General features: G+C 59.4%; 45 protein-coding genes and 3 pseudogenes (1 of these 48 running past the window's edge). 26 read left to right on the top strand and 22 right to left on the bottom strand.

The window, feature by feature from the left end; translation table 11 throughout:
* Both glpK and ABRP84_RS09625 read left to right on the top strand, forming a co-directional pair.
* Positions 1 to 972: the 3' portion of a glycerol kinase GlpK gene (gene glpK, locus ABRP84_RS09630; RefSeq protein ID WP_349853554.1), read on the top strand. The gene continues 576 nt to the left of window position 1, outside the view; 972 of the gene's 1548 nt are visible here — the last part of the coding sequence; its start codon lies off the left edge, out of view; the stop codon is at positions 970 to 972.
* 22 nt (positions 973 to 994) lie between these two features.
* Positions 995 to 1825: an HAD family hydrolase gene (locus tag ABRP84_RS09625; RefSeq protein ID WP_349853552.1), complete on the top strand. Its 831-nt coding sequence runs from the start codon at positions 995 to 997 to the stop codon at positions 1823 to 1825.
* A 19-nt stretch (positions 1826 to 1844) separates the two neighbouring features.
* On the opposite strand, the gene ABRP84_RS09620 is transcribed toward ABRP84_RS09625, so the two are convergent.
* Positions 1845 to 3746: an N-acetylmuramoyl-L-alanine amidase gene (locus ABRP84_RS09620; protein ID WP_349853551.1), complete on the bottom strand. Its 1902-nt coding sequence runs from the start codon at positions 3744 to 3746 to the stop codon at positions 1845 to 1847.
* 158 nt (positions 3747 to 3904) lie between these two features.
* Here ABRP84_RS09620 and glf point away from each other — a divergent pair, with 158 nt between their 5' ends.
* The 3 genes and pseudogenes from glf (at position 3905) to ABRP84_RS09600 (ending at position 6330) form a co-directional block, all read left to right on the top strand.
* Positions 3905 to 5101 (top strand): UDP-galactopyranose mutase, encoded by a 1197-nt coding sequence (gene glf, locus ABRP84_RS09615; RefSeq protein WP_349853550.1) that lies wholly within the window; start codon positions 3905 to 3907, stop codon positions 5099 to 5101.
* A gap of 62 nt (positions 5102 to 5163) precedes the next feature.
* On the top strand, positions 5164 to 5379 hold the full coding sequence (locus ABRP84_RS09610; protein ID WP_023024323.1) for a hypothetical protein: 216 nt from the start codon (positions 5164 to 5166) through the stop codon (positions 5377 to 5379).
* Positions 5380 to 5402: 23 nt separating this feature from the next.
* Positions 5403 to 6330: pseudogene (locus ABRP84_RS09600) on the top strand (alpha/beta hydrolase).
* Positions 6331 to 6451: 121 nt separating this feature from the next.
* Here ABRP84_RS09600 and ABRP84_RS09595 read toward each other — a convergent pair.
* Together ABRP84_RS09595 and ABRP84_RS09590 are read right to left on the bottom strand one after the other, a co-directional pair.
* Complete coding sequence (locus tag ABRP84_RS09595; RefSeq protein WP_349853548.1) at positions 6452 to 7204, bottom strand: aminotransferase class IV; 753 nt, start codon at positions 7202 to 7204, stop codon at positions 6452 to 6454.
* Positions 7201 to 9048, bottom strand: coding sequence for a chorismate-binding protein (locus ABRP84_RS09590; protein ID WP_023024317.1), 1848 nt, complete (start codon positions 9046 to 9048; stop codon positions 7201 to 7203). The genes ABRP84_RS09595 and ABRP84_RS09590 overlap by 4 nt, the downstream gene beginning before the upstream one ends.
* Positions 9049 to 9214: 166 nt before the next feature.
* Here ABRP84_RS09590 and ABRP84_RS09585 point away from each other — a divergent pair, with 166 nt between their 5' ends.
* The 7 genes and pseudogenes from ABRP84_RS09585 to ABRP84_RS09555 form a co-directional block, all read left to right on the top strand.
* On the top strand, positions 9215 to 9802 hold the full coding sequence (locus ABRP84_RS09585; protein ID WP_349853546.1) for a three-helix bundle dimerization domain-containing protein: 588 nt from the start codon (positions 9215 to 9217) through the stop codon (positions 9800 to 9802).
* A gap of 143 nt (positions 9803 to 9945) precedes the next feature.
* The gene (locus ABRP84_RS09580; protein WP_349853545.1) at positions 9946 to 11898 is read left to right on the top strand and encodes a glycosyltransferase; all 1953 of its coding nucleotides are present in this window, start codon (positions 9946 to 9948) and stop codon (positions 11896 to 11898) included.
* Positions 11888 to 12403, top strand: a complete 516-nt coding sequence (locus tag ABRP84_RS09575) for a phosphatase PAP2 family protein (protein WP_023024310.1) — start codon at positions 11888 to 11890, stop codon at positions 12401 to 12403. Before ABRP84_RS09580 ends, ABRP84_RS09575 begins: the two co-directional genes overlap by 11 nt.
* Positions 12396 to 13376: a decaprenyl-phosphate phosphoribosyltransferase gene (locus ABRP84_RS09570; protein WP_349853544.1), complete on the top strand. Its 981-nt coding sequence runs from the start codon at positions 12396 to 12398 to the stop codon at positions 13374 to 13376. The genes ABRP84_RS09575 and ABRP84_RS09570 overlap by 8 nt, the downstream gene beginning before the upstream one ends.
* A 62-nt stretch (positions 13377 to 13438) precedes the next feature.
* Positions 13439 to 15133 carry an arabinofuranosyltransferase AftB family protein gene (locus tag ABRP84_RS09565; protein WP_349853542.1) on the top strand — a complete coding sequence of 565 codons (1695 nt, stop codon included), beginning with the start codon at positions 13439 to 13441 and terminating at the stop codon, positions 15131 to 15133.
* Positions 15134 to 15272: 139 nt separating this feature from the next.
* On the top strand, positions 15273 to 16307 hold the full coding sequence (locus ABRP84_RS09560; RefSeq protein ID WP_349853540.1) for an alpha/beta hydrolase: 1035 nt from the start codon (positions 15273 to 15275) through the stop codon (positions 16305 to 16307).
* A 239-nt stretch (positions 16308 to 16546) separates the two neighbouring features.
* A pseudogene (locus ABRP84_RS09555) lies at positions 16547 to 16792 on the top strand (IS3 family transposase); the annotation flags it as partial.
* A gap of 130 nt (positions 16793 to 16922) precedes the next feature.
* Here the strand turns inward: ABRP84_RS09555 and ABRP84_RS09550 are convergent.
* A pseudogene (locus ABRP84_RS09550) lies at positions 16923 to 17495 on the bottom strand (SGNH/GDSL hydrolase family protein); the annotation flags it as partial.
* Here ABRP84_RS09550 and ABRP84_RS09545 point away from each other — a divergent pair.
* From ABRP84_RS09545 to ABRP84_RS09515, 7 genes are all read left to right on the top strand, one after another.
* Complete coding sequence (locus tag ABRP84_RS09545) at positions 17379 to 17810, top strand: hypothetical protein (protein ID WP_349853539.1); 432 nt, start codon at positions 17379 to 17381, stop codon at positions 17808 to 17810. The pseudogene ABRP84_RS09550 and the gene ABRP84_RS09545 overlap by 117 nt on opposite strands.
* Before the next feature lie 243 nt (positions 17811 to 18053).
* Positions 18054 to 20003 (top strand): alpha/beta hydrolase-fold protein, encoded by a 1950-nt coding sequence (locus ABRP84_RS09540; protein WP_349853538.1) that lies wholly within the window; start codon positions 18054 to 18056, stop codon positions 20001 to 20003.
* A 2-nt stretch (positions 20004 to 20005) separates the two neighbouring features.
* Positions 20006 to 20533 (top strand): hypothetical protein, encoded by a 528-nt coding sequence (locus ABRP84_RS09535; RefSeq protein ID WP_349853536.1) that lies wholly within the window; start codon positions 20006 to 20008, stop codon positions 20531 to 20533.
* Between the two features lie 33 nt (positions 20534 to 20566).
* Entirely contained in the window at positions 20567 to 21487 is a 921-nt protein-coding gene (locus ABRP84_RS09530; RefSeq protein WP_349853534.1) for a cutinase family protein, read from the top strand.
* 59 nt (positions 21488 to 21546) lie between these two features.
* Entirely contained in the window at positions 21547 to 23292 is a 1746-nt protein-coding gene (locus tag ABRP84_RS09525) for a FadD32-like long-chain-fatty-acid--AMP ligase (RefSeq protein WP_349853532.1), read from the top strand.
* Between the two features lie 90 nt (positions 23293 to 23382).
* On the top strand, positions 23383 to 28155 hold the full coding sequence (locus ABRP84_RS09520; RefSeq protein ID WP_349853531.1) for a beta-ketoacyl synthase N-terminal-like domain-containing protein: 4773 nt from the start codon (positions 23383 to 23385) through the stop codon (positions 28153 to 28155).
* Positions 28130 to 29686, top strand: coding sequence for an acyl-CoA carboxylase subunit beta (locus tag ABRP84_RS09515; RefSeq protein ID WP_349853529.1), 1557 nt, complete (start codon positions 28130 to 28132; stop codon positions 29684 to 29686). The genes ABRP84_RS09520 and ABRP84_RS09515 overlap by 26 nt, the downstream gene beginning before the upstream one ends.
* Positions 29687 to 29939: 253 nt before the next feature.
* Here the strand turns inward: ABRP84_RS09515 and lipS1 are convergent, their stop codons facing one another.
* From lipS1 to trmB, 6 genes are all read right to left on the bottom strand, one after another.
* The gene (lipS1, locus tag ABRP84_RS09510) at positions 29940 to 31334 is read right to left on the bottom strand and encodes a triacylglycerol lipase LipS1 (protein ID WP_349853527.1); all 1395 of its coding nucleotides are present in this window, start codon (positions 31332 to 31334) and stop codon (positions 29940 to 29942) included.
* A 238-nt stretch (positions 31335 to 31572) separates the two neighbouring features.
* Positions 31573 to 31911, bottom strand: a complete 339-nt coding sequence (locus tag ABRP84_RS09505) for a DUF3054 domain-containing protein (protein ID WP_239275399.1) — start codon at positions 31909 to 31911, stop codon at positions 31573 to 31575.
* Positions 31908 to 32936 (bottom strand): lysylphosphatidylglycerol synthase transmembrane domain-containing protein, encoded by a 1029-nt coding sequence (locus ABRP84_RS09500; RefSeq protein WP_349853525.1) that lies wholly within the window; start codon positions 32934 to 32936, stop codon positions 31908 to 31910. The genes ABRP84_RS09505 and ABRP84_RS09500 overlap by 4 nt, the downstream gene beginning before the upstream one ends.
* The gene (locus ABRP84_RS09495) at positions 32937 to 35090 is read right to left on the bottom strand and encodes an MMPL family transporter (RefSeq protein WP_349853524.1); all 2154 of its coding nucleotides are present in this window, start codon (positions 35088 to 35090) and stop codon (positions 32937 to 32939) included.
* 14 nt (positions 35091 to 35104) lie between these two features.
* Entirely contained in the window at positions 35105 to 35698 is a 594-nt protein-coding gene (locus ABRP84_RS09490; RefSeq protein WP_349853523.1) for an NYN domain-containing protein, read from the bottom strand.
* Entirely contained in the window at positions 35699 to 36475 is a 777-nt protein-coding gene (gene trmB / locus ABRP84_RS09485) for a tRNA (guanosine(46)-N7)-methyltransferase TrmB (protein WP_284609867.1), read from the bottom strand.
* 361 nt (positions 36476 to 36836) lie between these two features.
* Between trmB and ABRP84_RS09480 the strand changes: the two genes are divergently transcribed.
* Entirely contained in the window at positions 36837 to 38663 is a 1827-nt protein-coding gene (locus ABRP84_RS09480; RefSeq protein WP_349853522.1) for a phosphoenolpyruvate carboxykinase (GTP), read from the top strand.
* A gap of 214 nt (positions 38664 to 38877) precedes the next feature.
* On the opposite strand, the gene ABRP84_RS09475 is transcribed toward ABRP84_RS09480, so the two are convergent.
* The 4 genes from ABRP84_RS09475 to ABRP84_RS09460 all read right to left on the bottom strand — a co-directional run bounded on the left by ABRP84_RS09475 (position 38878) and on the right by ABRP84_RS09460 (position 40967).
* Positions 38878 to 39120 (bottom strand): toxin, encoded by a 243-nt coding sequence (locus ABRP84_RS09475; RefSeq protein ID WP_349853521.1) that lies wholly within the window; start codon positions 39118 to 39120, stop codon positions 38878 to 38880.
* Complete coding sequence (locus ABRP84_RS09470; RefSeq protein ID WP_005285139.1) at positions 39117 to 39362, bottom strand: ribbon-helix-helix domain-containing protein; 246 nt, start codon at positions 39360 to 39362, stop codon at positions 39117 to 39119. Before ABRP84_RS09470 ends, ABRP84_RS09475 begins: the two co-directional genes overlap by 4 nt.
* Before the next feature lie 110 nt (positions 39363 to 39472).
* Positions 39473 to 40174, bottom strand: a complete 702-nt coding sequence (locus ABRP84_RS09465; RefSeq protein WP_349853520.1) for a CPBP family intramembrane glutamic endopeptidase — start codon at positions 40172 to 40174, stop codon at positions 39473 to 39475.
* 46 nt (positions 40175 to 40220) lie between these two features.
* Complete coding sequence (locus ABRP84_RS09460; protein ID WP_349853519.1) at positions 40221 to 40967, bottom strand: class I SAM-dependent methyltransferase; 747 nt, start codon at positions 40965 to 40967, stop codon at positions 40221 to 40223.
* Positions 40968 to 40991: 24 nt separating this feature from the next.
* Between ABRP84_RS09460 and ABRP84_RS09455 the strand changes: the two genes are divergently transcribed.
* Positions 40992 to 42101 (top strand): glycosyltransferase family 4 protein, encoded by a 1110-nt coding sequence (locus tag ABRP84_RS09455; protein WP_349853518.1) that lies wholly within the window; start codon positions 40992 to 40994, stop codon positions 42099 to 42101.
* Here the strand turns inward: ABRP84_RS09455 and ABRP84_RS09450 are convergent.
* On the bottom strand, positions 41995 to 43476 hold the full coding sequence (locus tag ABRP84_RS09450; protein WP_349853517.1) for an MmpA family trehalose lipid delivery protein: 1482 nt from the start codon (positions 43474 to 43476) through the stop codon (positions 41995 to 41997). The two genes, ABRP84_RS09455 and ABRP84_RS09450, sit on opposite strands and share 107 nt — an antisense overlap.
* Positions 43457 to 44647 (bottom strand): porin PorA family protein, encoded by a 1191-nt coding sequence (locus ABRP84_RS09445; protein WP_349853515.1) that lies wholly within the window; start codon positions 44645 to 44647, stop codon positions 43457 to 43459. The genes ABRP84_RS09450 and ABRP84_RS09445 overlap by 20 nt, the downstream gene beginning before the upstream one ends.
* Positions 44648 to 44697: 50 nt before the next feature.
* On the opposite strand from ABRP84_RS09445, the gene ABRP84_RS09440 reads away from it, so the two are divergent.
* The gene (locus tag ABRP84_RS09440; RefSeq protein ID WP_349853514.1) at positions 44698 to 45843 is read left to right on the top strand and encodes an acyltransferase family protein; all 1146 of its coding nucleotides are present in this window, start codon (positions 44698 to 44700) and stop codon (positions 45841 to 45843) included.
* Here ABRP84_RS09440 and ABRP84_RS09435 read toward each other — a convergent pair.
* From ABRP84_RS09435 to ABRP84_RS09425, 3 genes are read right to left on the bottom strand one after another with little or no spacing between them, the layout of a single operon-like run.
* Positions 45737 to 48919: an alpha-(1->3)-arabinofuranosyltransferase domain-containing protein gene (locus ABRP84_RS09435; RefSeq protein WP_349853512.1), complete on the bottom strand. Its 3183-nt coding sequence runs from the start codon at positions 48917 to 48919 to the stop codon at positions 45737 to 45739. The two genes, ABRP84_RS09440 and ABRP84_RS09435, sit on opposite strands and share 107 nt — an antisense overlap.
* A gap of 14 nt (positions 48920 to 48933) precedes the next feature.
* Positions 48934 to 49131 carry a DUF2613 domain-containing protein gene (locus ABRP84_RS09430; protein ID WP_349853511.1) on the bottom strand — a complete coding sequence of 66 codons (198 nt, stop codon included), beginning with the start codon at positions 49129 to 49131 and terminating at the stop codon, positions 48934 to 48936.
* 22 nt (positions 49132 to 49153) lie between these two features.
* Positions 49154 to 49660: a universal stress protein gene (locus tag ABRP84_RS09425; protein WP_034657804.1), complete on the bottom strand. Its 507-nt coding sequence runs from the start codon at positions 49658 to 49660 to the stop codon at positions 49154 to 49156.
* A gap of 58 nt (positions 49661 to 49718) precedes the next feature.
* Between ABRP84_RS09425 and ABRP84_RS09420 the strand changes: the two genes are divergently transcribed.
* From ABRP84_RS09420 to ABRP84_RS09410, 4 genes are all read left to right on the top strand, one after another.
* Positions 49719 to 50846, top strand: coding sequence for a glycoside hydrolase family 3 N-terminal domain-containing protein (locus tag ABRP84_RS09420; protein WP_349853510.1), 1128 nt, complete (start codon positions 49719 to 49721; stop codon positions 50844 to 50846).
* A gap of 34 nt (positions 50847 to 50880) precedes the next feature.
* Complete coding sequence (locus ABRP84_RS09415; protein WP_349853509.1) at positions 50881 to 52569, top strand: VanW family protein; 1689 nt, start codon at positions 50881 to 50883, stop codon at positions 52567 to 52569.
* 1337 nt (positions 52570 to 53906) lie between these two features.
* Entirely contained in the window at positions 53907 to 54116 is a 210-nt protein-coding gene (locus tag ABRP84_RS11290) for an alpha-amylase inhibitor (protein ID WP_502879801.1), read from the top strand.
* Positions 54117 to 54480: 364 nt separating this feature from the next.
* Entirely contained in the window at positions 54481 to 54930 is a 450-nt protein-coding gene (locus tag ABRP84_RS09410; protein WP_349853508.1) for a hypothetical protein, read from the top strand.
* Between the two features lie 1521 nt (positions 54931 to 56451).
* On the opposite strand, the gene ABRP84_RS09405 is transcribed toward ABRP84_RS09410, so the two are convergent.
* The 3 genes from ABRP84_RS09405 to ABRP84_RS09395 all read right to left on the bottom strand — a co-directional run bounded on the left by ABRP84_RS09405 (position 56452) and on the right by ABRP84_RS09395 (position 57562).
* Entirely contained in the window at positions 56452 to 56565 is a 114-nt protein-coding gene (locus ABRP84_RS09405; RefSeq protein ID WP_349819740.1) for a helix-turn-helix domain-containing protein, read from the bottom strand.
* A gap of 100 nt (positions 56566 to 56665) precedes the next feature.
* The gene (locus ABRP84_RS09400; RefSeq protein WP_023024206.1) at positions 56666 to 57028 is read right to left on the bottom strand and encodes a primase C-terminal domain-containing protein; all 363 of its coding nucleotides are present in this window, start codon (positions 57026 to 57028) and stop codon (positions 56666 to 56668) included.
* A gap of 171 nt (positions 57029 to 57199) precedes the next feature.
* Positions 57200 to 57562, bottom strand: a complete 363-nt coding sequence (locus ABRP84_RS09395) for an integrase core domain-containing protein (protein ID WP_502879800.1) — start codon at positions 57560 to 57562, stop codon at positions 57200 to 57202.
* Positions 57563 to 57671: the final 109 nt, after the last annotated feature.

Genomic DNA, 57671 nt, shown 5'->3' with positions numbered 1-57671 from the left:
ACGAACGCTTCGCGTACGCTCCTCATGGACATCGAAAAGCTGGAGTGGGACGAAGAACTGTGCAAGGAAATGGGCATCCCGATGTCCATGCTGCCGGAGATTCGCCCGTCCCTGGGTGATTTCCGTACCGTTCGGGAGCGCGGTTCCCTCGCCGGCGTACCTATTCGCGCCATCCTGGGGGACCAACAGTCCGCTATGTTCGGTCAAGGCTGCTTCCGTGCTGGTTCCGCGAAGAACACCTACGGCACTGGCCTCTTCCTGCTGCTGAACACCGGTACCACCCCGAAGTTCTCCGATAACGGTCTGCTGACCACCGTCTGCTTCCAGCGCGAGGGCGAGCGCCCCGTATACGCACTGGAAGGCTCCGTATCCATGGGTGGCTCCTTGGTGCAGTGGCTGCGCGATAACCTGCAGCTCATTCCTAATTCCTCTGCCATTGAGAACCTGGCTCGGGAGACCAAGGACAATGGTGGCGTTTACATTGTTCCGGCGTTCTCCGGCCTCTTCGCCCCGCACTGGCGTCCTGATGCCCGCGGCGTCATCGTGGGCCTGACCCGCTTTGCCAACCGTGGACACCTGGCCCGCGCCGTCCTCGAGGCAACCGCCTACCAGACCCGCGACGTGGCAGATGCCATGGTGGCGGACTCCGGCGTGGAGATCACCGAGCTGCGCGTGGATGGCGGCATGACCACCAACGAGCTGCTCATGCAATTCCAGTCTGACATCCTGGGCGTGGAGGTACACCGCCCGAAGAACATTGAGACCACCGCAACCGGCGCCGCTGTTGCTGCCGGCTTGGACAATGGCTTCTGGGAAGACCTCAGCATCTTGGATACCCAGCGCGGTGACCTCACCGTATTCAAGCCCAAGATGGAACAAGAAGAGGTGGATTACCTCTACGGTGAATGGAAGCGCGCTATCAAGCGTTCCTTGAACTGGGAAGACTCCGATGAGGATGAGTTGGACTTCTAAGTCCTGAAGTAAACTCGCGGGTATGGATACTTTCCCTACTCGGGCCCCTCGGCTCATCGCGAGCGATATTGACGGCACCCTGCTGGACCGCAATCATCGCGTCCCGCGTCGTAACCGCGACGCAGTGGCGCGGGCGGTGCAGCAGGGTGCTTATTTTGCTTTGTCCACCGGCAGGCCTTTTCGCTGGATACAGCCGGTGCTGGAGCAGCTCACGGTGCGCCCGGTATGCGTGACCTCAAATGGGGCGGTGCTCTATGATTCCGCGGAAGACCGCGTGCTATCCGCGCGGGAGCTTTATCCAGACGCGCTAGAAGAGGTGGTGGCGGTAGCGCTGCGCGTCCTTGGCACGGTTGGCTTTGGTGCAGAGCGGGCGGGTGGCTCGCTTGCCGATGCCCCCGAGGAGCTCTTCGTCGTCGACCCGCACTACTCCGAAAATGCCCTCTTTGAAGGCTTCGGCGTCGTCAGCGTGGGCGAGCTGGTGGCGCAGCCAGTGGTCAAGCTGCTTATCCGGAATACGGATTATTCCGCGCCAGAACTCTATGACTTGATTGCGCCCCATATTGATCCGGAGCTGGCGCATATCACCTACTCCATGCAGGAGGGCGTGCTCGAGGTCGCGGCCCCCAACGTCACCAAGCGCCGCGGCGTGGAGTGGTTGGCTAACCAGCATGGGATAGCGCAGGAAGAGACCATTGCCTTTGGCGATATGCCCAACGATATTGAGATACTCACGTGGGCCGGCTGTGGGGTGGCAATGGAAAACGCCCTCCCGGCGGTGAAGGCGGCCGCTGATGCGGTCACCGTGGCCAACCACCAGGCGGGCGTGGCAAAGGTTTTGGAGCGCTGGTTCTAACTCCCGCTCCACGGGGAGGCTAGTCGGTGTAGATGTCTACCTTTTCGGTATCCATGTTGTAGACAATCTCGCCGCCTTGGAACTGGACGCGGATTTCCTTGCCGTCTTTCATCTCGTTTGTGGTGGGCAGTCCGAGCTTGGAAGCGTTATCGCCTTCTGCCCACTTCTTGGCAATCTCTCCGGTCAGGGCCTTTGCCCCAGAGTCCTCGGAGGAGAGGACTACACCGTTTTTGAAGAGCTGGTACATGATCTTGCCGGAATCGGTGGTGTCAGGTCCGCCAACGGCGAGACCCAAGACGGGGCCAAAGGCGTTCAGGACGGAGGTCCAGGATTCCTTGAGGCCTTCGTTATTAGAAAGCTGCACAACCTTGTTGACGATCTTCGGAATCTCGCCGACGGTAAGCTCACCCGCAACCTTCTTATCGGCATCCGGCTGCGCTACGCGGTCATTGGCAACCAAGACGCCGAACACGGTGGCGGCGATGCCAGCCAAGGCCTGGATGGTCGATACTGGGACATCGACACCAGCGATGGAAGAGGTGGTATCTCCCGAGGTGGAATGATCGCCGCCACTCGATGGCGACTTCTTATCCCAGTTCATTGCTGCGGAGTTACCGCCAGCCTTAACAGCGTCGTACTTCTTTTTGGTGTTCTTGCGGATCTCGTCCCAGTGCTGCACGGTGTAGCGACCCGGGCACTGGGTGTAGTGGAAATCATTGTGACCGCTGAAGGCAGGCACGGTTGCCTGCGCACCGGCTGGAAAGCGGGAGCCGCCAAAGCCGCCAGAGGTCAGGGTAGCGGTGCCCGTGGGATCGATGCCGGAAATTGCTGCCTTCCACCCGGCAATTTCTGCCACCGAGTTCAGCATCTTCTGTGATGGCTCCTCAATTTCGTAGTTGCCAATCATGGAAATACCCCAGTTATGGGAGTTGAAGCCACCAACGTGTGCGCCCTGGACGGCCTTGTCCAGCCCGCCGTAGCGGCCCTCGTAGATGGTACCGAACTTATCCACGAGCACGTTGTATCCAATATCGCACCAGCCCAGATTCTGGGCGTGGTACTCGTAGGCAGCGCGAACCTGTGCGGCAGCCTGTGCCGGGGTGTAGTTATTGGAGCCCGCGGTGTGGTGCAGCGTCATCGCCTTGATGCCGTCATCGTAGGTGGGCTGTTGGCAGCGCTTGGATTCATCGGCGCCCCACCCAGAGCGGGACACTACCTTGGGCATGCCATCGGTGGCAGCAGTAGGTTCGATGGCTTGGCCTTCTTGGGCATTGCCGTCCATAAAGACGGCATCCAGGTCCGACACGGTGGTGCGGTCGGTGTTGTTTTCATCAGCTACAGGGGCGATATCGCCGACGTTAGAAGGCTGGGAGGCGGCGCGGTTGGCATCCGCAGCGCCGGCTGCTTTATCGGGCAACTCAGCATCGTCATCCAGGTTGGAACCGGTTACTAGGTCTACATTGGCCATGGAGACCTGCACATCGTTGGTATCGCCCACGTAAATAAGCTCGGTACCGTTCTTGCCATCACCGTAGTTCATGGCATCCATATCGAACCACTCGCTCCAGGAGCCGTCCTCCTGCTTGGAGCGGACGAAGGAGTGCACGTCGCGCTTGCCCTCCCAGGTCACGGCGAACATGTTGAACGCCTCGTCGCGGTGGAAGTGCTTGACGGCACGTGGGCCCTCGCCATCGCCTTGCGCTGCTACGGCGGGATCATCAACGACGACGGAGTCGGCGTCACTGAAGCTTTCTGAGGCGTTTTTCACCTCGATGGGGCCGCCGGACCCAGAGTCCTGGGTTTTGAGGACCTGTTGGCCGCCGAATGCGGCCGCCATGACGAGGGCAATGGAGGAAACCGTCGCGATGACGGGTGTGGTCCACGTTGACCTCGTGGGGACTAGTCGACGTCGTTGCTTCACTCTATTCTCCCTGGGTTGAGTTAGGTGCCGATGTAGCTGTAAAAACGGTTGCCAAAAGTTAACAGTTGATAGTGATGCTACGAGTGTGACAACTGTGAATCTTGTTGCGACACGCCGATGACCCGTGTTCCCCTCTGGAGTGCAATAAAGTGGAAGCCATGACTTCTTATGACCTCATCGTTGTTGGTTCCGGATTCTTTGGCCTGACCGTTGCGGAAAGGGCCGCTAGCCAGCTGGGAAAGAAGGTGCTCATCGTCGAGCGTCGCGAGCACCTGGGCGGCAATGCCTATTCCGAGGCGGAACCCACCACCGGAATTGAAGTGCACAAATACGGCGCGCACCTCTTCCACACCTCCAATAAGCGCGTGTGGGAGTACTGCAACCAGTTCACCGATTTCACCGACTACCAGCACCGCGTGTTTGCCATGCACGATGGCACCGCCTACCAATTCCCCATGGGGCTGGGGCTAATCAACCAATTCTTCGGCCGCTACTACTCCCCGGATGAGGCCCGCCAGCTCATTAAGGATCAGGCCGGCGAATTCTCCCCGGAAGAGGCGCAAAACTTGGAGGAGAAGGCCATCGCGCTTATCGGACGCCCGCTCTATGAGGCGTTCATCCGCGATTACACCGCAAAGCAGTGGCAGACCGATCCGAAGGAGCTGCCGGCTGCGAATATCACCCGCCTGCCGGTGCGCTATACCTTCAATAACCGCTACTTCAACGATACCTATGAGGGCCTGCCGGTCGACGGCTACGCGGCATGGCTAGAAAACATGGCTGACCACGACAATATTGAGGTCCGCCTGGATACCGATTGGTTCGAGGTGCGCGAAGAGCTGCGCGCCGAGTCCCCAGATGCGCCCGTGGTCTATACCGGCCCACTGGATCGCTACTTTGACTTTGCTGAGGGCGAGCTCGGCTGGCGCACCTTGGACTTCGACCTCGAGGTCCTCGATACTGGCGACTTCCAGGGCACCCCGGTGATGAACTACAACGATGCCGACGTGGACTTCACCCGCATCCACGAGTTCCGCCACTTCCACCCAGAGCGCAAGGACCGTTACCCCTCCGATAAGACGGTCATCATGAAAGAGTACTCGCGCTTTGCCGATAAGGGCGATGAGCCGTATTACCCCATCAATACCCCGGAAGACCGTTCCAAGCTGGAGGCGTACCGCAAACTAGCCGCCCAAGAAGCCAAGCAGAACAAGGTGTTATTCGGCGGCCGCTTGGGCACCTATCAGTACTTGGATATGCACATGGCCATTGGCGCCGCGCTGTCCCTATTCGATAACAAGCTCGTGCCCTTCTGGAACGAGGGCAAGGCCATCGAGCAAGAGCGCGGGCACTAAGAGCTGCTAATCTGCCCTGGGCACGCTATGCTTAGTCACCTCACAGGTTAGGAGGTGACGGCATGGCTCAACGCAAGAAATACACCAAGCCCGGGCACGCGGACCGCAGCATGTGGAAGATGTCCCCGGAGCGGCTCCAGGAGCATTTGAAACTGCGCAGCCGCGCAACGCGCATTCCCGATAAGAAAAAGCAGCAAGCAAAGAAGGCCTGCCGGAACACCCGGCGGGCCTTTCCGCTATTCAACCCAGCTATTATGAGTGCTCGCATCGCTCATTAGGTGCAGTACTGGAAAGTATCTTTATGGTGTTTATTCAGCCCGAAGCCCAAAAATTCCTCGACCTGAACAGGAACTCCCCACAGCTGGACACGCGTACCCCAGAAGAAAACCGTGCCGCCCAGCTGAAGACGGCAGCGGCTTGGGGCAAGAAAACCCCGATGGCTTCCGTATATGAGACTTCGGTGCGCGGTGTCACGGTGCGGGTTTATGCACCGGAGGGGCTCACGCTTTCCGATGCCCCACCAGCAGAGCCCGCCTTCATCTTCTTCCACGGCGGCGGCTGGGTGCTGGGGATTTAGAAACCACGGATACAACCGTGCGTGATATTGCCGCAGAATCGGGAATCATCTGTATCAGCGTGCACTATCGCCGTGCACCGGAACACCCCTTCCCAGCACCATTAGATGATTGCCGGGCGGTAGTAGACGGGGTGCTACAAGGAGAATTGGGAGTTGGTGTCGATCCAGCGCGCGTTGCCGTGGGCGGCGACAGCGCGGGCGGCAATATCGCAGCGGTGATCGCACAAGAATTGCGCGATCAGCTGGCGCATCAGGTGCTCATTTATCCCGTCATGGATTTATCCACCTTTGACACGCAATCCCATTCGGATTTTAGCGACGGCTACTACCTCACCCGGCGGCGCCTTAACTATTTTTACGATTCTTATGCTGGCGCTGCAGACCGCACGGATATACGTATGTCTCCCGGCAGGAATGGCGATCTGGCGGGGCTGCCCCAGCGACTGTGATCACCGGTGAACTCGATCCGTTGGTCTCTGAAGTAAGTGACTACGTTGAGCGGATGCTCAATGCGGGAAATGTAGTAAGCTCTATCGAATTTAAGGGCCAGGTCCATCCGTTCGTCCAGATGGGCGGGATTATTTCGGATGCATTGATCGCGCGCACCATTATTGGCAGCGAATTGAAACGTGCGTTGCGAGGCCAAAGCTAAAAGGCCGCGATCTGCCGGAGCTAAAGGAAAGCGCGGCGTGAACGCCCAACGCTCAACACAACACCAACACAACACTCAACGCTCAACACAACACTGCACATGTTGAGTGTTGTGTTGAGTGTTATGTGTAGTGTTCACCCATGGTTTCGGGGTTAAAACCCTGCCACCACCAGTTTTGCCAGATTGCGGCCTCCGGGTGCGGCGGTGGAGTGATGGTGTCGTGTGGTGTGTGTATGGAGCTGACGGGGCTAATGCCGTGCAGCGAGTTGATAAACCACAGGGGACGTTCCGCAGCGAGTGCTGGGGTCAACGGGCGCTGCGCGGTGGAAATCCCCGATTCTTTGCAGCGGTGCAGGACCTGGCGCAGGGTCACGCTGGGCAGGCGCACGCCGGTGGGAAGCAGGAGCGTGTCGCCGTCCCAGGCGATGAGCGCGCCGGTGGTGGTTTCAGCGATGGCGCCGTGGGCATCGACAATCGCGGTGTCATCGGTGCCGCTTTCCTGATACTGGCTGCGGTAAGCAGCCAGGGCGGGCAGGTCCGGGCCTTTAACTAGAGGCTGTACGCGGGGATCGGGGGCCTGTGTATAGGTAAGGCGCGTGTGGGCGCGCGGGGCCGGGGCAGGCCGGATATCGAGGTAAAGCTCGTCGGCTATGAGGGCGATGCGGGGGAAAAGCTCGCCATCTGAGAGCAGCTCCAGCATGGCGGGGACGAAGCCGACGGGCAAGGTCCCGGCGGCGGATTCGAAGCGCTCCAGGTGCAGGTGGAGACCGTGCGTGCGGCCTTGCGAATGCCGCCAAGAATCGGCCACGGCGCAGGGGATAGCCGGTGGGGTGCAGGGGATGAAGGCGCCGTCGCGCCAGATATAGGAGCTCATGACCACGCCCCGAGGACCGATTGGGCCTTGAGGTTTCTTTCGGCCAGCTCGGCTGCGGGATCGGAATCGAGGACGATGGCCCCGCCGGCGCCGACGGTGACCTCGGAACCCGCGCGCACCGCGGTGCGGATGACCACGCTGAAATCAGCCTCGCCGGAATACCCGAGGTAGCCCACGATGCCGGAATAGACGCCGCGGGGTCCTGCCTCGAGGGCATCGATAATCTCGCAGGTGCGCAGCTTCGGCGCGCCGGTCATAGAACCGGGCGGGAAGGCGGCGCGGATGGCGTCGAGCGCGGTGGCGCCGGGGCGCAATTGGCCGGTGATCGTGGAGACGAGCTGGTGCACGGTGGCATAGCTTTCCACGTTCATCAACCCCGGAACGCGCACGGTGCCGGGCTCGCACACGCGGGATAAATCGTTGCGCAAAAGGTCCACGATCATGAGGTTCTCGGCGCGGGTTTTGGGGTCATCGCGAAGCAGCGCGGGGTCCTGGTGGGCTGGAATGGTGCCCTTGATGGGCTTGGCCTCGACGCGGTTATCGCGCACGCTAAGGAAACGCTCGGGCGAGGCGCTGCAGATTTCCACGCCGTCGAAGACCAGATGCGCCGCGTACGGTGCCGGGTTGTGCCGGCGCAGCGCAGCATAAATATCGCCGGTGGCCTGCGCGGTATAGGTATCGGTCAGGCATACCTCGTAGCTTTCCCCAGCGTGCAAGAGCTCTTGGGCGCGCTGGATTCGGTCAAGGTAGTCGGTGGCGCGCCAGGCGCCCGCGCTTGCCGATGCCCCCTCGTTTCCCACCTGCCCGCCCTCCAGGGCTGCCTCCAACCGGTCGAGAAGGCCCTGCGCGCCGTCGCCATCCAGGCAGCATAGGTGCGCCATTTGCCGGTGGTGGTCGTAGATAAGGAAGGACTGCGGCCGGATGAAGTAGGCATCGGGATACGGCGAGCGGTGGCGCAGCTGGATGGGCAGGGTAAGCTGCGCGCATTCGTAGCCGAGGAAACCTACCACCCCGCCGGTAAACGGCAAATCCGGCGCGTCAAAGACCTGCGTGGATAGCTCGCGCTCGAGGGCGGTGAGGATATCGGGGGCTTCGCCAAGCCGGTAGCGAAAGGATTGGCTAAGCGGACCGGTGGCATCGCCAAGAATGCTATAGCGCCCGCGCGCGTCGGCGGAGTCGAGGAAGAAGGCGTCGGTGCCGTCTGCCTGCAGCGCCGCGAAGACCCGTGGGCAGTCAATCGCGCCGGGGACCTCGCGGTGGAGGAGGCGAAAACCGCCGAGGAAGTTGCGCAGCAGGGTCGCGCCGTGCCGGGTGAGTACCGATTCGGGGTGGAATTGCACGCCCCAATGCGGCAGGCCATCGACCTTGAGGGCTTGGACGGTGCCATCTTCGCTGCGGGCGTGCACGGTGATGCCCGGGGCAGGCTCAATGTGCAGCGAGTGGTAGCGCACCGCCTGAAAGTTCTGCGGGATGGAGGCGAAAATCCCCTCGCCGGAGTGGCTAATGGTGGACACGAAGCCGTGGCGCGGTTCGGGCGCGCGGCGTATGCGGGCGCCGGCGAGCATCGCCAGCCCCTGGTGGCCAAGGCAGACGCCGAGCAGGGGGATTCGCGCTGCGGCGGCCGCCTCGATAACGCGCCGGGACATGCCGAAGTCGTTGTTTTCCTCCGGGGTTCCGGGGCCAGGGGAGATAACCACGTGGCTGAATTCGCCGGCGCGCACGCGATCTGGGATGTCGGCGGCCTCGCCCGCGGGAACGACGAGGGGCTCGGTTCCGGAGACCTCAGCGATGAGGTGCGCAAGGTTAAACGTGTACGAGTCGTAATTATCAATGAGCAGGATCATCAAAGGAAGAGTCTATAGCCCAGTGCGCCCCACGCGTAACTTGCTCCACGGGAGGTCTAACTATTGGGTGATGACCAACTAATTGACGTATGTCACACTACGTTGTAAAGTTAACTTTAAGTTAACAACAAGCAAACGGGGAAAGAATTCAGGAAAGGGGATAACAATGAACCAGTTTGAAACCCTCCGTCATGACCTGCACACCAAGTACGGTCACGGATATACCCGTGCTGAAATCGATACGAAGTTGGACGAGGTCATCGCCAAGCACACCGCCAACGCCGAGCTCGTGGAATTCATCCCCGTGCTGGTAGAGCGCGAGGTGCGCGAGTTCTTCGGCGCCCACCGCATCCACGTTCGCTTCGCCGCGGGCAATAACCACGCCCTGGCCAAGGCCGCAGCGGACCTCACTAAGAAGCACGCGGGGGAGGCGCTTTACGTCGATACCGCCGCCGCGCACCCGGAAAATGACGGCAATGACCACCTGGCCCACGTCATGAGCGAGCGCGGCATGGGCCAAGCTCCTAAGAAGTACCTCGAAGAGGTGCGCACCGTGGCCATGCCGGACTACATCGTTTACCTGGGACGCGAGGTCGAGCGCGATGAGGCCGGCAAGGACATCAAAATCTGGGACATCGCCCCGGCTGAGACCGTTGAGCAGGCCCGCGAGCTTGCCGATGACCTAGAAGCCCGCGTCTACTACATGCTGAACAAGCTGGGCATCGACCCGGTAACCGAGCGCGTGAATGCATAAGGGGAGGCACCATAAGCCCTGGGCCGAGGAGGAATTCCTCGGCCCTTCTTTTATTGTCCGCGTGTAAACCCGAGCAGGCGCGCGAAAGCAACTACGCTAGGTCGCTGACTACTGTTTGAATCGTTTGGAGAATCGAAGCAATCGTGACTGCCAACAACACCTCGGCCTATGAGCCCCTGCAGCGAATCTTGCTGCCCAAGCGCGGCGAACCCTTTGATGTACGCATGCTCTACCTCATCGAGGCGGAGCAAAACCGCGAGCGCTTGAGCTGGACAAACCGCACCGCCGTGACCATCCCGGCCGGCGAGGAAGCCTCCTTTGAAACCTACTTCAACGCCTTCCCAGCCTCCTACTGGCGCCGCTGGTCGCAATTGCGCTCGGTGGTTTTAAGCCTGGAGATCGAGGGTCAGGCCAACGTTTCTTTGTACCGTTCCAAGCAGGATGGCCAGCGCATCTCCGTGGCCAACCACCTCGTGGGCACCGGCCACCACGAGTTTGAGCTGCCGCTGAAAAACTTCGAGGACGGCGGCTGGCTGTGGTTCGATATCACCGCGGAAAAGGAAACCACGGTGTCGGATGCAGCCTGGTGCTCCCCGCAGGCCCCAGCGGCGCAAACGCTTCCCGATGGCACCGAGCTCGCCCCTTCCGAAAAGCGCGTCGCCGTCGGTATTCCCACCTTTAACCGCCCCACGGATGCCGTCGCTGCCCTGCAGGCCCTGGCAGAAGATCCCGTGGTGGATGAGATCATTGACTTCGTCCTCATGCCGGACCAAGGCAACCAGCACCCGGCCGATGAGCCCGGATACGACGAGGCGGTAGCGCACTTTGGCGATCGCTTCCGCGAATTCCGCCAGGGCAACCTCGGCGGTTCCGGCGGCTATTCCCGCATTATGTACGAGGCGCTGGAGAATACGGATTCGCCCTTCATCTTGTATATGGACGATGACATTGCCATCGAACCGGACTCCGTGCTGCGCGCGGTGCAAGCCGCACGCTATGCGGAAAAGCCGATCATCGTTGGCGGGCAGATGCTCAACCTGCAGGAACGCTCCCAGCTGCGCACCACCGGTGAGCAGGTCAACCGCTCCGATTTCATGTGGGGCGCCGCGCCGTATGCCGTGTATGACCACGACTTTGCCAAGTACCCGCTGCGCGCCATTGGCACGCCAGAAACCCATGTGGATCCAAAGAAGTACGATTCTCGCGCGCTGCACCGCCGCGTGGACGTGGAATATAACGGCTGGTGGATGTGCCTTTTCCCGCGCGTGGTGGCAGAGACCAACGGTCAGCCACTGCCGCTGTTTATCAAGTGGGACGATACCGAGTACTCCCTGCGCGCCGCCCGCAATGGCTTCCCCACGGTGACCTGGCCGGGCGCGGCCATCTGGCACATGGCTTGGGCGGATAAGGACGATGCCATTGACTGGCAGGCCTATTTCCACCTGCGCAACCGCTTGATCGTGGCCTCGCTGTACCACGATGGCGCAGTATCCGGCATTACCAAGTCCATCTTTAAGTCCACGCTCAAGCACACCATGTGCATGGAATACTCCACCATGGCCATCCAAATTGAGGCCATGAAGGACTTCCTGGCGGGGCCGGACCACCTCTTCGATATCTTGGATACCTCGCTGCCGCGCATCGCGGAGATCCGCAAGAACTACTCGGATGCGGTCATCATCGAATCCGCAGACCAGCTGCCGGCGCCGACCGGCGCGCCGGGCGTTCCCACCCGCAATGTGGGCGGGCGCTTGGCCAAGGTCAAGAAGCTGCCGTGGGCAGCAAAGGGGCTTAAGCACCTGCTGAGTAAGGAGGATCCCGCGCATCACGCGGCGCCGCAGCTGAACCTCACCCCGGACGAGGCGCGCTGGTTTACCCTTTCCCGCGTTGACTCCGCCACCGTTTCCACGGCCGGCGGCACGGGCGTGGCCTTCCGCAAGCGCGACCGCGATTTGGCCAAGGAGCTTATCGTTGAAACCCGCAGCCTGCTGAAAGAAATTGAAGAGAACTTCGATGATCTGCGGGCACAATACCGCGCCGCGTTGCCAGAACTGACCGCGCGGTCTTCCTGGAAGAAGGTTTTTGATGCCCAATAAGCTTTCCATCGCAGAATCCCACGTCTTGGAGTCCATCCAGAACGCCGCCTTTGACGTGCCGGGAGTGCTGCCCGCCGCCCGCGGTTTAAGTCACTTGGGCGAGCACGCCCTGGGCTGGATGGGTGGCGCGGCACTTGGGGCCAGTTTGGACAAGCAACGCCGGGAGGAGTGGATTCGGATCGGTGCCGCGGCGTTTACCGCGCATGCGGCAAGCGTGGTGCTCAAGCGCATCGTCCGGCGCAAGCGGCCCGATTATTCCTACGTGCGCGTTGGGGTCAAGACCCCCTCGCGCCTATCCTTCCCGTCCTCGCATGCCACCTCCACCACCGCCTTCTTGGTGGGCCTTTCCCGCCTGACGGGTTCCAAGGCACCGCTTGTGGGAGTGCCGGTGATGATGGCATCGCGTATGGTGCTCGGGGTGCACTATCCAACCGATACCGTTGCGGGCGCAGCCATTGGCGCTGCTACCGCGCGGGCAATGACGAAGGGAAAGACGCATGAGTGAGGACGGCAACCAGCACTTTCTCCATTCGGAGCCGCATACGTCCGGCGTCGATACCGGACGCAAGCGCAAGCCGCCGAAGAATTTGGCCGATGGCATGGTCAAGGCCCTGCGCCCGAAGCAATGGGTAAAAAACATTCTCGTGCTGGCCGCGCCCGCTGCGGCCGGTGCGGACTCGCTCTTTCACGGGCGCGTGCTTGTCGATGTCCTCCTAGCCTTCATCGTCTTCTGCCTCGGCGCTTCTTCCATCTACCTGATTAATGACGCCAAGGATTGGCGCGAGGACCAGGAGCACCCGACCAAGCGCTTCCGCCCGATTGCCTCGGGCGTGCTGCCCATCAAGGTGGCCTATGTCATGGCCGTGGTGCTCGTTGTCCTGTCCATCGGGCTGTCTTTCTTAGCCACTGCGGGACTAGAGCTAGCCATCGTCATGGCGGTTTATATCGCCCTGCAGCTGGGCTATTGCTTTGGCTGGAAGCATATTCCGGTCATCGATATTGCGCTTGTGTCCTCCGGATTCATGCTGCGCACCATGGCCGGCGGCGTGGCCGCCGATATTGAGCTTTCGCAGTGGTTCTTGCTGGTTGCTGCCTTTGGCTCGCTGTTTATGGCCTCCGGTAAGCGCTATGCCGAAATCCTACTGGTGGAAAAGACCGGTGCGAAGATTCGCAAATCCTTGCAGGGCTATACGCCGACCTACTTGCGCTTTGTCTGGACGCTAGCGGCCACCGCCGTGGTGGTCTTCTACTCCCTGTGGGGCTTTGAACTGGCTAATGCCGCAATCTCTGGTGGCGTGTGGTACCAGATTTCCATGGTGCCGTTTACCATCGCCATCCTGCGCTATGCCGCCGATGTGGACCGCGGCCAAGGTGGTGCGCCGGAAGAAATCGCGTTGGGGGACCGCACCCTGCAGATCCTCGCCATCGCTTGGCTGGCCTGCATCGCCATGGCCGTCTACATCATGCCATTGGTCTAAGCAGCGGTGGCATAGACGTGTTGAACTAGAAGATCTTGAGGGACCTGTTATACTCACCCCACGTGGTTAACACCGGTAACAAGAGAATCGTACGTTGGAGCGTACCCGCCTCGGTTCTTATTATCGGTGTTTTTTCTTTGTGGGGTGGCTTTGCCCGCCGCTGGATCGCCGATGATGGACTCATCGTTCTGCGCACCGTCCGCAACTTAGAGGCCGGCAACGGGCCTGTGTTCAATGTGGGCGAGCGCGTCGAGGCCAATACCTCCACGGTCTGGCAATACCTCATCTTTGTGGCGCGGTGGGTAAGCGGTGCTGAGCTCGAAACGATCGCCATCTACCTCGGGCTTATCCTGGCGGTCGCGGCGATGGTGGTGGGCACGTGGGCATCGGCAAGCATGCACAAGGGAATTGTTCTTCCCGCTGGTGCCTTGGTGTATCTGGCCCTGCCACCGGCACGGGACTTTTTTACCTCCGGCTTGGAATGGAGCCTGTGTCTTTTCTACTTGGCCGTCTTGTGGTGGATGCTGATTTCATGGGCGCGACCGCGACAAGAATTGCCGCCCGAGCCTCTCGTGTATGGGTTGGCATTCTGGGCGGGGCTGTCCTGGCTCATTCGCCCTGAGCTCGCCCTGTATGGCGGCTTGGTTGGCGTTGTACTCATAGTGAGCACGCGTTCGTGGAAGGTTATCGCTGCCGCCTTGCCCCTGCCCCTGGGGTATCAAGTCTTCCGCATGGGCTACTACGGCCTGCTTACGCCTCATACCGCCGTTGCGAAATCCGCGGCCGGTTCCGCGTGGGGCAAAGGGTTTGCGTATCTGGGTGACTTTATGGTGCCCTACGCGCTGTACCTCCCACTCATCGTGCTGGCAGTGGCGGCGCTATGGAAAGCCGATTTTCGCCCGCCGGCGCTGCGCTCGCTGCAGACTGTGGTTTATATCTTCTTGGGCGCTGCGCTTTTGCATGCCTTGTATGTTGTGCACGTGGGCGGCGATTTTATGCATGGACGCATGTTGCTGCTTCCGCTTTTTGCCGCGCTCCTGCCCATCTTCGTAGTTAATTTACGAACCTGGTGGGCTGCCGTATTCTCTGCGGTGTGGGCTCTCGTTATTGTCGTGCATGGCCACCCGGTAGACCGCGCTGCGTACGCGGGGAAGCTTACTGTTGTGGATGAGCGGGACTATTGGACCGATATCACCAACCGGCAGGAACCACCTCGCCGGGCCGAGGATTTCCTGGGGATGGATTTGATGAATGACTACGAAAAAGCGGTGCAGGACTTGGCAGCCGGCGATGCCATGACCTTCCGCTATATCAAGGAAGGGGGCCAGCTATCGTGGACGACGGTGCCCGCGGATCCGGAACGCTCCGATCCTCCCACTGTGTATTTTCTTAGCCTCGGTCTTACTTCTATGAATGCCCCGCTTGAGGTGCGCGTGCTCGATGAAATTGGGCTCAGTAATCCCCTAGCAGCGCGCCAGCCCCGCATCGAGGGCGGGCGCATTGGCCATGATAAGAGCCTTGGTGTGGCGTGGCAGATTGCCGATTCTGCAGTGGATATTGACTCCCTATTGCTGGGGCAGGATAAAGATTCCGCGTGGCAAGCACGCACTGCGCTTAATGATGCCAATTTCCAGAAACTCTTTGCCACCTATAGGCAACCGCTAACCTGGGGCCGATTCTTAGAAAATATTAAATTTTCCCTGACAGAGGGAAGGACCCTAACCTTTTCCTCCGATCCGGGGGATTACCTGCAATGATGGTTGATAATGAGGCAAAAAGCCTGTGAGTGAACTACACTGCCTTTCAGTGAGGTTTTCGCTGAGGGGTGTTAACGATTCACAGGTTCCCAGCGATAAAGCCAAAGAACAATAATTGAGTACTTTGTGGAGGAGAAAGATGACTGCATCTTTGAGGGGACGCGTCCTATCGGTCATCATGGCGGTGGCCGTAGCGCTTGGCCTCGCCGTAGTGGCAGGCGGCACGCAGCAGGCACACGCGGGAAACCGCGATTGGCTGCGTCCGGATAATACTGGCACCTGTGAATGGGACCCAGTTGCATTTTGGGTTCAGCGCTGTGATGTCTGGTCCCCGTCCATGAACCGTAATATCCCGGTACAGATTCAGCCCGCAAAGAATGGCGGCAACGCTGGTTTCTATCTATTGGATGGCATGCGCGCTACCTACGCAACCAGCGGCTGGGTTAGCCCGCATAGCGAGGTTAATGCCGCAAAGACCTACTCGGACAGCAACCTCACCCTCGTGATGCCGGCAGGTGGCGAGTCTTCTTTCTATGCCGACTGGCAGGCACCGGGCAAGTATGATCCGAACGATCCGGTTAACTACAAGTGGGAGACCTTCCTTACCCAGGAGCTTCCTGCCTACCTCGAGCAGAACTTTGGCGTGGCCCGCAACAACAATGCGATCGCTGGCCTCTCCATGGGTGCCGGTTCCGCCATGACTTTGGCTGCTAAGCACACTGACCAGTTCAAGCAGGTACTGTCCTACTCTGGTTACTTGACTATGACGGTTCCAGGTGCCCAGACTGTTCTTCGCTTGGCCATGCTGGATGTAGGCGGGTTCAATGTCAACGCCATGTACGGTTCCCTATTTAACCCAAGGCGTTTCCAGAATGACCCGCTCATGCTGATTCCGCAGCTGCGCGATGGTGGTACCGATGTTTATATTTCAGCCGCATCCGGTATGCCGGGTCAATTGGATAAGGAAACCCTCCCGCCGAAGTTCCAGGCACCGGGTGTCGCACTGGAGGTAGGTTCTCAGCTGACCACCCGCGCTTGGGAAGGTGCCGCTCGACTGCAGGGTCTGAACCCAACGGTGAGCTACCCGGCCGAGGGCTTGCATAACTGGTACCAATGGGACTACCAGCTCAATGCTTCCAAGCCACGCGTTCTCAACGTTTTGAATGCCTGGTAAGGCTCACTAACGGACTATCCCCGCGCCGTTTGAACTGCTCCCCAGTAGTTGGACTGAGAAATCAGCTACCAACTAGTGGGGAGCATTTTTCTTTGGGACTATGAAGTTCGCTAAGTGAAACGCAGCGCGAGCAAATGGTGGAGCGTTTCGAACAGGGCAGGGGCACCAAGCCGGAGGGGCTTACTGAAGGAGACAAGCAGCGTCGCAAAAACGAACTGTTGCCGGCCGAAAATGCCTAGCTGAAAAATACAGATGAAGGCTTCCAATACCAGCATTCAACCTGGCGGACATTGATCCACGACAACGGCGGCGTTCAGTCGATGTCGCGTACAGCCAACTGCTACGACAACGCAGTAATAGAGAACGCTTTCGGTCACCTGAAAAGCGAGACATACCACGGAGAAGACTTCAGCACCGTCGAGGAGTTCACCCAGGCGATCGAAGATTACATCCAGTGGTACAACACCGAACGCACCCAACAATGACCTAAGGGCCTGACCCCGATGTAATATCGGAGTCAGGCCCTTGCTCCCCAAACCTTCTTGAATTAAACCCGTCTAACTCTTGGGGACTAGTTCATGGCGCTTTCGGTGGTGTTGCGGGTTCGTGCTTTGGTTAGTGGTTTTGGAGTTCTCGGGTAATGATTTGGGTCATTCCGTCGTGTCCTACGTCTGTTGGGTGTAGTGGCATGACGGATGGGGCGGTTGGGGTCTGCACGAGCGTGGCCCATCGCTGGTTGGTGTCTGGTTGGCAGGGGTCGTGGGTCTTTGCTTGGTCGTGGAGGTTGATGAAGTTGACTCCGAGGTCGTGTGCTGCGCGTCCGATTTCGCGGTTGAATTCGTCTTCTGCGATTGTTGCGCCCGGGATAGTTACAGGGAGCTGCAGCTGGTCGTGGTTTACAACGCACAGGGTGTCGTTGACGGTCATTGGGACGTAATTGACCATGGTGATGCGGGCGTTGGGTGCGGCTTTACGAATTTTGTTGAATTGGAAGTCTAGTAGTCCGCGGTAGGTGGAGGCTTTGGGTACGTCGGGGAGGGTGGCGTTGGCTAGGGCATCGAAGTAGGTTCCTTGCTGGAGACCGCCGTACATGAACACTACTTCTTTGGTGTCTTGGCCGATGTTGCCTTTTTCGATGGCGTCGTCGACGTATTGGTTGATCCAGACGCTGGTTCCGTTGCAGGAGTAGTCGGCGAGGTTGTGGTCGAGGTTGTTGGCGGTTTGGTGCGCCCAGTTGTGCTTGTCGTTGAAGCAGGGGTGGAAGGGCGCTTATATGGAGAGGCTGATCCTCGGTCTCCTGGTGCGCCGCCGTTGGCGGTGAAGGAATCGCCGAAGGTGACCATTTCCTTGCCTTGGTCCGCATTTGCAGTCTGGGCCATGGTGAGGCTTGTGGTGAGGGCGATGAGTCCGGCGGTGATTTTGGTCTTTATGTTTTTCATATCTTTCGCTTTGGGTAGGGGATGTTTACAGGGTGCACTTTTGTGCATGCTGTGGTTATCTTAGCGGTTTCTTGGTGAGAGTCCAGTCTGTGGTTAAGCTGGGAGATTGCTTATTGGGCGATTCCGGGGGACAGCCTCTGCATCGAGATAAATGGTGATATAACTTTGCACGGCGTGTCAGCCTTTCCAAAGCTTCAAGTTCAACTTAAACTTAAGCGCACAATAGACAGCTCACGCCGCAGGTAGCAGTCCGGAGGAGGGGAACCTTCGGAATGCGGCCGCGGTAAATCTTCAAGGACGTTTACCTATGCGCAAAAACACTTCCCCGGGCAAGGTCCGTAAGGGGCTCGCGGTAGCAGCCATGCCGACCGCCATTGCCGTTGGACTTGCCCTGCTGCCCAACGCCACCGCCCAAAGCTCTCTTGGTGACATGAGCTCCGCTCAGCCAGGCAACGGCAGCAGCCTGTCTGATCACTTTGCGCCTAAGGATCCGCCGGCCCGTACCCCAGTGGAGACCGAATACCCACAGGTGGAGGGGCTGCCGGATGGCGTAAAGATCAACCGTGTGGAGTACCTGTCCAACCGTCACCTGATGGTTTATATCCAGTCCGCAGCCATGCCGGATCACGAGCAGAAGGTGCAGATCCAGCTCGCGCGCGACTGGTATTCGCAGCCGGAGAAGAAGTTCCCAGAGGTATGGGCACTTGATGGCCTGCGCGCCCGCGATGACGAGTCCGGCTGGACCATTGAGACCAATATCCTCAACCAGTATGCGGATCGCAACGTCAACCTCATCATGCCGGTGGGCGGCGAATCTTCCTTCTACTCCGACTGGCAGCAGCCGGATGCAGGGAAGAACTACAAGTGGGAGACTTTCCTTACCAAGGAATTGGTGCCAATTTTGGATCATGAATACCGCTCCAACCAGAAGCGCGCGGTGACTGGGCTGTCCATGGGCGGTACCGCAGCGGTCAACTTGGCGGAGCGTAACCCGCACTTGTTTGATTTCGTGGGTTCGTTCTCCGGCTACCTCGATATGACTACCCGTGGCATGCCACAGGCCATCATGGCTGCGCAGCGCGATGCCGGCGGCTACGATTCCCGCAAGATGTGGGGCGAGCCGGGCTCGCAGGATTGGATCGACCACGATCCAAAGCTGGGCATCGAGAACCTCAAGGACATGCAGGTCTATGTCTCTGCTGGTAACGGCAAGGACGACTTTGGCCAGGAAGACTCGGTGGCCAAGGGGCAGGCAAGTCTGGCCGGCATGGGGCTGGAAGTTATCTCTCGGATGTCCACCCAGACCTTCGTGGATTACGCGAAGCGCGCCAATGTGGAACCAGTAGTGGAATTCCGGCCCTCCGGCGTGCACAGCTGGGAATACTGGCAATTTGAGATGCAAAATGCATGGCCGCACATTGCTGATGCCCTCGACCTTGACAAGGCTGACCGCGGTGCGGATTGTAATACCGAAGGCGATATCGCCAAGGCCACCAAAGAAGGCATACTCGGTTCCTGCCTGAATAACGAATATGATGTTGCCGGTAAGGGCAAGGCACAAGACTTCGAAACCGGTACGGCGTACTGGTCCCCGGAGAATGGTGCGCATGCGCTGTACGGCCGTATTGGCGCCCGCTATGCGGAAATCGGTGGCCCCACCTCCTGGTTGGGCTTCCCTAAGTCCGGTGAAACTAAGACGATGGATGGCAAGGGACGCCTCGTGCGTTTTGAACACGGTTCCATTTACTGGAGCCCAGAGACAGGCGCCTGGGAAATTACCAGCGACATGTACAAGAAGTGGGGCGAGAAGGGCTACGAAGGCGGCGATCTGAAGTTCCCGACTGGCCCGGTAAAGAAGGTGGGCGATGGCCTTGTCCAGGAATTCCAAGGTGGCATTCTGACCCGCAACCCGGACGGCAAGAACCAGGTCTCCTTTGGTGCCATTGGCAAAAAGTACAAGGACATGGGTGGCGCTGACTCCCCACTGGGCTTCCCCACGGACGGTGAGAAGAAGGTCGAGGGCGGCTTCTTCCAGGAGTTTGAACATGGCTCCATCTACTGGTCTCCAGAATCCGGCGCGCACTACATCTTGAAGGGCGCCATTATGGATGAATGGGGTAAGAAGGGCTGGGAGCAAGGCGAGATTGGCTGGCCCACCTCTGATTACTCCGAAATCGCCGCTGGTGGATTGAAGCAGGAGTTCCAGCACGGGACGATCAGTGAAGTCATGGGCCGCGTACAGACTGAAAAGAAGTAAACATGCGTAAATTAGCCCTCGTCGGAGCGGTCTTATGCCTCGGATTGGCAGGGTGTGACTCTGCCACCGTGGATAGTGACTCCGGCAATGACACCTCGGTGGCGCCGCTGTCGCGCGAAAAAACCTCCGAAGAATCGACCACGAGTAGTAGCGAGTCCGCATCCAGCAGCGCTTCCTCCTCGCAGGAGCCATCCGAATCCAAGGACGGTTCCAAGGAATCCGCGGAGCCGACGAATGGGTCCCATTCAGTGAACTCCCCAGAGGATCGCGGTGCGCGCGAGATTTCAGAGATCCCCTCCGCGCAGCTGCCCAAGGAAGAGGCTGCGTACTTGGATTCGTTGAAGGATGCCGGCGTGAATGTCGATGGGGTAGAAGATCAGCTCCTCGGCGCCGGTCAGGGGGCCTGCGGTGACAATGGCATCACTATTCCTGCGGTAGCTGGGCAACTGATTGAACAGCAACGCTCTGACATGGATTATGAGGAGCTCACCAAGCTTCTCCAGGACAACGCACGTTCAGCTCTTTGCTAGCTTTCTTTGAGGTTTTCCGGGTACAACTAGTTCATGCGAAAAATCATAACCGTCGTTGCCGTCCTCGCTCTCCTCGTCGTTATCGGCGCGGGGGCTGCGCATTACCTCACGAGCTCGGACTCGGCGGGGCCTAGCTCCCCCGAGGGGCCAGAATCCGGGCAGCCACCGGAGGAATCCCAGCCGGATTGGTGCCCGAGTGCGGAGTTCATCTCCGCGCCAGGTACCTGGGAATCCGCTGCCGACGATGATCCCCTCAACCCTTCTGCTAATCCGCGCTCGTTCATGCTGTCTATTACGCAGCCGTTGCAGGAGGCTTACGGGGATGATGTAAAGGTGTGGACCCTTCCTTATACTGCGCAATTTAAAAATATCAATGCGCAGGAGGAAATGAGCTACGACGATTCCCGTGATGAGGGCACCGCGAAGATGAATGAGGAGCTGCGCGTCATGCATGATAGCTGCCCACAGACTAAGTTCATTTTGAGTGGTTTTTCCCAAGGTGCGGTGATCGTCGGCGATGTGGCCGATGACATTGGCGGTGGCGAAGGCGTAATCCCCGCAGAAAATATCGCGGGCGTGGCGCTGATTGCAGATGGCCGGCGTGAAAACGGCGTGGGTCAAAATCCGGGGCACGAGCTCGGCGGAATTGGTGCCGAGATTGCCTTGGAGCCTGTCTCCGGCCTCGTTCAGCCCATCGTGCCTGGGGCTACCATGCGCGGCGCGCGCCCGCACGGTTTCGGAGAGCTCGCGGATAGAACCTTCCAGATCTGTGCCCCCAATGACACCGTGTGTGATGCGCCCACCGGCGTGGGCAATGGTTTGGAACGCGCCAAGGATTTAATCGGGGCCAATGGAGTGCACGCACAGTACGCCGATAATGGCGGCGTGATTGAGGGGACTACTGCGAACCAGTGGGTTGTGGACTGGGCCCACGGCGTCATTGACGCCGTGTAATATGAGGCGCTATAACATCGATATTTTTTAAGACAAAAGCATTTACCAAAGGAGAATCGATGGATTTACAGCAACTCATGGGGAAGTTTTTTGACGCCGAGGGCAATATCGCTCTCCCCGCTGAGCTCACCTTGGCGGGCCTGGCTGAGACCCTCTACCAGGCGGGCACAGATACCTCGCAGGTAGTAATGCGCCAGTGGCTATACGGTGAGGAAGACACCGCCCGTGAGCTCAGCCGCCAGGAGGTCAATACCCGGATCAAAGTGGTGGCAGCGCGCCTACAACAGGTTGCAGAACCGGGAACCCGCGTGGCCATTCTGGCAGGCAACTCTCCCGAATACCTCTTTGGTTTCTTAGGTGCGATGTATGCGGGAATGACCCCGATTCCGCTCTATGATCCGAATGAGCCGGGGCACGCGGATCACCTCAAGGCGGTCTTTGCTGACTGCGAGCCCCCTATCGTGTTGACCAATCGCGTATCGGCCGCGGCGGTGCGCAGCTATTTCTCCACCGATCGGGAGCGCCCGCGCGTCATCTCCATCAATGCGCTGCCTGATTCCTTGGCGGCGTCGTGGAAGCCGGTCGCTGGCGCGGGCGTGGAGTCCACCGCCTTCCTGCAGTACACCTCTGGTTCAACGCGCACCCCTGCTGGTGTAGAACTGAGCAATCGCGCGATTTTGGTGAATGTGCTGCAGATCTTCCGGGCGGTGAACCTGCAGTTCCCACCGCGCGTGGTCTCGTGGCTGCCGATGCACCACGATATGGGCATCATCCTGGCGCTATTCACCACTATTTTGGGCATCGAATTGGACATGATGACCCCGCGCGACTTCATCCAGCATCCCAACCGGTGGGTTGAGCGCATCAGCCGCCAGCCGGGTAAAGAGAAAAATACCTATACCGCCGTGCCCAATTTCGCCCTGGAATTGGCCGCGCGCTACGGCAAGGACGCGGATTTCTCCAACGTCGATGGCATCCTCATCGGTTCTGAGCCGGTGACGGAACCAGCCGTGCAGAAATTCCTGGACACCTTCAGCGTCGAACGCTCCGTGCTGCGCCCTTCCTACGGTTTGGCGGAAGCCACCCTCATCGTTTCTACCGCACAGGGCGACAAGCGCCCCATCATCTCCCACTTCAACCGCGAAAAATTGGCGGACGGGCAAGCGGTTATTGAGGAAAAATCTGCGGCAACGGTTGCCTTTGCCTCGAATGGCCAGGGCGTCTCGTTCCAGCACCTAGCCATCGTGGATCCTGAAACCAAGGCCGAGGTCCCAGAGGGCACCATTGGTGAAATCTGGGTGCATGGGCAAAATATGGCAACGGGCTATCTCAACCGCCCGGAAGAAACCGCGGCTACCTTCCGCAATACCCTGGGCGAGCGCATCCAGGACGGCTTGCCAGAGGATGACTGGTGGATGGCCACCGGCGATCTCGCCACCATCATCGAGGGCGAACTGTATATCACCGGGCGGCTTAAGGATCTCATCGTCATCGCCGGGCGCAACCACTACCCGCAAGATATTGAAGGCACCGTGCAGGACGCATCCGCGCACGTGCGCCCAGATTCCGTCGCCGCCTTTGCCGTAGAGGGCGAAAACTCAGAGTCCTTGGTGCTCTTGGTGGAGCGCGCCGATGATGCGGATCCATCCGAGGACGCCGCTGCCAGCGAGGCGATTCGCACGGCCGTGACAAAGAATCACGGCATTACCCCGAGCGATATCGTGTGGAAGGCACCGGGAGAAATTAAGCGCACCTCCTCGCATAAGATTGCCCGCCGCGTGGCAAAGAAGGACTACCAAGCCTAAAGCCGGATTCGGACGTTGAGTTAACAAGGTGACAAAATAGAGCGATATAGGTATTTGTCGTTCTATTAACCCCACTAGGAAAGACGGTTTATGACCATCGAGCAACTTCGTGCATGGCTGCGTGACTGGGTATCCCAGGCCACGGGCGTAGCGGCCACAGAGATTTTAGATTCCACCCCCCTGGAAAATTATGGTCTTTCCTCTCGAGATGCCGTAGTGCTGTCGGGTGAATTAGAAAATCTTTTAGGCACGCGGCTCGATGCCACGTTGGCGTATGAGTACCCCACGATTGAGCTTCTAGCCAATCGCTTGCTTAATGGGCCCGCGGGGCGGCGCGATGATGCACCGCGTGTGCAGCGCACGACTCGCGCCGCGCAGGGTTCTGATATTGCGGTTATCGGCTTGTCCGGACGTTTCCCAGGCGCTAAAGATGTGCCGGAATTTTGGACCATGCTCGCGGAATCGCGCGCGGGCACGGGGCCGCTGCCGGTGGGGAGGTGGTCTGAGTACAGCGCCGATCCGGTAATGAGCGAGAAGATCGCGCAGCAAAATACCGACGGCGGTTATATCGATGATGTTGCATCCTTCGATGCGGAGTTTTTCGGCCTATCGCCGCTGGAGGCCGCGAACATGGATCCGCAGCAGCGCATCCTGCTTGAGTTGGTATGGCACGCGCTGGAGAACGCGGGCCTTCCCGCCAATGAGCTGCGCGGCACGCACACGGGCGTGTACATGGGCTCGACCAATAATGATTACGGCATGCTGATTACGGCCGATCCCACGGAGATGCACCCTTATGCGCTCACGGGTAATTCCTCGGCGGTCGTTGCTAACCGCATTTCCTATGCCCTGGATTTCCGCGGCCCGTCCATCAATGTGGACACGGCCTGCTCGTCTTCCTTGGTTGCGGTTGACCATGCGATCAAGGATCTGCGCACCGGCGCCGCCGATGTAGCGCTGGCGGGTGGCGTGAATATCTTGGCCGCTCCGCACGCCTCCACCGCCTTTTCGGAGCTCGGCGTGACCTCTCCTACCAGCGCCATTCATGCTTTTTCTGATGACGCCGATGGCATCGTGCGTGCCGATGCCGCCGGCGTGCTGGTGCTCAAGCGCCTACAGGACGCGGAGGATGATGGCGATGAAATCCTAGCCGTCCTTAAGGGTTCTGCCGTCAACTCTGATGGCCACTCGAATGGCCTGACCGCGCCTAACCCAGAAGCGCAAGAAGACGTGCTGCGCCGCGCCTACGCGGATGCGGGCGTGGCGCCCGAGGACGTGGATTATGTGGAGGCCCACGGTACGGGCACCATCTTGGGCGATCCCATCGAGGCCAGCGCGCTCGGTCGCGTGCTGGGCGCTGGGCGCGGCATCGAATCGCCCGTGCTTTTGGGCTCTGCCAAGACCAATATCGGCCACTCCGAATCCGCCGCGGGCGTCGTGGGTCTCATCAAGGTCATCGAGGCCATGCGGCACGATATTATCCCGGCAAATATCAATTACGCTGGTCCGAACCGCTATATCGATTTCGTGGCCGAGCGCCTCGAGGTCGTTGAAGACCCGCGCGAGTGGCCGGAATACTCCGGGAAAAAGGTGGCCGGCGTATCGGGCTTTGGCTTTGGTGGCACGAATGCCCACGTCGTCTTGACGGATTACCAAGGCACCCCGCGCACCAGTGAGCCGCAGCTATCCACCGACACGGTGGCGCTGCCGGTCTCTGGCCTCTTGCCCTCCCGCCGCGCGCGTGCGGCGGGACTGCTTGCGGATTTCTTAGAGGCAGAACAACCAGACTTGGCCGATGTAGCGCGCACGGTCGCGCGCCGTAACCACTCGCGCTCGCGCGCCGTCGTCATGGCCAGCTCCACTGAAGATGCCATTAAGCGCCTGCGCCAGGTGGCCGAGGGCAAGGTGTCTGTCGGCATCGCCGCAGCGGATTCCCCGCAGGTGCAGGGGCCGGTCTTCGTATATTCCGGCTTCGGCTCCCAACATCGCAAGATGGCGAAGGACATGATCGCCCTCTCGCCGCTGTTTAGCGCACGGCTGAAAGAACTCGACGCTATCGTCGATTTCGAGTCCGGCTGGTCGATCCTGGATATCGTTGAGGACGATTCCCAAACCTATGACACGGAAACGGCGCAGGTTGCCATCACCGCCATTCAGATCGCGCTGACGGACCTATTGGCCTCCTTCGGCGTGCGCCCGGCGGGCGTTATGGGCATGTCCATGGGTGAAATCGCCGCGGCCTATGCTGCGGGCGGCATTTCCGCGCGGGACGCGATGACCATCGCCTGCCACCGCGCGCGCTTGATGGGCGAGGGAGAGGCATCGCTAAGCGATGCCGAGCAAGGAGCCATGGCCGTCGTTGAGCTATCCGCCGAGGACATCGCCGCCCTCGATGCAGCCATCGAGCCAGCCGTCTATACCGGGCCCGGCATGACCACCGTGGGTGGTCCGCGCCAGGCGGTACTGGACCTAGTGGAAAAACTCGATGGGGAAGGAAAATTCGCCCGCGCGCTCAACGTGAAGGCCGCGGGGCATACCTCCGCCGTCGATCCGATCTTGGGCGAGCTCGAAGCTGCCATCGCCGGCATGGAGGCTCACCCGCTGCACACAACGCTCTTTTCCTCCGTGGATAAGGGCGAGGTCTACCGCCCCGGCACCACCGTCCACGATGAGGATTACTGGCTGCGCATGACCCGCTACCCGGTATATCTGCAGGACGCTACGGAACAGGCCTTTGCCGCAGGCCACACCCAGCTGGTGGAGATTTCGCCGAACCCGGTGGCGCTCATGGGGCTTATGTCTACCGCGTTTGCTGTGGGCAAGGCCGATGCGCAATTGCTGTATAGCCTAAAGCGCAAGGTGGATCCCACCGAGTCCTTGTTGGATCTATTGAGCAAGCTCTACGTAACCGGAACCCCGGTGAATTTCGCTGCCGTAGTGGGCTCGGGAGCGCAGGCGGAAGCGCCGTATACCCAGTTCAACCGCCAGCGTTTTTGGACCAACGCGCGGCCCTCGGCTGGGATCTCCGGCCTGCCCGGTACTCGCGTGAACCTGCCGGAGGGCAAGGTGGCCTTTTCCACCAACGCCGACCAAGCCCCGTCCGCGCTGGCCATCGTGGAGGCCGCCGCAGAAGCGGTGCAGCCTGGGGCGCACATCGTGGCCGCGGAGGAACACCGCGATCTCCCGCCGTACGGGGAAATTACCACCGTGGTCACCACGTCCATCGGCGGCATGTCCATCGCCGTCTACAGCGTGCAGGACACTCGGACTGAGCTCTTGGCGGAAGGTTTTGCCTCCGGCTTGGACTTGGGCGCGGGTGCGATCCCTGGGGTCGCAACAGTGCCAGAGGGCAGTGCCGCCCCGGAGCCGACTGCCGATGACGCGGATGTAGATGCAGTGCGCTGGGATCCGCGCCAAGAAACCGTCGAGGACCGCCTGGCGCTTATCGTGTCCGAATCCATGGGTTATGACGTCTCGGATCTGCCGCGCGAGCTGCCGCTGATTGACCTGGGCCTCGATTCCCTGATGGGCATGCGCATTAAAAACCGCGTGGAAAATGACTTCCAGATTCCACCGTTGCAGGTGCAGGCGCTTCGCGATGCCTCCTTGGCAGACGTCATCACCATGGTTGAGGAGGCCGTTGCTGGCGGCCGCATTGATAACAGTGAGAACAGTGCCGATGCTGCGCCGGCTACCGAGCCCGCGGCGCCCGCAGCAGAGGCCGCGGAGGCCGCGGATCAGGAATCCGCGGATCAGGGTGTGGGCGTTGCCCCTCGCGATGCCTCTGAGCGCATGGTCTTTGGCACGTGGGCAAGCATTACCGGCAAGGCCCCGGCGGGCGTGACCTCGCCGCTTCCGGAAATCTCTGCAGAAGTGGCCGCACAGATTGCCGAGCGCTTGCGCGATCGTGCCCACATCGATGTCACCGCGCAGCAGGTCCTCGATGCCGAGGCGCTGGAAACCTTGGCTGACCTGGTCCGCGAGGGCCTTGAGACCGAGGTGGAAGGCAATATTCGCGTCCTGCGCGAGGCCGATGGCCCAGCCGTATTCATGTTCCACCCGGCCGGTGGAACCACGGTGGTTTACCAGCCGCTGACCCGTCGGCTGCCAGCGGATGTCGCCGTCTACGGCGTGGAAAGGATTGAAGGCTCCTTAGAGGAGCGAGCCGCCGCCTATATCGAGGACATCGTTCGCTATGCGCGCGGCCGCAAGGTCGTCCTCGGTGGTTGGTCCTTTGGTGGCGCCTTGGCCTATGAGGTGGCCTACCAGCTGGCAGAGCGCAGCAAGCGCGGGGAAGAGAGCGCCGAGGTCGCGTTCATCGCCTTGCTCGATACCACGCAGCCTTCCCACCCGGCACCGGATACGCCGGAAGAAACCCGCGCCCGGTGGGAGCGCTACGCTGCCTTTGCCAAGAAGACCTATGGCCTGGACTTCGAGCCGCCGTACGAGATGTTGGAAACCATGGGCGAGGATGCCTTGATGACCATGCTGGCGGAATTCTTGGCCACGACGGATGCCTCCGAACACGGTCTATCCGCCGGCGTCCTGGAGCACCAGCGCGCGTCCTTCGTGGATAACCAGATTTTGGCCAAGATCGATTTCCACCGCTGGGCCGATGTCAGCGTTCCCGTGCTGCTTTTCCGCTCCGAGCGGATGCATGACGGTGCGATCGAGCTGGAGCCGCGCTACGCTGAGGTTGATCCGGATGGCGGCTGGGGCGTTATCGTTAAGAATCTAGATATTGTGCAGCTGCCCGGCGATCACTTGGCAGTGCCGGACGAGCCAGCCATTGGCACCGTGGGCAAGCATATGAATGATTGGATCGAGGAGAAGATACGTGGCGGCCAAGCAAACAACCGCTGAGAAACTCGCTGACCTGCGCAAGCGCCTAGAAGAAGCGCAAGATCCAGGCAGCGAGCGTTCCCGCACACGCCGCGACGAGGCAGGCCGTACCACTCCTCGCCAGCGCATCAACGAGCTCTTGGATGAAGGTTCCTTCGTCGAAACCGGCTCCTTGGGCAAGACCCCGGGTGACCCGGAGGCCATCTATTCCGATGGCGTGGTCACGGGCTATGGCCGCGTTTCCGGTCGGTCCGTGTGCATTTATGCCCACGATAAGACGGTCTACGGCGGTTCCGTGGGGGTCACCTTTGGTAAGAAGGTCACCGAGATCATGGATATGGCCATCAAGATTGGCTGCCCGGTCATCGGCATCCAAGATTCCGGTGGCGCCCGCATCCAAGACGCGGTGACCTCGCTGGCCATGTACTCCGAAATTGCCCGCCGCCAGCTGCCGCTTTCTGGCCGCAGCCCGCAGATTTCCATCATGATGGGTAAATCCGCCGGTGGCGCGGTTTACGCGCCGGTGACCACTGACTTTGTCATCGCTGTAGATGAGGAAGCGGAAATGTATGTCACCGGCCCCAACGTCATCCGTGAGGTTACCGGTGAAGACGTCACCTCCGCTGAACTCGGCGGTGCCCGCCAGCAGGAGCTGAACGGAAACGTCTCTGCCGTGGTGGATTCTGAGGAAGACGCCTTTGACATGGTGCGCGATATTTTGGATCACCTGCCGCTGACCTGCTTTGACGAGTCGCCGACCTTCCCCGCTCCTTCCGATGCCGAAATCACCGAAGACGAGGATCTAAATTCCTTCATGCCGGATGACACCAACGCCGGCTACGACATGATGGATTTGCTCACCCAGCTTGGCGATGACGCTGAGCTCATCGAAATCCAAGAAAACTTCGCGCCGAATATGATCACCGCCTTTGGCCGCATCGACGGCAAAACGGTGGGCTTTGTGGCCAATAACCCCATGCACTTGGCCGGCTGCATCGATGCCGATGCCGCCGATAAGGGCGCGCGCTTTATCCGCATCTGCGATGCCTATAACGTTCCGCTCGTCTTCGTCGTCGATACGCCGGGCTACCTGCCGGGCGTGGAGCAAGAGAAGGTGGGCCTGATTCACCGCGGTGCGAAGTTTGCCTTCGCGGTCGTGGAGGCGACCGTGCCAAAGGTCTCGCTCATCGTGCGCAAGGCCTACGGCGGCGCCTATGCCGTCATGGGGTCGAAGAACTTAAGCGGCGATATTAATTTGGCGTGGCCTACCGCGCAGATCGCCGTCATGGGCGCGGCCGCCGCCGTGGTCATGATCGCGGGCAAGCAGCTCGAGGCCGCCGAGACCCCAGAGCAGCGCGAGATGACCAAGAAGATGTTCATGGACTTCTACGATGAGACCATGACTGCTCCCTACGTGGCAGCGGAGCGCGGCTACCTCGATGCCATGATTCAGCCGAATCAATCGCGGATTGCCCTGCGCCAGGCGCTGCGGCAATTGGCCACGAAGACGGCGCATGACCTGCCCAAAAAGCACAATATTGCGCCGATGTAACGCGGTGCTACGGCGTCGCGATACCTAAATAAGAGTTTCGTGACAGCTGAAGGAGAATCCCTTGTTTAATTTGCTCTACGCTCTCGACCTGATTGGTGAGATCATTGGCTACGCTTACTGGGCGTACAACCAGTTCGCAGCGGGCCTGCCAATCAACGTGCCGTTCTAAGCTGAGAACGTTCGCACATATTTAAGGCTCCGAGGCTTGTTCGCCTCGGAGCCTTTTTACATGGTGTAGGGGGAGAGCAAGTATTTACTGGCTTCCCTTCTCGTGCTGTAGGGCGGCGTCGATCGACTTTACTGATTCGATGATGTGCGGGATGGTGCCGGTCGGGTGAGTGTGGGCGTTATTGGGGATGAAAGTGACATCGGCGCCGCGCTCAGTCCATTCATCGACGAGCTTTTCAGCGGTAGAAAACGGAATAACGTCGTCACCGCGGCCATGCGTGATGACGACTGGAATAGCGGGTGCATCGTAGCCAATATGCTGCTCTGCCAGTATCGATTGGAAAGGCTCGCTGTCAATAAAGTCCTGCACGTTCCTGCCATCGTTGCTGATCCGCTCCACGGTAGTGCCGGCGGTTTTAAGAAGCCCCATGGTGCAGGTATTCGTCGCATCCTGTAGCTTTCGTGTGCCCCTGTCATTGAGATGCGAGTACAGATCCTCGCCATAGGAGTTGCTTAGTCCCAAAAGGGCATACGCCTCGAAGAGGAAATACAATGATCCATCGAGGGCAGAAGGCAACAACGTTAGATCTGTTGGGGCGGCACCAATAGTCGCAAGCTTGATGTTGAGCTCCGGAGCATAGTCGTCATATAGCTCGGCGGCAGCGGCAGCGGCTCCTCCGCCTTGGGAATAGCCATTGATAAATACTGGGTTGGATTCGTTAATGTCCCAGCCATCCAGTTGCTGCGCAGCTCGAATGCTATCGAGGACCGTGTGTCCTTGGGATGCGCGATCCATGTACGTGTGCATGCCAGGGGTGCCAAGCCCCTCATAGTCGGTGAGTACTACGGCATAGCCCTTTTTAAGGTACTGATGGAAATAGAACTGCTCGTAGTCTCCTACCCCGTCTGCAATTTTACGGGAGGCGGCACAACGGTCCGCTAAACCTTGAGTACCCGGCGCAAATGCCACGACAGGGCGTGGGCCCTCTCCGTCCCACTCGGTTTTAGGCTCAATGACCATCCCGCTTACTTGGATCTTTTCTCCGGAGTGGTTGGTGGATGAATAGAGCATGCGTTCTGCCTTATAAGGGCCAACGTTGTTGATGCCAAGTGGGTTTTTGGGATTGCGCACAGATTCTGTTCGGAAGAGCTGTCCTGGCTCCGAAAAATCGAGGTCTACCGGATCATGATAGAAAGCAGTGTATTGGTCTCCAATATGGTTACCTGAACCCAACAGCCCTGATGAAAGGGGAGGTAGTGTGGAGGATTCTTCGGCGATTGACGCCGCCTCTTGTGAATTCTTGGCCGGGGCTGAGCCTTTAAGGGCTTCGTCAATAAAAGCGGATTCTGGAAGCTCTGAACTCTCTTCAATCGGTGGAGCCGATTCGACAGAATCGATAGCCCCGGCGACAGGGCTAGCGGCAGTGATGAGAACCCCTGAGGCCAGAAGCGCTAGATAGTTACGGGTTGCAGCTTTCACTACGGGAGCCTTTCAACTTCTTGTAGGGATAATTGAGCGGTATCCGATTTTGAAATTCTGTGTTCGGATACGGGCAATTATTCACTAAAATCTTTTCCCGTACTATTAGTTTGAAATGTTATTTTGAGCCGATCACCCCTACAAGAGGCGAGGTGGACAGCGCAAAGCCAAAAACTGATGATTGAATTTGACTGATGTGTGCCCTAGGGAAAGCGTCTTTCCCATGGGATGGGCGTATTTATTTACGGGCAAATAGCCGCCAGCCAAAGAAGAACAGGGCGGACATCACGGTCGCAACGATGAGGAAGCTCCAATGGGGCAGGCGGCCATTGACCATGATCCACAGGGCCATGCCGCCGATGATGGCAGACAGCCAGACTACAACGCCCTCTTTCCACTTGCCCTGGACCTTTGTGGCGAGGATGATGGCCCAGCCGATGAGCGCGCCTACCGCCCAAGGCCAGAAGGCATCGACCCAGCTGGAAAAGCTCAATCCGCCGTGGGCGAGGCGGGCGGCGATGGCGAAAATCATCAAGGCGATGATGTCAATGAGCGGAGCGATACGCGTGGAAGTCATACGGTTTCCTTTTCTTTTTCTTTACGGGATAGCGCGGCGTAGGTAATGCCCTTGCGGGCATAGTGCCAGAAGTAAATGACCCAGCCAATAGCGGTGATGAAGGCAAAAGAGATAAGGCGGTAGATGATCGCCGTGCTGGTGGCATCGACTGCGGTCATGCCCGTGGCCACGAGCGTGGCGATGATCGCCGCTTCCACCGTGCCGAGACCCGCCGGAGTGACCTGGGCGGAGCCGGCCAGCTTGGCGGTGAGATAAGCCAGCGCGACGCCGGCGATGGTGGTGGTGTTATCGGCCGAATCGGTCGTGGGCATCTGGCCGGTCACAGCCCAGACGCAGCCCCAGAGCGCGACCATGTCAATGAGCCGGTTGGCCAAGGAGTAGAACGACGCCCAGGCGAATTGCCGGCGGGTGAGGTGCACTTCCTTGAGGCTCTCTACGTGCTCGAGCAGTGCTTCGCGCTTGGAACCCTTTATCAGCCGCTGCTTTTTTACCCAGCGCTCGAGCGTTTCGGGGTGGTTGCTTAGCCAGAAGAGCCCGCCGGAGAGCGCCAGCATCGCTGCCAATGTGCCGATGAGGGACCACAGGGCCATATCGGCATTGAGGAAGAGCACGCCGCCAAGCCCAATAAGCACCAGCCACAGGGTGGAAATGGCCGATGACAGCACAAAGAACCAGCCGCACAGGACCACCGAGGCGCCCCAGGTGCGCTGCACGTGGAAGGTCAAAATGGCAGAAAAGGCTGGGCCTGCGGGCATCGTGGTGGACCAAGAATTGGATGCAAAAGTAAGGGCGGCGGTTTCCGTCGCTTCCACCTCCACGCCACCGGCCCGGATAAGCAGGCGCATGACCTCACCCATCGCCACGACGGAGAGGATAGAGGCAACGACCACGAGCGTTACCGGCCCTGGTTCGGCGTGGGAGAGCCGGGAGAAGCCTTCGCTTAAAAAGTCCAGCTCATCGCGGAAAACATAGATGAGGATGGCCAGGACTATGAGCGAGGCGATAACTTGCAGCCAATTTTTCAATTATTTATCTCCTTCGAGGCGCCGTTTTAACTCACTGAAGGGAACGGTCTTCCCACGGCGGGTGGTACTACCGGAAAGCCTAGTGGTCAAGTGGTGCAGCCAGCTAGGCGCCCACCAGTTATCCTCGCGCAGCAGGTGCATGACGGCGGGGACGAGGAGCATGCGGACAATGGTGGCATCGATAAGCAGCGCAAAAATCATGCCGTACGCGATGTATTTCATCATCACGATATCGGAGAAGCCGAACGCGCCCGCCACCACGATCATAATCAGGGCCGCCGCTGTGATGATGCCGCCGGTATGCGCGGTGCCTGCGGCGATGGCCTCATCCGTGGAATCGCCGCGCCGCCGCGCCTCCACCATGCGGGAGACCAAAAAGACCTCGTAGTCGGTGGACAGTCCATAAATGATGGCGATGATCAGCACCAGAATGGGGCTCATCAGCGGGCCGGGCGAGAAGTTCAGCGCGCCAGAGCCCACGCCGATGACGAACATGAGCGTCAGGATGCCCAGGGTGGCACCCAGGGTCAGAAGCGTCATGACAATGGCCTTAATCGGCAGCACGAAGGAGCCAAAGACTAATGCCATGAGGATGAAGGTGGCGAGGACGACGTACAGCGCCATCCACGGCAGCTTGTGGAAGAGCGCATCGAGCGATTCCACCTCCATGGCTGGCGTGCCGCCGACATACAGGTTGACGCCCTCGGGCGCTTTGACGTCCTCGAGCTCGTGGACGATCCGCGCGTAGTCCTCGCGGTCCTTAATGCCGGCCGAAAGGACCGTGGTTCCGTCCTTGGTGGCGGTCGATGGCCCCATGGGCTCGGTAAGGCCGTCGAGGCCGCGGACTTGCATGACGACATCGACAAGCTGCTCGTTGGTGGCGCCTTCCACCACGAGCTTGACCGGCTCGGTGCGGAAGGCAGGGAACTCGTCGTTGAAGGTATCCTGCGCCACGCGGGTGTCGTGGTTGGGTGGCAGGTAGGTCTCGTTGATGCCGCCGAAGGTGATGCTCATGATCGGCAGTGCGAGCGCAATGAGCAGGCCACAGATGGCCAAGGTCAGGCCCTTGGCGCGGCGCATGGCCCAGCGCGGCAGCTTGTACCACCAGGTGTCCTGAATGGTGCGGGCCGTGCGGGAGGTACGGCGTACCGACCACAGGTCGATCTTGGGCCCGAGCATGCCAAACAGGGCCGGCAAGACGGTGACGGACAAAAGGGCCGCCAGGCCGACGGCGGAAATCGAGCCATAGGCAACGGACTTCAAGAAGGCCTGGGGGAAGAGGAAGAGTCCGGAGAGTGCGACGGCGACCATCGCCGCGGAAAAGACCACGGTCTGCCCGGCGGTGGCGGTGGTGGTGGCCACGGCATCCTTGGTGGAGCTTCCCTTGTTCAGTTCCTCGCGGAAGCGGGAGACCATAAATAAGCCGTAATCGATGGCCAGGCCCAGCCCCAGCAGCGTGACCACTGCCTGGGCAAAGACGTTGACCTGCAGGAAACCGGCCAGGACGGCCAAAATGCCCAGCGAGCCCAGGATGGATAGGCCACCGACGATAAGCGGCATGAACGCCGCCACTACGGAACCAAAGACCACCAGAAGCAGCAGGCCAACGAGCGGGAGCGCGGCCTTTTCCGCGCGCGCAATATCTTCTGCCATGCCTTCATCGAGTGCGTCTGCCACGGCCGTGGCGCCGGCAACCTCGACCGGCGCGGAGGTATCCGTCAGCGCACCCTCGATGGCGCGGAAATCCTTCAGCGTTTGTTCGTCATCGCCCTTGAGCCCAATGGCGGCAAAGGCTAGCGAGTGATCATCATTGACCAGGTTGGGATTTTTGCTATCGAAATAGCTGGTGACAGAGTCAATCTGGTCCGGGTAATCCTCTTTGAGCTGCGCCAAGTGCTCCTTGGCGGCATCGAAGTTCTCATCGGGCGAGCTAAAGAGCAAAATCACGTCGCCGGAATTATCGCGGCCGAACGTTTCTTGTTCGATTTGCGCCGCGCTTGTCGATGCCGCCTTCGGGTCCTCCCAGCCCTCCTGGCTCATGCGTTCCTCGAGCTGGGTTCCAAAGCCTACGAAGAGGGCAAGGATGGCACCGAGGATGACGATGGGAATGACCTTGCGGTGCGCGTAGGAAAATCGTCCCCATTTTTCAAACATGTGGGGTAAGCCTCCTAGCTATTATTTAGTAGCGCAGCCAGCGGGCGGAATGGCTGGAGCCATGCACCACCTTCAGGCAGGTTATCCAGGTTGACGCGGGGCAGCGGCTCGCGGAAGACGCCGTCAATATCTTCTAAGTCAACGAACTCGATCTCGGGGTGGCCCACGGCCCAAGAGGCATGTTCGTGGAAACCCAGGACGGTAACAGGCAGGCCCTCACCAATGAGCTCTTCTAACAAGGGCTGAAAGTTCTGACCATCGGCAGAGGCCACTACGACGCCGGCGAGATCATCGCGCAGTTTTTCAATGTGGTCGATCATATCCGGATCCACGTCATCATCCTCGTGGATCTTCGGCTTGGCAAAGACGCCAAAGCCCACGTTGCGGATGGCCTCTACCCACGGGCGAATCACATCGGCGCCGCCGGGGGAGACATTGGTAAATACTGCGGCCTGCGGATCCGCATCGACATCCACCGCGCGGTAGACCAGCCACCGGCCGATGGCATCAAAACGCGGGCGATGTGCCGCGGTGGGGCGCCCGCCGAGCAGGGAGCCGAGCCCCATATCCATATTGGGTGCGTCCCACACCAGTAGATAGGTGCTCATTTACTTCTTCTCCCACAGGTATTCAGTAATGACGTGTTCTTTATCTAGGCCCTTGCCCTCAAACTTGGTGATGATCTGCCGGTCCACCAATTGCGGGCAATCGGGCCACGGCCAGCCCTTGTACTCCAGGCTGGGCTCGACGCGGACGAGCTCATCGATCCATTCGGCATAGCCTGCGTGGTCGGTAGCAACGTGCAGCACGCCGCCCTTCTTTAACCGCGACGCAAAGAGGTTGAGCGTGCCGGACTGGATGATGCGGCGCTTATGGTGGCGCGCCTTGGGCCAGGGGTCCGGGAAGAAGACGCGGATGCCGTCCAGGGATTCCGGGGCGATCATGCGCACCATGACCTCCACGCCATCGCCGCGGATCATGCGGATATTATCGATGCCCTCGCGCTCCACCTGCCCCATGAGCTTGGCCAATCCGGGTTTATAGAGCTCTACGGCGATGATATTGGTGTCCTGCTCCAGTGGTGCCATGGCTGCGGTGGAGGTACCGGTGCCGGAGCCGATTTCTACGATGGTCTTGGCACCGGTGCGGTCGAACCACTCATCGACATCGATAAGCTCATCGTTTAATACGCGGCCCAGCTCGGGCCAGCGTTGCTCAAAAAGCTGGTGCTGGTTATCCGTGAGCGTGCCGCGGCGAAAGGTGACATTACCCAGACGCGGGTAGTCCAGGTCATTGTCAAAGACCGCATTGAAGTCCGTTTGCGGCGGGCGCCCCGGCGGCATTTCTCCGGCGGGGGTGTTTTGAGAATTATCCGTACTATTCATTGCGCCCTATTTTTCCCTGTCCAGGCATGGCAAGCAATATGCCGCGCCGGGTATTTTTCCCGCCTTATGGGGGAGGGGGATAACCGGAGGTTTGTGCGGGGGTGACCCTTTGTGGAGTCGAACGGGCGAATAAGGAACTTTACCACCCCCGAAATAGTGTGGAGAAAATCACGTCTACTATCACAATTGTGCGTGGTGCGCTTGGTAAATGTCCGTTCGCGGCGGTGGATATAACCGGAGTGGGAAAAATGACACTTATTGTGGCCAATATTTTGGCTCTGCCGGTTAATCTGGAGGCGGAAGGCAAAGTTGGGCCGTGATATGCCCCGATTTTCACATCCTATCCAGAGGAGAATTTTTAATGACTGCCACCATTCAGGGCCTCGTTGGAGAGCTGCCTACAGACAATCAAAAACTGATCGACTGGATTAATGAAAGCGTTGAGCTTTTCCAGCCGGACGAGGTGGCTTTTGTAGATGGCTCACAGGAAGAGGCTGACCGCCTTGCCGCAGAGCTAGTAGAAAAAGGCACCCTCATTAAGCTGAATGAGGAAAAGCGCCCGAATTCCTACTTGGCGCGGTCTAACCCTGCAGACGTTGCCCGTGTGGAATCCCGCACCTTCATCTGCACCTCGAAGGAAGAAGACGCGGGCCCAACGAATAACTGGGCACCGCCAAAGGCCATGAAGGAAGAAATGACGGAGGCCTTCCGTGGATCCATGAAGGGCCGGACCATGTACGTCGTTCCTTTCTGCATGGGCCCGATTAGCGATCCAGATCCGAAGCTGGGCGTGCAGTTGACCGATTCCGCTTATGTGGTGTTGTCCATGCGCATCATGACCCGCATGGGTAAAGAAGCACTGGACAAGATCGGTACGGACGGCGATTTCGTACACGCCCTCCACTCCGTCGGCGCCCCGCTGCAGCCAGGCGAAGAAGACGTTGCTTGGCCGTGCAACGACAAAAAGTACATCACCCAGTTCCCAGAGACCAAGGAGATTTGGTCCTACGGTTCCGGCTACGGCGGAAACGCCATCTTGGCCAAGAAGTGCTATGCCCTGCGCATCGCGTCCGTCATGGCTAAGGAAGAAGGCTGGATGGCTGAGCACATGCTCATCCTGAAGCTGACCAATCCGGAGGGTAAGAACTACCACGTTGCCGCAGCATTCCCATCCCAGTGCGGTAAGACCAACCTGGCGATGATCACCCCGTCCATCCCAGGCTGGAAGGCCGAGGTTGTGGGCGACGACATCGCGTGGCTGCACCTGCGCGAGGATGGCCTCTACGCCGTGAACCCGGAAAACGGCTTCTTCGGCGTTGCCCCCGGTACCAACTACGACTCCAACCCGATCGCCATGGACACCATGAAGCCGGGCAATACCTTGTTCACCAACGTTGCGCTTACCGATGACGGCGATGTCTGGTGGGAGGACATGACCGATGAGGCACCAGAGCACCTCATCTCCTGGACCGGTGAAGACTGGACGCCGGCATCGTCCACCAAGGCTGCCCACCCGAACTCCCGCTACTGCGTGCCGATTTCCCAGTGCCCAACCGCCGCTCCGGAGTACGACGACTGGAAGGGCGTCAAGATTGATGCCATCCTCTTCGGTGGCCGCCGCAAGACCACGGTTCCGCTGGTTACCCAATCCTTCGACTGGGACCACGGCACCATGATCGGTGCACTGCTGTCTTCTGGCCAGACCGCAGCCGCAGAGGGCGAAGTTGGCGCTTTGCGCCACGACCCGATGGCCATGCTGCCATTCATGGGCTACAACGCCGGCGACTACCTGCAGCACTGGATCGACATGGGTGAAAAGGGCGGCGACCGCATGCCAGAGATCTTCTTGGTCAACTGGTTCCGCCGCGGCGACGACGGCCGCTTCCTGTGGCCAGGCTTCGGTGAGAACTCCCGCGTGCTGAAGTGGATCATTGACCGCATTGAAGGCAAAGTGGAAGCAGATGACACCGTGGTCGGCCGCACCGCCCGCGCCGAGGACATCGACTTGGAAGGCCTCGACTTCGATATCGACGACGTTCGCGCCGCCCTCGCCGTTGACCCGAAGGAATGGGAGGGCGATATGCAAGACAACGCCGAGTACCTCAACCACTTGGGCTCCCGCGTTCCTGAGGAGGTCTGGAACCAGTTCCGCGCCCTGAAGAAGCGCGTGGAGGACGCAGCTTCCTAACGCGTTCATCCGCGGTAAATCCCGCATAAAGCTAACCCCAGCAGCGTAATGCTCTGGGGTTAGATCTTTGTTGGGGTTAAACAACACATTCTGTGGTTTAGGCCTCGGAACGATTCCTGCACTACGAAAGTGGGAATAAATCGTCTCTAGGATTGGTCACGGATCCAACAGGGCCCCTCGGCGAGTGCCTCAACCGGTGAGGATCGGGACGTCGTTATTCGATGAGCTTGCTGTAGTGTGGTCGGGCTTTCATTACATGGATTAATAGTTCGTCCCCGTCGGAGGCAACAACCACGACGGTTTCCAGCAGTCGAGCATGGGTATCAAAACCGAGGCGGAGTTCTCGCCATTGACTAGGGTCATCATCAAGAGGCTCTATCCACAGTGGATAGGAAGCAGCATGGATTCCGTCGGTTTCTGCGATACCGTGCTTTGTGGCGGATTTGGCTGTTCTCATGCCGCCGTGAGTGCGCTGATTGCCTGGCGAACAAGCTCAGATCGGGTGAGATTCTTTTCCGTAGCCAGGCGATCTAGGGCGCTAAGTTCATCGGCAGTCAGGCGCACAGCGACGACCTGAGCAGGCTCCGCCCCGCGACCGGGGCGTCCACGTCCGCGCTTTTTCAACACTTCTGGGTCGTAGCCTTCTTCTGCTTCGGAAACCCAATTGTCGAGTTGGTCTTGAGTGATGTTCACAGGCATGAAAATATCGTATAACGAAAAATGTGCGCTGTCGATATGAAGCGTTGTGAGTTTAGGTCCTACCTCGGCTACTGAACTAGCGCTTCTTTCTCCCGCTGCGCAGGGACTCCTTAGCCCGATAGTCCCGCTAGGGCCGTGATTGCTACGACCGTGTTATTTGCAATGTGAATGCACAGGGGAGCGGTAAGTGTCTTGAACCAGAGGCGTGCTAGCACCAAAAAGGTGCCAAAGAATGCGATGTAGAGCATTACTGCGGGGATGCCGTGTGCGAGGGCGAAGACAGCGACGGTGATAAGCGCTGCTGCCCAGGTGGGCATGGAATTTTGCAGCCAATCCAATAGGACGCGGCGAAAGGCCACCTCTTCTACGAGGGGAATGACAAGCGCGGTGCTGAGTACCACCATGATGGTGGCGGCGGGGCTGATCTTTAGGCCGGCGGAAAGGTTATTGCCGGCTGGTTCGCTGCCCAGGAGTGCATTGACGGCACCCGTGGCCGCACCAGAGCCCAGGATGGCGAGGGGAATCCACCACAGCAGGTGCCATAAGGAATGCTCGGCTTTCACAAACCCGGCATCGCGCCACGACCAGCCCAAGCGGCGGGAAACTCCGTACCAGACCGTTCCCAAGCCGAAGAAGGCACCGCCGACGGCGATGCCAAAGGCGACCCAGGAACCGCTCTTTGTAATGAGGCCACTGGCGATGCCAATGAGTGCCGCACCGGCAAATGTGGCGACGACGCTGGCCACGGCCCACCCCAGGTGAGCTGCGCGAACGGTGGGGGAGAGCTGTGAGCGCTGTAGTTGGTCCGGCATGCTAGGCAGTATAGTAGGACAACCTCGGTGCGAGCTGTGGCGCGGCCTAGTCCGGTTGCAATACCAGCGTCAGGTTGGATACGGCGAATTCGCGCAGGCCAGGAACCTTAGTCAGCCACCACGCCCAGCTGGGGTGGTAGCGCGGAAAGGCGAGCTTTAGCGCGCCGGTGGACTCGGCCCAGGTGAGGCCTGCGGAGCAGGGGACATTAAATAGTGAGGTGCCAAAGACATTCTTGGGCGGGTGCCCGTGGCGGCGGGTATAGCGGTCGCGGGCGAAGGCGCCGCCTATGTAGTGCTCCCACAGCCCGGTTTCGTGGCCGCCGAAGGGGCCGAGCCAGACGGTATAGCTCATGATGCACAGGCCGCCGGGGCGGGTAACGCGCAACATTTCTTTACCCATATCCCACGGGCGGGGGATGTGTTCGGCGACATTAGAGGAATAAACCACATCGAAGGAATCGTCCGCGAAGGGCAGGCGCGTGCCATCGCCACGCACGGAATTGCTGAGGCGGATATTGGCAGCGGACATTTCCCCGGCATCGGGCTCAAGGCCAACGTAGGACGCGCCGCGGTCCGCGAAGGCGGCGGCAAAATAGCCGGGGCCGCCGCCTACGTCGAGCACGAGGGCATCGGCAAGCGGCACGCTCAAGTCGCGGCCCAAGTTTTCCACCAGCGTGGCCGTATCTTCTGCCAGGCCGCCGTAGAAAAGATCGGGGCGGGTTTGCTCGAAGCGGAAAGAGCGCAGCAGCGCCCAGGAGCGGGAGAGCGTGGCCATGTCGCGGGTGTGTTTCATAAACCACTAGGCTAATACCCCACGATGAAAATTCTTTTACTATGCTGGCGCGATTCCACCCACCCGCAGGGCGGTGGCTCCGAGCGTTACCTCGAACGCGTGGGGGAGTACCTAGCGGCGCAGGGCCACGAGGTGGTCTTTCGCACCTCTAAGCACATGAATGCGGCGCGCCGGGAAGTCCGGGGTGGCGTGCGCTATAGCCGCGGCGGTGCCAAGTTTGGCGTGTACCCGCGCGCGTGGGCGGCCATCGCGGCCGGGAGAATGGGCCTGGGGGATCTGCGCGGTATCGACGCGGTCATCGATACCCAAAACGGCATTCCCTTCTTCGCGCGGTTGATTTCCGGCGCGCCGACGGTGCTACTTACCCACCATTGCCACCGCGAGCAATGGCCCGTGGCTGGTCCGGTGCTCGGGCGGCTGGGCTGGTTCTTGGAATCGCGCGTGGCACCGCGGGTATATCGGGATTCGACCTACGTCACGGTCTCGCAGGCCTCGCGCGAGGATTTGGAGGCGCTCGGCATTGACGGCGCGCGGATCATCGCCAATGGCCTAGACCCCATTCCGGCGCACGTGCCTTCCCTCGAGCGCGAGGCGGATAAGCACCTGGTGACACTCTCGCGGCTAGTCCCACACAAGCAGATCGAGCACGCCATGGATACGGTGGCGCGCACGCCGGGCGCGGTTTTGGATGTGATTGGCTCGGGCTGGTGGGAGTCGAATTTGCGCGATTATGCCGAAAAGCTCGGCGTGACGGATCGCGTGCGTTTTCGTGGCCAGGTTACGGAAGACTATAAGCACGCCTTGCTCGCGCGTGCCGATGCCCACCTCATGCCCTCCCACAAAGAGGGTTGGGGCCTTGCCGTCATGGAGGCCGCCCAACATGGGGTTCCCACAGTAGGTTATGCATTTGGCCTGCGCGATAGCGTAATCGATGGCGAGACCGGAATCCTTGTAGAAGAAGAGGGTGACTTCGTGGCGGCCACCCAGGAGTTACTGGAGAACGCGGAGTTGCGACGGCGCCTAGGGTCTAATGCCCGAGAGTTTGCCGCGCGCTTTTCGTGGGAGAAGACCGGCGCTGCCTTTGCGCAATTGCTCCAAGGCTTAGTAGCGGGGAAGCCATCCACAGGGCGGTAAGTGCCCACGGCAGCTCGGGGCGCGGGGCGTTGGTCTCTGCGGCGATGGCGCCATCGACCACCACGACGCCCACCCCAAGTTCCGCAAGGCCTGCCATATCGCGGTCCTGCCAGGCGCGCAGCGCCGCGCGGTACTGCGGTGAGGCCTGATCGATGACTTCACCGTCCACGCTGAGCTCGCCGGATTCCACCATCGGCACCGCCTTGGAATAGGGATCGACCGCGACCCCCGGGGTGGCTTCCCGATGCGCACCGCCATCCCCCGTGGGAACCTCCACCAAATTGGGCCGTTCGGGGAAAAACGCCAGGCGGCCGTCAATACCGCGCACCAACTGCTCATCCACCCCGGTATCGCGGGGAGAAAGCACGGCAAGGCGGGACGGGGCGGGGAGGACCTGGATGGTGGCAGCCACTAGCGCCAGCACGGCCGGAATCTGCGGCAGCGCGCCGATGGAGGCGACGTATAGCGGCAGCGCGAGCATCGTGAGTTTGTGGCTATCGCGCAAAAGGCCGGCCCCTGGAACGTTATCGATGGCCCATTCCAGCATGCCGGGCAATAGCCAACACGCCAGCGCCCCGCCGAGTCCCAGCGCGGCCAGGACGGTCAAGCGCGCCGGGACGCGGTGCGCGCCCGCCAGCGCGAGGACTGCGACGAAGAGGCCGAACACGGCCAGGCCAAGGGCAGCCTCGCCATTCCAAATTCCGCCGAGCCGCAAGAGCGCGCCCACCGTGCCCACGTGTTCTTCGGCCCGCGGGGAAAAGGCCGCGACGGCGGCTGCGGCATCGCCAGGCACGCCGGGTTGGAAAAGGCCTGGAACCAGCCACGGCAGCCACAAGAGGCAGCCCGCCAAGGCCACGCGCTTCCGGCAGGTAAAAAGTGCCGTGACCACCGCAAATAACCCGCCGGTGGGGGTAAGCGATGCTCCCCACATGGCCAGCCATGCCAGCCAGCTGTGGCGGCGCCCCGCCCAGGCGATGACCGGGAGTAACCAGGCCGCAATGGCCAAGGACCACTGGCCTTGCAGGAGGCGTTCGATGACAAAGGGATTGGCCACCGCGATGGTCATCGCGGCCAGCGCCGCTACCGTGGTGCGAGACCACAGCGCGGCGGTGAGAGCGGCGGCCCCAGCGGCGGTAAAGATAAGGCCCCGGGCGGTCCACGCGCCGCCGAGTAATGCCAAAAACCCATCTTGTGGTGCGTTGCGGGCTGGCAGGCTTCCCGCACCCAGCGCGGATGGGGTAAGCCCCGGATCGTTTAAGAGCACCATATCGCGCCAGAGGAATTCACCGGGCAGCGCGAAGGGCCAGCACACCGCGGCCACGAGAAGAATTCCCCATAGCCCGAGGAGGATGCGCCTAGGCGTGTGCGGCATCATGGGTGTCACGGTGGCGGCGCATGTACTGGTAGGCGGCGAAAATGAGCAGGGAAACGCCGATGGCCTTGCCCAGCCAGCCAACGGCCATCAGCCCCCGGATGGCGTAGATTACCGGGCGGACCTCGGCGAGGCGCTCCGCGCGGGTATCCTCTGACCATCGGAAATCCGCGGCCAGCACGGAGCGATCCTCGGTGTCATCCTCCGCGATAAGGGTTCCCGCCTGTTGGATATCGGTGGCGAAAAAGACCTTAACGTTTTCCCGGACATCCACGATGGTGCCGGTGGTGGGCTCGACCGAAATATCGCGGCCCACGGTATAAAAGGGCTCGACAATAACGGTCGCATCCGCATCCAAGTCCAAAAGCTCGCGCGAGTGGCGGTCATAAAAACGGCTTGCGGGACCCTTCAACTGGAAATCGCCGGATTTCAGCTCGTCCGTTTTAGTGGTGCTATCTAGCCCCGCGCTGATATTGCTAAAGGTGTTTTTCAGCGGCAGCGGCTGTAAATCCTGGTGATAGGAATAGATGGGGATGCCATCCACCTTGGAGTCGCCGGTAAAGTCTATCGGCGTGGATTCCTGCGCCAGGAAATCAAAAAATGGGTAGGAGCGCTGCTCCGTGCCGGAGGGGAAGAAATAGGTCAGGCCGTCTCGCTCGAAATCCGCGCGGGTTAGATCGGCGTTGAACTCGGGTAGGGCGAGGGCCCATTTATTGACCGGATTCGCCACTGGGAACGTGGATTCGCGGTTGAGCACCGAGTGCTGATCAACAGTGGCGATTTCCTCTTGGGAGTCCCCGTCTTTTCCAGCCAGCAGGCTGGTCACGGAATCGGTGGTGGCGATGGTGTCATCATCGTCCACCTCGCCGGTGGCAATGGTGCGCTCCAAGGTCAGCGGCCCGTGGTGCTGGTAGCACCACATCGGGGCGGATTTGTCGGCGCAGCGCGGGTCATCGCCGGATGCGGTAGCGGGGGCTTCACCGGCCATGAGGGCGCGCACGTCCATCCATACCGCATCGGTGGGTCCGCTCGAGGTGGAAAAATCTTGATCCAAGCCCAGCGGGCGGGTCCGGTTATTGTAGAGGGTCGGGGCGAGGGTACCAATGAGGAGGAAAATGATTGCGGCAATGACAACCCACGTCCGTGGCGAGCGTGGCCAAAGGTAGCGGCTCATTGCAGTACTATATCCAATCAGTTTCAGGTTTCCGGGGTAAAGGAGCAAGCGTGCGCACGCAGGCATCTGTGAAAAGCCTACCCCAGCACCTGCCGGAGCTAGACGGCCTACGCGCGGTTGCAGCACTAGGGATCATTGTCACCCACGTATCCTTCCAAACCGGCACCGGGTGGGGATTTGCCGGGCGTTTCGATTTCTTCGTCGCCGTCTTTTTCGCCCTCAGCGCCTTTTTATTGTGGCGCCGGCGGGGGCTGCACACGGCGCGCGGCTATGCCCACTCCCGCATCGCGCGCTTGGCACCGGCCTATTACGCCTGCGTGGTATCGGTTTTGCTGCTGCTTCCCGATGCCCACTCCATCACCCCCACCCAGATCCTCGCCAACCTGACCTCCACGCAGATCTATGTGGTCGATGGCCTTGCCCCGGGCCTTACCCACCTCTGGTCCCTCTGCGTGGAGTTTTTCTTTTACCTGGTACTACCGCTTCTGGTGTGGGCCCTTGGCAGCCTGCCGCAGCGCTGGCGCATGGCCGTTATCGCCGGCGGCGCCGTGCTGAGCTGGGGGTGGGGATTTATCCCCTTTGTCGCGGACTACGGCGAGGACCAGGTCAACTCGCAAATCTGGCCGCCGGCTTATGCCTCGTGGTTCGCGGTGGGCATGCTGGCGGCGGAGGTGGAAGAAAGGGGCATCGGCAAGCGCACGGCGCGGATTCTGCGGGTGCGCTGGGCCTGGGTTGTGCTGGCGGGGCTCGTGCTGTGGGTGGCGAGCCGGGATTGGTTTGGGCCGGCCGGGCTGGTGCATCCGGAGCCGGCGGAATTTGCCCGCCGCATCATCGCTGGGGCGGTATTCGCGGCGTGCGTGGTGGTGCCGGTGGCCTTGGTTCCACGTGGAACCTCGTGGCTTACCTCGCCGCTCATGCAGGCGCTGGGCGCGTGGTCCTATTCCATTTTCTTGTGGCACGTGGCGGTGCTCGCCGTGGCCTTCCCGTTAACCGGGGTGGCGCTGTTTAGCGGGAAACCGCTGGATTTTTGGGTGATCCTTGCCGTCACGGTGGTGGGGACCGTTGTGGTTTCTGCGGCGAGCTATACGCTTATCGAGCGCCCGGGCCGCGACCTTCTGATGGGCCGTGGCCGGGTCCGGGGCCGGGGCCGTCGACGGCGAAAAGGCAGGCCAGCCCCGCGGCACATAAGCACATAAGCAGCACGGAATCGCCGGCATAGGCCCCTGAGGTCCATGGAGCTCGGGCAAGGATGGTCCCGGCCGCCGCTACCACGCCGCTGGCAAAATAAGCCCGCGGAATGGTGGTCCAGCGCACGATGAGCCAGGCGGCCATGCCCGCAAGCGCCGCCGGCCATCCCACCAGTGCCAGGCAGGCCAGCGAATACACCGCAGAGGCCATGCCGCCAGGATGCGGGTGCCAGGTGGGCTGCGGGCTACGGCGCGCGGCGAAAAGCAGGCAGAACCCCAGCGTGGCCAGGCCGAGTGCGTCGCCAAAGAGCAGGGCGGCGCGGTAGGCAGGCTGCGCCTTAAAGGTCATGCGGAATTCCCCATGCGTGCCCGCCGGGACGATAAACGCCTGGGTGGCGGCATCGATCTCGTACGGGGTGAGCTCGGTATCGCCTATAAATCCGCGCAGGCCCTTATTAAAGGCGCGGCCGGTAATGAGCAGGCGCTCATCTCCTGCAGCAGCGATGGAAAAATCGGTGAGGCGATAATCGCTCGGCGGGGACCAGCCCTTCTCCGTCATTGACACCCACGCGCCGGTGGTGCGCACGCGGTGGACGCCGGGCTCAAGGGTCAGGGTGCTGCCGGGGGAGTACCGGTGGGAATCGATAAGCACCGGCTTGGTGGAATCCACCGTGACCTCCATGCGGCGCGGCACGGTGACATCGCGAATGAGCACGCCGGTATCGTGCACCAGCTGCTGGAAGAAGAATTGGTGCACATTCGGCGAGGTATCCGGCACGGTGACTACGCGCTCGATGGGATGGCCTTGCACCTCCAGTTCCGCGATGCCGGTGCGGTGGGATAATTCCACGCGGATGGCCCGCGAATCCCCGCCGGGCACGCGCACCGTCTGGGAGCGGAAGGGCTGCAGGTTTACCTCTACTGCAGCGCCACCCGAGCGCACCGTCACCGTGGTGGAGCTGGTGGCCATGAGCTTCAGGCTCGGTTGGCTAAAGTCACCGCGCAGCTCGATCCAGCTCTCATCATCGCCGGGTGCGGGCCACCAGGCGGTGGAATTTTCCCCATCGACGGCGGCGGTGGCGGACTTTTCCGGCTGGGCGCCGCCAAAGGCGGTGGCATCGGCGGCAGAAGAAGAGACCTCGACATCGCCGCCGTGGGTCTCCACCGTGGTCAGCGGGCCGGCGGAGGGATAATCGCGCAGGCGGTTATAAACGTGGCTGGGATCGTCTGTGGATAGCGGCGCCGAGGCGGCTCCATGGAGCGTGCCGTAATTGCGATCCACCAGCGTGGGGGTATCGGTGACGATATCGGCATCCTTGTCCACCAGTTCGCGGGCGGCCGGGCCATCGTGGGCATCGAGGAAGGCCAGCGCCTCGCCGCCACCGGCCACGCGGACGGGATCGTCTGAGGTCAAAGCCGTGGAATGCTGCTCGAGCATAATCACATCGACCTCGCCAAAAGTGTGCACTTCACCGCCAAATTTGCTGCTCAAGGTGTCATTATCTGCGGCAAAGAGATCGTGGCGCACCATCACCGCGCCAATGCCCAAGCGCTGCAAGGCGCGCACGCCGCTGGCCGGGTCCTCGTCTAGTCCTGCCATCACTCCGTCGAGGCCGCGGATGGCCTCCGGCGGCACGAGGGGGATGGCATCGCGGACGGCCCACGGGACATCAAGAAGCGGCTGCGCCGGCTCATCGCGAGTCCAGCCCCACTCCTGGCGGGCGAAGGAGGCCTCAGGATAGATCAGGGTGCGCGTATTCTCCGCGTGCTCGTTGATGTAGTCCGTGGCTTGGTGCCAATAGTCCGGCACCTCGTCATAGGCGCCAAGGGGCAGCAGCCGCTGGGACCACGCCGGGGAGATGGCGCTGATGCACACCAGTAGCACCAGCGCGCCCACCGTCTGCTTCTTGGTGGGGCGCAGACCGGTGGGCAGCGGCAGGCGCTGACAGGCACGGGCAAAGCCCAAAAGCAATGGGATGCGCACCAGCGGATCGAATTTGTGCAGGTTGCGCAGGGGCGCCAGCGCTCCATCGAGCGCGTCGAGGTACCACGCCGCCTGGCAGCCCAATATCGCTACACCGGTTACCAGCATGATGGACCACACGCGGGGCAACCGGCACAGGCTATATATTCCTATTGCGGCCACGGCCATGGTGATAAGGACAAAGAACGCAGAGGTGGCCAGCTCGTTGCCGGCAATGCGCTCGGCATCCGCAAAGGGCGACCAGCTTGTTGTCCCACGCAGGATTTCCGGTAGGTTCAGCCACCGGGTGGTTACGCGGGAGGATTCGATAAATTCCGTAAACGGCGGGGCGTAGCGGCCCAAGATAATAAGCGGGCCAATCCACCACGCCGATACGCACAGGCAGCCAAGGAGCCAGGCCGCGCCGGGCTTGAAGGCGCGGCGGTACAACACGATGACAAGCGCTGGGGTGCAGGCCGCGAGCGTGGCGGTGGCGTTGACCGCGCCCATGAGCGCCACAGGAATCGTAGCGGCGGCAGCATCGCGCCAGGTGAGCCGCTCTCGCAAGAAGGGCAAGATGACCCACGGGGCTAGCATGACCGGCCAGGTTTCAGAAGAAATGGCCGTCAGCGTGGACAGTGAGCGCGGAGACAAGGCGTAGAGCATTGCGGCAACCCAGACCCACCGGCCGCGCAGTCCTATCCGGGTAGCCAGCTTGTAAAACCCAATAAAGCCTACGCTTAAGACCAGTAGCCACCACAGGCGTTGGGCTATCCAATCCGGCAGGGGTTCGGTTAACACAAAAAAGGGACCCTGCGGGAATAGATAACCATAGGCCTGGTTCTGCAGCTGGCCCAGGGTAAATATATCGGTATAGGCAGCAAGCGCGCCGCGCAGGAAGTGCAGCGGGTCCGCGGCTAGATCGTGTTTGGTATCGGCGGCGGTTAGCCCCCATGGCTGTACCGCGAGGATGAGCGCCAAGGCAATAATGCCCAGCGGATAGGGCCGGGCAAGGCGCGCGCAGCGGTGGCGCAGGGCGCGGGTGGCTCTGCGGTAGCGGTTTAAATAAGAACCGCTGTGCAGGCCGCGGGTGAGCTGGTCGGTCCGATCCCGGTCATGCACGCCGGTGCGCCCATCTAATCGCGGGAGCCGTATTCAGGCCCGCCCAGCACTGCATCATCGGCGGAGACCGCATTGCCTTCGGGCACGGTATCGCTACCGGAGAACTGGGCGATGCCGATGATGGTGATAATGCCCAGGGCGATGCCCACAACAGCGCTACCCACAGCGGGGCCGAGGGTGCGCTTGTTTAAAGAATCGGATTCCAGAGCCATGGCTAAAGATAGTAGCAGCTACTTAGAAGTATTCCGGATCGTCATCTTCCGCGTCTTCATCGTTTTCTTGCGGGACGATAAAGACGGGCAGGCCCGCGTTGCGCACGATCTGGTCCGCCGTGGAGTTAGTCCACCAGGCGCGAAAGCCGGTGAGCGCGCGGGTGCCGGTCACGATGACATCTACGTCTAGCTCGTGCGCGGCATCCACGATCGCCGAAGAGATGGTGGTGGCGGATTCCACGAGGTGGGCGCGGCCGGCTAGGCCCAAGTTTTCGGCCAATTGGGTGCCTTGGCGGCAGATTTTCAGCGCCTCTTCGTAGGCGGGATCGTCTTCCACGCTATCGGGGGACACGGTGGACTGGTGCATGCCCGTGCGGCTTACGGCGCGTGCGGTTTGGCGTGCCACCGGTTCCCAAGCGGTGAGGATTTCCACCGTGGAGGGGCGCAAAAGCTGTGCGGCGTACTCCAAGGCGCGGTCGGCGCGTTCGGTGCCATCATAGGCAATTAGCATTGTTTTGCCGTTACTCATGTCACTAGTCTACCCACCGCCTAGGTTAGTTCGCGAGGAATGCTGCACACTGGAAGGCATGAAATATTCCCGCATCATTGCCAGCTTGGGCCTCGTGGCTGTGCTTAGCGCCTGCTCTAATTCCACCTCGGAGGAAGACAAGGCACACGACTCCGCGGCTCCCGCGCCCTCGTCGTCCGATACCGCCGCGTCCGCCACGGATGCAGTCCCAGCACCAGCGCCAGAGGATATTCGCGCCACCGCCGCCTCGGTTCTTATGCCGCCGGCGACCAGCTACGAGGATGCCAAGGCCAAGTTGGAGGCCGGCGTGGGAGGCATTTTCATCCCCAGCTGGGCGGATCCCGGTTTGCTGGAAGAAGAGGGCCGCAATATTAATGCCCTGCGCGCGGAACTAGGCCGCGATTTTGAGGTCGCCATCGACTTCGAGGGCGGGCGCGTGCAGCGTTTTTCAGAAATTCTGGGCGAATACCCCTCCGCGCAGCAGATGGCGGCGGATAATTCGCCGGAGCAGGTAGAACAGCTTGCAGGGGACATCGGCAAGCGCCTCATGGAGTATGGCATCAACGTGGACTTCGCGCCGGTGCTCGATGTCGATGGGGATGACCTCGAGGTTGTGGGCGATCGCGCCTTTTCCACCGATCCCACCCAGGCCGGTGAATACGGCGCCGCCTTCGCCCGCGGGCTGGATGCAGCCGGGGTCAAGGCCGTATTCAAACACTTCCCCGGCCACGGTCGCGCCTCGGGCGACACCCACCTGGCGGAAGCCATTACCCCGCCGCTGGAAGAGCTCGAAAACCACGAGTTTATTCCCTTCCAAAACGCCATTCCCGCCGCGCCGAATGCGGCGCTGATGATGGGGCACCTCGCGGTCCCGGGCCTGGGCGATGGTCAGACCTCTGCTTCCATCTTGCCGGAGGCCTATGACCTTGCCCGCGAGGCCTTGCAGTATGACGGCACCATCTATACCGATGATATTGGCGGCATGGCGGCCATTTCGGACTCGCTTCCGCTTGCCGATGCCGTCATTACCTCCCTCGCCGCCGGTGCCGACATGCCCCTGTGGTCCACCGAGGCCGATATCAACGCCGTGATCGATGCCGTCGTGGGCGCAGTCGATGAGGGCAGATTGAACCTTGAGCGCCTTGGTGAAGCCGCCCACCATGTCCACACTGGGGACAGCGACTAGGAAAAACGCCCCTGCACCCGTTAACCTTTAAAGCGTGAAGAAGGCAGAAGGAAAAAACGGTGCAAAGGGCTGGCTCATCACGCTTGGCGTGATCGTGGGTTTTGTCCTCATTGCGGGCATCGCTTATGCCTGGGATGTCATAGCAAACCAGGACAAGATCCCGCGCAGCGTCTCCGTTGGCGGCGTGGATATCTCCGCCATGGAGCGCACCGCCGCCGTGGCCAAGCTTGAGGACGAGCTCAAGGACGTTGAGACCCAGCCCGTGACCGTGACCGCCGGCGAACTGCAGTCTGATTTTATTCCTGCCGAATCCGGCCTGGCCTTGGATAACCAGGCCGCCGTCGATGGCATTGAGGAGCCTTCGCTCAACCCGATTACCCGCCTGGCCAGCTTCTTTCGCTCTACCGAAGATATCCCGGTAGAAACCGATGTAGACGATAATAAGCTGCAGCCCACCCTTGATCGCGTAAAAGACGAGCTTTCTACCGAGCCGGTCGACGGCATGCTGGAGCTTAATGATGGTCAGCTCAAGGTCACCGATCCCACGTTGGGGCAGACCGTAGAAGGCACCGAATTGCACGATGCGGTGGCAGCGAATTGGCTCGATAAGGCTGGCGTGCAGGTGGAGCCGGAAGAAATTGAGCCGGCCATTAATGACGCGGCCATTGAAAAGATGCGTACCGGTGACGCCGCCAAGGCCCTGGATAATCCGTTGACCTTGAAGGCCCAAAATAACGTAACCGCCACGCTAAATAAGCCGGAGATTTCCCAGTTCACCAGCATTGAGAAAAAGGATGGCCGGCTGCACCTAGTGGTCGATAGCAACCGCGCGCAGCAATTGCTGCAAGAGCGCACCGATGGCGCCGATGTGCCTGGCGTGAACGCCAAAGTGAAATTCGCTGGTGGCTCCAAGCAGGTCACGCCCTCCCAGGACGGCGAGATTATTGACTGGAAGCCGACCATGGAGGGCTTTGATAAGCGTGTGACTGGCGATGACCGCGAGTGGGACGCAACCTACAAGCCAGACCCAGCCGAGTTCACCACCGAGGACGCCGAAAACGCGACGTTTAACGATACCGTGGGCGAGTTCTCCACCGGTGGATTCTCTTCTGCCTCCGGGCGCAATATTCAGCTGGTGGCCCAAGAGGTCAACGGTGCCGTTGTGAACCCAGGTGAGACCTTCTCCCTCAACGGCTATACCGGCCCCCGCGGCACCGCGCAGGGCTATGTGGAATCCGGTATCATCATCGACGGCCATTCCGGTACCGCCGTGGGCGGTGGCATCTCCCAGTTCGCCACCACGCTGTATAACGCCGCGTACTTCGCGGGCATGCAGGATACCGCGCACACCCCGCACTCGTACTACATTTCCCGCTACCCGGCCGGCCGCGAGGCTACCGTGTACGAGGGCGCCATTGACCTGCAATTTACCAATACTTTCAATACCCCAGTGCAGATCGAGACTAATTTTGGCGGCGGTGAGATCACCGTCCGCTTGAAAGGCACCAAGACGGTAGAGGTGGAATCCATCAATAACGGCCGTTGGGCCAAGACCGAGCCACAACCGAGGTCCGTGCCAGGCAGCGACTGTTCGCCATCATCCGGTGCCCCGGGCTTTACGACGTCCGATACCCGCATCATCAAGGATCTCAGCGGCAAGGAGCTTTCCCGCGAGACCAAGACCACGGTCTACGATCCACAACCCATCGTGCGGTGTGGTTAGCCAGTAAGCAAAGTGCGTTGCCGCTGGCCCAATCTCGGCGGCCATGCAGCGCGCACAACCCAGCGTGAGTACGACAAAGGCTCCCGCAGCGGGTGTAGTGCCATGCTGCGGGAGCCAGACTCGTTAGTCATCCGTCTTGCCTCGCAGGGGGTTGAAGGTCATGTTTTTCGTGGGGGACAACCACATCATGCTCATCTTTCACCGGTGCCACCGTGGGCACTGCGTTAATATGGACGGTCAAGTCCCGTGTAGTGGTGTAGACGTTTATGCCTCCGGCTCGGTATGAAGTTCGGGGTTTGATTAGGATGTTAGCCGGCGCCAAAGAGGCCGTCGTTATCACGGTGAAGAGTACTCCTGTGTTCAACTAGCACGCAGTCGCGACGGTAAGGATCGCTAAAGTCCTCGGGTTGTGGCCTGTGGATTGGCGATAATCATGCGAGACAATAAAAACGATTGACCAGCCCGGTTATTTTATAACGCCGGTGCACATGCATTCGACTAGGAAAAGATCTCGATAGTTATCGATGAATCGGATCATTTCCCACATTTTGGGTCGAGTTATGACGCGAAAAACTCGGGCAGCCTTCAGAAGTTCATTAGTTTCGTGTAGCTGGTGATTTACACGGTCTAGCATTGCGTTTTCGGCAGCCAAATCTTCAGGTTTGGACTCTGGTATGTCCCCGGCACTGCGGGCAGGGTTAAGTCCAAAGACGGGCCGTATGCCATGAAACCCCAACTTTGGGGCTGCTGCCTGGCACGCGGGGTGCATCGACGTATTTTCCGCCGAGATGCGATCTTCCACGAGACGGACCGGACGTTCCTTGGCATCCTGATCAAATTTCCTTGGCATGTTCCAGATTTCCCCATCTACTGAAACGGAACGATACCTGAGAAACTTTACGCTGAGGCGGTCCGTTTACGCTTCAGCAACCTGGTCTTATGCAGAATGGCAGCAACGACTCAACCTCAGTAATGCATCAGCACTCTTGGAATGCGCACGCCCCTAATAATGGTTGGCTAAGATTTAAATCTGAACAACCTCTTGACGGCTCTCAGGCGATCGGATAAGTTTCTGGAAAAGTAAGCTATCAGGGTTGGAGAATAATGTCTTTATTTCTTAGGAAAGTAGCGATAATCACCGGGGCTTCATTGCTACTTCTACAGCTACCACTGCGACTGCAACTGCTACCGAAACGCCCACTTTCAATCTATCAACCAACCAATTAAAAGTTGCCGAACTAGAACCGGGTCAAAGCGCAAGATTTGCCAAAGGTGAAGTTGCCGAAGTTCTCTTCGCAGGGTCCGAAGTTCGCAGTACCGAAGCTACCCTAACAACTATGGCTGCTGTTCCAGCACCAAATTGCATTGTAGCGCGAGCAGAAAAGGGATTCGTCCAAGTTTATAACAATTGTGGAGGAAGCGACCCACAACGAGTAAAAGTGGTGCTAGCCTTCGGGCTCGGCACTCAATGCAAATCAATTCAACCAGGGACACGTACTAATATTGGCGTTGCCACAGGCCGAATCGATGGCGTTTTCCTTTGCTAACTGAGGGCTGCTGAACTATGAAAAGAGTTGTAAAAAATCACGCTGGAATCTTGTCCATTCTAGTCGCACTGAGTTGTTTAGCTCCCCTAGCATATGGGCTGGGTCCAGACGACCCACGGACTAAGAATAATAGAGGGATGTATACGGTGAAGTGCCAAGTCCATCAGAATACAACAGGTAACCCAGTTGTTGGTTTCGTCATCGGAAACCATAAAAATGATCCAGAAAAGGCTGAAAAAGAAGCAAATAACTTCGTTTCCAGATTCGGTGACAATCATGCTAAGAGACACTGTAAGACAATTGGCCAATACAGGCAAAACGGTGCTTATAGCACTAACTGGACTCCAAGATAATATAGAAATATATGCTAAATAAAAGTTTAAATCCAAGCGTCCACACTTGGTGCTATATAACGAAATTCGTCTGTCCATTCGAATCTCTGCCCAAAGCGAAAGAGAAATATCAGGAAGCAGTAGAACGTGTGAGACAGTCTCATAAGGTTCTTTTAGCATCCGAACAAGCTTACCTCTTAGGCCAGACCGAGCCGATATTTAGTCTCCTTATTGATGAAATTGTCGGATTTGGAGAAGAGTTGTCGGACTCAGAGAAAGAAAATTACTCCGTTTTCATTTTCACGACCATCGTTGAGGTACCAGAAAAAGAGGAAGATGATAAAAAAGACCCAGTAATGCAAATTGCTGCAAAGCTAGAGCTAGATGCCGAAGATGATTTTCCCTCAACTTTTCCTAGTCGTACTCGATTAATCTGGATGAGCGAAAGCGGAAAAGAATCGTCAAACTGCATTATTCAATAGAACCTGTCACCGGGTGGAGAAGTATCATTATAACTCTCTATCGTGCTTGACCCCTGTTTGGTGGGCACTTGGATGCGATCTACGAAGCTAAAGGACTGCTCGACACTGTGTGGGCAGCGGTTGGTGGCCGGAGGGGGCTAAAATCGCACCAGAGAGCTAGTAAATTGGGCGAAAGACAACGAAGCGTGAAGCACCACACCGTCTGGAGTCAGCACATCGGAGACTCCTGCCTTTAATCGTCGGCTGATTCCCGGTATGCATGAGGGCAGGAGAAAAGGTGACGCGAGCACTAGCACGCAGACAGTAAAGTTCAACACCTAAAACTCCGACTCAACAGTGGTGCAGGTCTTGAACGTTCACCACTAGGAGCGGTAACTATATTACCTGTGAAATACAGTTATCACTCAATATCTAAATCCTGGAATTTATTGGAAGAATTCCCCTTGCCAGTAACTTCTCCTTTTATGTCTTTTATGTCTTGCCGTACCTCTTTTATAAAGGACACCGCTTTTATCAGGAATAGTGTCAAGGCCACTAGTAATGCTACGGCAAATATAGAAAATATAATATCATATACCATCATAGTTGCATCAAGATAACGCTTGAGCGCGGACTCCGGAAACCTCAAGGGTTAGAGATAGCGTCGTTGTCCATAAAACCTTCACTGCAGTTGCCTGGAAAGACATTCTAGCTGAGGCTGGAGATATATTTCGGTTCTGCCATTGTTGGGTTATTTCAAGGGAGGGCGAACTTGTAGTGTGGCCAATGGCTCTATGAATTATCGGGCTATGCATATTCCTAATCGTAGCGTTTACTTTCCCACTCTTTGCCGTTGAATAATCTGCATAGAATGAGTACGAAAAAGCGATGCCGTTGTACACAACTCGGCAGTTATCGTGTCGAACCCAGTTCAAATAATCGTAGCTTCGGCAATTGGAAATCCCGGTTCCTCTAGTAGCGTACCTACTAGGTCCCATTTCTACCGTACTAACGGAACCATCCTGGTATATATTCTTCTTCGTTACTCGACCGTACTCCTCAGTTTCTTCACTGCGTATAGGTTCCGATTCTGGATTATCTGCGTCAATTAATTCACCATTCTCAATTTTCCCAATTAGGCGATCTTGAATTGACTTGTCGGTGATTCCATTCTGAAGAAACACGTTCCTATACTCCCGCTCGATAGACCCATCGATAGGGTTATCCAAGCTTTCCACCTCTTGCTCTTCTGTAATTGCAGGGGGAGAGATAATTGAGGAAATTGCAAGCATGCTAGAGAGAATTAATGAACAACTTTTTTCATGAAATTTTCTTCGTATATTTAGAAAGTAAAATGTCTTTACATTTTACATTAAGTTCAATAGTTTTCATAGGATTGTTTCTAATTTGTTACATTTCTGCGGGCGTGACATGCGCGGAGGGTGTCTCTACTGAAAACCTAGGTGCTTAGGTAGTGAGTCATGCTTGCTTAGCAAGGTGAGCTGCACGTGCCTATTGCATAGACGGAGGCCAGGATGTGGATCATGCACGCGCCTGGTCTTTCATGTGCACATAACGATGCACGGTCCCGACAGAGCAGCCGACTCCTTTAGCGATCGCACGCATAGATAGCCCTTGGTTGTGGAGCACCCGGATTTTATCGCGTTTTTCGTGCGCACGTCCGATAAACGCCTTACGAATTTCCGATGTCTAGCGGCGAATGGTGTGGGGAGGACGACCGATTTTTAGGGCAGCTTCACGTGCGGTGAGCCTTGGAGATCGTACGCCTAGCCTTCGGGGTGCATCTGGCTTGACCATTCGGTACCTCACTTGCTGTTTCGTTGCGTTGTTGGGACCGTTTTTCGCCTGATTTTCCGCGTGCTGCTCGGATGGCGGACAATTGTTCGGGATTGAATCGTGTCCATACCCAGTGGGCGATGCTGGGGGCGAGGCGGTGGATTTCCTTTTCGGGGAGGGGGTCGCGGTGTTCTTTTTCTAGGTTGAGGTTGGCGGCGATGGCGTGTGCGTGGACAACTTCAACCCAGACGTTGATGCCGTCTGTCCAATTGCGTTTGTTCGCCCTAAAGGCCCAGCGGCGAGTACGGTCGAAGATATCCACATTGCGTCCAAAACCGGAGCTTTCCCGTGGTCGAGGGTCGTTCTAGAGGGGGCAGTGCTCCCAGGCTATCAAGGGCTTGCGCTAGTTAATGGAGGCTGTAGGTGAGGTCGTGTTCTCCCCATAAGGTGCCGTGGTCGTTCTGAGCGGCCTGAAGTGCCCCGGGTTTTGTTCCTAGGCATTTGCCTTGATTTCTATTATTGCCCGTGGCGGGTTCTGCTTCCAAAATTCGGTTTCGACCTCGACCGGGGTTCGGTATCCCAAGCTTTGGTGGAGCCTTACCTCGTTCCACCATGACACCCACTCGAACGTCGCGATTTCTACCTCGACAACGTCATCCCACCTGCGAGTATGGATTAGCTCGTTCTTGTAGGAACCATTAACGTTTTCTGCCAGAGCATTGTCATATAAGTCACCGACAGTTCCGGTGGAAGCTGTAATGCCGTGCTGGGTAAGTCGCTCGTTGTAGACCACGCTGACATACTGTGAGCCGTGATCCGAATGGTGAATGAGACCTGTTGTTTCCTCAGCACACACGATCGCCTGGTTAAGAGCTTGCAGTGGCAGTGGGGCCCGACCCCCGAAAAGTGGACACGTCGGGGGTTAGCTATGCTGCTGTGGTCAGTGTAGCTGAAGTCTCGGCTTC

Source organism: Corynebacterium sp. KPL2861, assembly GCF_040225475.1.
Lineage (GTDB): Bacteria > Actinomycetota > Actinomycetes > Mycobacteriales > Mycobacteriaceae > Corynebacterium.
This window is presented reverse-complemented; position numbering and strand designations above follow the sequence as displayed.

Bases quoted from the DNA above. Each gene is read 5' to 3' on its own strand.
- ABRP84_RS09470 (WP_005285139.1), bottom strand. From the start codon at position 39,362: ATGCCTGTGAACATCACTCAAGACCAACTCGACAATTGGGTTTCCGAA.
- ABRP84_RS09490 (WP_349853523.1), bottom strand. From the start codon at position 35,698: ATGAGCACCTATCTACTGGTGTGGGACGCACCCAATATGGATATGGGG.
- ABRP84_RS09465 (WP_349853520.1), bottom strand. From the start codon at position 40,174: ATGCCGGACCAACTACAGCGCTCACAGCTCTCCCCCACCGTTCGCGCA.
- ABRP84_RS11290 (WP_502879801.1), top strand. From the start codon at position 53,907: ATGGCTGCTGTTCCAGCACCAAATTGCATTGTAGCGCGAGCAGAAAAG.
- ABRP84_RS09460 (WP_349853519.1), bottom strand. From the start codon at position 40,967: ATGAAACACACCCGCGACATGGCCACGCTCTCCCGCTCCTGGGCGCTG.
- ABRP84_RS09575 (WP_023024310.1), top strand. From the start codon at position 11,888: ATGCCCAATAAGCTTTCCATCGCAGAATCCCACGTCTTGGAGTCCATC.
- ABRP84_RS09625 (WP_349853552.1), top strand. From the start codon at position 995: ATGGATACTTTCCCTACTCGGGCCCCTCGGCTCATCGCGAGCGATATT.
- ABRP84_RS09430 (WP_349853511.1), bottom strand. From the start codon at position 49,131: ATGGCTCTGGAATCCGATTCTTTAAACAAGCGCACCCTCGGCCCCGCT.
- ABRP84_RS09420 (WP_349853510.1), top strand. From the start codon at position 49,719: ATGAAATATTCCCGCATCATTGCCAGCTTGGGCCTCGTGGCTGTGCTT.
- ABRP84_RS09520 (WP_349853531.1), top strand. From the start codon at position 23,383: ATGACCATCGAGCAACTTCGTGCATGGCTGCGTGACTGGGTATCCCAG.
- ABRP84_RS09455 (WP_349853518.1), top strand. From the start codon at position 40,992: ATGAAAATTCTTTTACTATGCTGGCGCGATTCCACCCACCCGCAGGGC.
- ABRP84_RS09475 (WP_349853521.1), bottom strand. From the start codon at position 39,120: ATGAGAACAGCCAAATCCGCCACAAAGCACGGTATCGCAGAAACCGAC.
- glf (WP_349853550.1), top strand. From the start codon at position 3,905: ATGACTTCTTATGACCTCATCGTTGTTGGTTCCGGATTCTTTGGCCTG.
- ABRP84_RS09595 (WP_349853548.1), bottom strand. From the start codon at position 7,204: ATGAGCTCCTATATCTGGCGCGACGGCGCCTTCATCCCCTGCACCCCA.
- ABRP84_RS09590 (WP_023024317.1), bottom strand. From the start codon at position 9,048: ATGATCCTGCTCATTGATAATTACGACTCGTACACGTTTAACCTTGCG.
- ABRP84_RS09450 (WP_349853517.1), bottom strand. From the start codon at position 43,476: ATGATGCCGCACACGCCTAGGCGCATCCTCCTCGGGCTATGGGGAATT.
- ABRP84_RS09410 (WP_349853508.1), top strand. From the start codon at position 54,481: ATGCTAAATAAAAGTTTAAATCCAAGCGTCCACACTTGGTGCTATATA.
- ABRP84_RS09425 (WP_034657804.1), bottom strand. From the start codon at position 49,660: ATGAGTAACGGCAAAACAATGCTAATTGCCTATGATGGCACCGAACGC.
- ABRP84_RS09445 (WP_349853515.1), bottom strand. From the start codon at position 44,647: ATGAGCCGCTACCTTTGGCCACGCTCGCCACGGACGTGGGTTGTCATT.
- ABRP84_RS09535 (WP_349853536.1), top strand. From the start codon at position 20,006: ATGCGTAAATTAGCCCTCGTCGGAGCGGTCTTATGCCTCGGATTGGCA.
- ABRP84_RS09525 (WP_349853532.1), top strand. From the start codon at position 21,547: ATGGATTTACAGCAACTCATGGGGAAGTTTTTTGACGCCGAGGGCAAT.
- ABRP84_RS09610 (WP_023024323.1), top strand. From the start codon at position 5,164: ATGGCTCAACGCAAGAAATACACCAAGCCCGGGCACGCGGACCGCAGC.
- ABRP84_RS09530 (WP_349853534.1), top strand. From the start codon at position 20,567: ATGCGAAAAATCATAACCGTCGTTGCCGTCCTCGCTCTCCTCGTCGTT.
- ABRP84_RS09505 (WP_239275399.1), bottom strand. From the start codon at position 31,911: ATGACTTCCACGCGTATCGCTCCGCTCATTGACATCATCGCCTTGATG.
- ABRP84_RS09585 (WP_349853546.1), top strand. From the start codon at position 9,215: ATGAACCAGTTTGAAACCCTCCGTCATGACCTGCACACCAAGTACGGT.
- ABRP84_RS09540 (WP_349853538.1), top strand. From the start codon at position 18,054: ATGCGCAAAAACACTTCCCCGGGCAAGGTCCGTAAGGGGCTCGCGGTA.
- ABRP84_RS09480 (WP_349853522.1), top strand. From the start codon at position 36,837: ATGACTGCCACCATTCAGGGCCTCGTTGGAGAGCTGCCTACAGACAAT.
- ABRP84_RS09570 (WP_349853544.1), top strand. From the start codon at position 12,396: ATGAGTGAGGACGGCAACCAGCACTTTCTCCATTCGGAGCCGCATACG.
- ABRP84_RS09560 (WP_349853540.1), top strand. From the start codon at position 15,273: ATGACTGCATCTTTGAGGGGACGCGTCCTATCGGTCATCATGGCGGTG.
- trmB (WP_284609867.1), bottom strand. From the start codon at position 36,475: ATGAATAGTACGGATAATTCTCAAAACACCCCCGCCGGAGAAATGCCG.
- ABRP84_RS09495 (WP_349853524.1), bottom strand. From the start codon at position 35,090: ATGTTTGAAAAATGGGGACGATTTTCCTACGCGCACCGCAAGGTCATT.